54 protein-coding genes, 1 tRNA gene, 2 pseudogenes and 1 other annotated feature (1 of these 58 running past the window's edge) are annotated in these 56,093 nt (G+C 30.6%); of the genes and pseudogenes, 5 read left to right on the forward strand and 52 right to left on the reverse strand.

The genetic code is table 11. The features are described 5' to 3' along the window. From der to RCG18_RS28730, 20 genes are all read right to left on the reverse strand, one after another. Positions 1-682, reverse strand: the 5' portion of a protein-coding gene (der, locus tag RCG18_RS28635) for a ribosome biogenesis GTPase Der (RefSeq protein WP_308039364.1). 635 nt of this gene lie to the left of the window's left edge; only the first 682 of its 1,317 coding nucleotides appear in the window; it begins with the start codon at positions 680-682; its stop codon lies off the left edge, out of view. Positions 683-685: 3 nt separating this feature from the next. Then, positions 686-2,020, reverse strand: coding sequence for a DUF512 domain-containing protein (locus RCG18_RS28640; protein WP_308039365.1), 1,335 nt, complete (start codon positions 2,018-2,020; stop codon positions 686-688). Between the two features lie 162 nt (positions 2,021-2,182). Continuing rightward, positions 2,183-3,184 carry an inorganic phosphate transporter gene (locus tag RCG18_RS28645; RefSeq protein WP_308039366.1) on the reverse strand — a complete coding sequence of 334 codons (1,002 nt, stop codon included), beginning with the start codon at positions 3,182-3,184 and terminating at the stop codon, positions 2,183-2,185. Further along, complete coding sequence (locus RCG18_RS28650; protein ID WP_308039367.1) at positions 3,177-3,800, reverse strand: DUF47 family protein; 624 nt, start codon at positions 3,798-3,800, stop codon at positions 3,177-3,179. Before RCG18_RS28650 ends, RCG18_RS28645 begins: the two co-directional genes overlap by 8 nt. A 279-nt stretch (positions 3,801-4,079) precedes the next feature. Next, a complete protein-coding gene (phoU, locus tag RCG18_RS28655; RefSeq protein ID WP_308039368.1) occupies positions 4,080-4,736 on the reverse strand; it encodes a phosphate signaling complex protein PhoU in 657 nt (218 codons plus the stop codon). A 109-nt stretch (positions 4,737-4,845) separates the two neighbouring features. Next, positions 4,846-5,595: a phosphate ABC transporter ATP-binding protein PstB gene (gene pstB, locus RCG18_RS28660; RefSeq protein WP_308039369.1), complete on the reverse strand. Its 750-nt coding sequence runs from the start codon at positions 5,593-5,595 to the stop codon at positions 4,846-4,848. 12 nt (positions 5,596-5,607) lie between these two features. Beyond that, complete coding sequence (pstA, locus tag RCG18_RS28665) at positions 5,608-6,495, reverse strand: phosphate ABC transporter permease PstA (protein ID WP_308039370.1); 888 nt, start codon at positions 6,493-6,495, stop codon at positions 5,608-5,610. Further along, positions 6,495-7,388 carry a phosphate ABC transporter permease subunit PstC gene (gene pstC / locus RCG18_RS28670; protein WP_308039371.1) on the reverse strand — a complete coding sequence of 298 codons (894 nt, stop codon included), beginning with the start codon at positions 7,386-7,388 and terminating at the stop codon, positions 6,495-6,497. Before pstC ends, pstA begins: the two co-directional genes overlap by 1 nt. Before the next feature lie 216 nt (positions 7,389-7,604). After that, positions 7,605-8,492: a phosphate ABC transporter substrate-binding protein PstS family protein gene (locus tag RCG18_RS28675; RefSeq protein ID WP_308039372.1), complete on the reverse strand. Its 888-nt coding sequence runs from the start codon at positions 8,490-8,492 to the stop codon at positions 7,605-7,607. 309 nt (positions 8,493-8,801) lie between these two features. Beyond that, complete coding sequence (gene pnpS, locus RCG18_RS28680) at positions 8,802-10,517, reverse strand: two-component system histidine kinase PnpS (RefSeq protein ID WP_308039373.1); 1,716 nt, start codon at positions 10,515-10,517, stop codon at positions 8,802-8,804. A 12-nt stretch (positions 10,518-10,529) separates the two neighbouring features. After that, positions 10,530-11,225: a response regulator transcription factor gene (locus tag RCG18_RS28685; protein ID WP_308039374.1), complete on the reverse strand. Its 696-nt coding sequence runs from the start codon at positions 11,223-11,225 to the stop codon at positions 10,530-10,532. Between the two features lie 41 nt (positions 11,226-11,266). After that, entirely contained in the window at positions 11,267-11,974 is a 708-nt protein-coding gene (gene pgeF / locus RCG18_RS28690) for a peptidoglycan editing factor PgeF (protein WP_308039375.1), read from the reverse strand. Between the two features lie 284 nt (positions 11,975-12,258). After that, complete coding sequence (nrdR, locus tag RCG18_RS28695) at positions 12,259-12,714, reverse strand: transcriptional regulator NrdR (RefSeq protein WP_178907933.1); 456 nt, start codon at positions 12,712-12,714, stop codon at positions 12,259-12,261. Between the two features lie 103 nt (positions 12,715-12,817). Next, positions 12,818-13,081: a YlmC/YmxH family sporulation protein gene (locus RCG18_RS28700; RefSeq protein WP_178907932.1), complete on the reverse strand. Its 264-nt coding sequence runs from the start codon at positions 13,079-13,081 to the stop codon at positions 12,818-12,820. Between the two features lie 150 nt (positions 13,082-13,231). Continuing rightward, the gene (gene sigG, locus RCG18_RS28705; RefSeq protein ID WP_308039376.1) at positions 13,232-14,005 is read right to left on the reverse strand and encodes an RNA polymerase sporulation sigma factor SigG; all 774 of its coding nucleotides are present in this window, start codon (positions 14,003-14,005) and stop codon (positions 13,232-13,234) included. A 75-nt stretch (positions 14,006-14,080) separates the two neighbouring features. Then, a complete protein-coding gene (sigE, locus tag RCG18_RS28710) occupies positions 14,081-14,788 on the reverse strand; it encodes an RNA polymerase sporulation sigma factor SigE (RefSeq protein WP_178907930.1) in 708 nt (235 codons plus the stop codon). Between the two features lie 28 nt (positions 14,789-14,816). Then, positions 14,817-15,617, reverse strand: coding sequence for a sigma-E processing peptidase SpoIIGA (gene spoIIGA / locus RCG18_RS28715; protein ID WP_308039377.1), 801 nt, complete (start codon positions 15,615-15,617; stop codon positions 14,817-14,819). A 390-nt stretch (positions 15,618-16,007) separates the two neighbouring features. Continuing rightward, positions 16,008-17,138 carry a cell division protein FtsZ gene (ftsZ, locus tag RCG18_RS28720; protein WP_308039378.1) on the reverse strand — a complete coding sequence of 377 codons (1,131 nt, stop codon included), beginning with the start codon at positions 17,136-17,138 and terminating at the stop codon, positions 16,008-16,010. Between the two features lie 16 nt (positions 17,139-17,154). Further along, positions 17,155-18,414: a cell division protein FtsA gene (gene ftsA / locus RCG18_RS28725; protein ID WP_308039379.1), complete on the reverse strand. Its 1,260-nt coding sequence runs from the start codon at positions 18,412-18,414 to the stop codon at positions 17,155-17,157. A gap of 167 nt (positions 18,415-18,581) precedes the next feature. After that, on the reverse strand, positions 18,582-19,856 hold the full coding sequence (locus tag RCG18_RS28730) for a glycosyltransferase family 2 protein (RefSeq protein WP_308039380.1): 1,275 nt from the start codon (positions 19,854-19,856) through the stop codon (positions 18,582-18,584). A gap of 630 nt (positions 19,857-20,486) precedes the next feature. On the opposite strand from RCG18_RS28730, the gene RCG18_RS28735 reads away from it, so the two are divergent. After that, a complete protein-coding gene (locus RCG18_RS28735) occupies positions 20,487-20,621 on the forward strand; it encodes a hypothetical protein (protein WP_308039381.1) in 135 nt (44 codons plus the stop codon). Between the two features lie 51 nt (positions 20,622-20,672). Here RCG18_RS28735 and RCG18_RS28740 read toward each other — a convergent pair whose 3' ends face one another. From RCG18_RS28740 to RCG18_RS28870, 27 genes and pseudogenes are all read right to left on the reverse strand, one after another. After that, positions 20,673-21,728: a type IV pilus twitching motility protein PilT gene (locus RCG18_RS28740; RefSeq protein WP_308039382.1), complete on the reverse strand. Its 1,056-nt coding sequence runs from the start codon at positions 21,726-21,728 to the stop codon at positions 20,673-20,675. Positions 21,729-22,092: 364 nt separating this feature from the next. Next, entirely contained in the window at positions 22,093-22,794 is a 702-nt protein-coding gene (gene sigK / locus RCG18_RS28745; protein ID WP_178907924.1) for an RNA polymerase sporulation sigma factor SigK, read from the reverse strand. 74 nt (positions 22,795-22,868) lie between these two features. Continuing rightward, positions 22,869-24,539, reverse strand: coding sequence for a penicillin-binding transpeptidase domain-containing protein (locus tag RCG18_RS28750; protein ID WP_308039383.1), 1,671 nt, complete (start codon positions 24,537-24,539; stop codon positions 22,869-22,871). 17 nt (positions 24,540-24,556) lie between these two features. Beyond that, a complete protein-coding gene (gene udk / locus RCG18_RS28755) occupies positions 24,557-25,225 on the reverse strand; it encodes a uridine kinase (protein WP_308039384.1) in 669 nt (222 codons plus the stop codon). 25 nt (positions 25,226-25,250) lie between these two features. Next, on the reverse strand, positions 25,251-26,477 hold the full coding sequence (locus RCG18_RS28760; RefSeq protein ID WP_308039385.1) for a U32 family peptidase: 1,227 nt from the start codon (positions 26,475-26,477) through the stop codon (positions 25,251-25,253). Positions 26,478-26,482: 5 nt separating this feature from the next. Then, the gene (locus RCG18_RS28765; RefSeq protein ID WP_308039387.1) at positions 26,483-27,130 is read right to left on the reverse strand and encodes an O-methyltransferase; all 648 of its coding nucleotides are present in this window, start codon (positions 27,128-27,130) and stop codon (positions 26,483-26,485) included. Positions 27,131-27,261: 131 nt separating this feature from the next. Further along, positions 27,262-28,287 (reverse strand): endolytic transglycosylase MltG, encoded by a 1,026-nt coding sequence (mltG, locus tag RCG18_RS28770; protein ID WP_308039388.1) that lies wholly within the window; start codon positions 28,285-28,287, stop codon positions 27,262-27,264. A 17-nt stretch (positions 28,288-28,304) separates the two neighbouring features. Next, positions 28,305-30,128, reverse strand: a complete 1,824-nt coding sequence (typA, locus tag RCG18_RS28775) for a translational GTPase TypA (RefSeq protein ID WP_308039389.1) — start codon at positions 30,126-30,128, stop codon at positions 28,305-28,307. 275 nt (positions 30,129-30,403) lie between these two features. After that, positions 30,404-30,754, reverse strand: coding sequence for a YlbF family regulator (locus RCG18_RS28780; RefSeq protein ID WP_308039390.1), 351 nt, complete (start codon positions 30,752-30,754; stop codon positions 30,404-30,406). A 72-nt stretch (positions 30,755-30,826) separates the two neighbouring features. After that, a complete protein-coding gene (locus RCG18_RS28785) occupies positions 30,827-32,494 on the reverse strand; it encodes a ribonuclease J (RefSeq protein ID WP_308039391.1) in 1,668 nt (555 codons plus the stop codon). A gap of 44 nt (positions 32,495-32,538) precedes the next feature. Then, positions 32,539-32,991, reverse strand: a complete 453-nt coding sequence (locus tag RCG18_RS28790; protein ID WP_178907934.1) for a Fur family transcriptional regulator — start codon at positions 32,989-32,991, stop codon at positions 32,539-32,541. A gap of 140 nt (positions 32,992-33,131) precedes the next feature. Further along, positions 33,132-33,404, reverse strand: coding sequence for a DUF1292 domain-containing protein (locus RCG18_RS28795; RefSeq protein ID WP_211143363.1), 273 nt, complete (start codon positions 33,402-33,404; stop codon positions 33,132-33,134). 92 nt (positions 33,405-33,496) lie between these two features. Then, entirely contained in the window at positions 33,497-33,913 is a 417-nt protein-coding gene (gene ruvX / locus RCG18_RS28800) for a Holliday junction resolvase RuvX (RefSeq protein WP_308039392.1), read from the reverse strand. Between the two features lie 214 nt (positions 33,914-34,127). Then, positions 34,128-34,379 carry an IreB family regulatory phosphoprotein gene (locus tag RCG18_RS28805; RefSeq protein WP_178907914.1) on the reverse strand — a complete coding sequence of 84 codons (252 nt, stop codon included), beginning with the start codon at positions 34,377-34,379 and terminating at the stop codon, positions 34,128-34,130. Positions 34,380-34,441: 62 nt separating this feature from the next. Then, positions 34,442-37,080, reverse strand: a pseudogene (gene alaS / locus RCG18_RS28810) (alanine--tRNA ligase). A gap of 53 nt (positions 37,081-37,133) precedes the next feature. Continuing rightward, positions 37,134-37,351: a binding site (T-box leader), on the reverse strand. 185 nt (positions 37,352-37,536) lie between these two features. Further along, the gene (locus tag RCG18_RS28815) at positions 37,537-38,490 is read right to left on the reverse strand and encodes an AI-2E family transporter (protein WP_308039393.1); all 954 of its coding nucleotides are present in this window, start codon (positions 38,488-38,490) and stop codon (positions 37,537-37,539) included. After that, complete coding sequence (locus RCG18_RS28820) at positions 38,459-38,983, reverse strand: PRC-barrel domain-containing protein (RefSeq protein ID WP_308039394.1); 525 nt, start codon at positions 38,981-38,983, stop codon at positions 38,459-38,461. Before RCG18_RS28820 ends, RCG18_RS28815 begins: the two co-directional genes overlap by 32 nt. Before the next feature lie 124 nt (positions 38,984-39,107). Then, complete coding sequence (gene nifU, locus RCG18_RS28825; protein ID WP_211143385.1) at positions 39,108-39,536, reverse strand: Fe-S cluster assembly scaffold protein NifU; 429 nt, start codon at positions 39,534-39,536, stop codon at positions 39,108-39,110. A 23-nt stretch (positions 39,537-39,559) separates the two neighbouring features. Further along, positions 39,560-40,747: a cysteine desulfurase NifS gene (nifS, locus tag RCG18_RS28830; RefSeq protein WP_308039395.1), complete on the reverse strand. Its 1,188-nt coding sequence runs from the start codon at positions 40,745-40,747 to the stop codon at positions 39,560-39,562. Then, positions 40,740-41,195: an Rrf2 family transcriptional regulator gene (locus RCG18_RS28835; protein ID WP_308039396.1), complete on the reverse strand. Its 456-nt coding sequence runs from the start codon at positions 41,193-41,195 to the stop codon at positions 40,740-40,742. The genes nifS and RCG18_RS28835 overlap by 8 nt, the downstream gene beginning before the upstream one ends. 109 nt (positions 41,196-41,304) lie before the next feature. Then, positions 41,305-42,684 (reverse strand): VWA-like domain-containing protein, encoded by a 1,380-nt coding sequence (locus RCG18_RS28840; protein WP_308039397.1) that lies wholly within the window; start codon positions 42,682-42,684, stop codon positions 41,305-41,307. Between the two features lie 20 nt (positions 42,685-42,704). Next, positions 42,705-43,850 (reverse strand): ATP-binding protein, encoded by a 1,146-nt coding sequence (locus RCG18_RS28845; protein WP_308039398.1) that lies wholly within the window; start codon positions 43,848-43,850, stop codon positions 42,705-42,707. A 37-nt stretch (positions 43,851-43,887) separates the two neighbouring features. Next, positions 43,888-44,673, reverse strand: a complete 786-nt coding sequence (locus RCG18_RS28850) for a hypothetical protein (protein ID WP_308039399.1) — start codon at positions 44,671-44,673, stop codon at positions 43,888-43,890. Positions 44,674-44,684: 11 nt separating this feature from the next. Further along, positions 44,685-45,959, reverse strand: coding sequence for a replication-associated recombination protein A (locus tag RCG18_RS28855; RefSeq protein ID WP_308039400.1), 1,275 nt, complete (start codon positions 45,957-45,959; stop codon positions 44,685-44,687). A gap of 95 nt (positions 45,960-46,054) precedes the next feature. Then, entirely contained in the window at positions 46,055-46,555 is a 501-nt protein-coding gene (locus RCG18_RS28860) for a flavin reductase family protein (protein WP_308039402.1), read from the reverse strand. Positions 46,556-46,617: 62 nt separating this feature from the next. After that, positions 46,618-47,387 (reverse strand): annotated as a pseudogene (locus tag RCG18_RS28865) (histidinol phosphate phosphatase). Positions 47,388-47,450: 63 nt separating this feature from the next. Then, on the reverse strand, positions 47,451-48,356 hold the full coding sequence (locus RCG18_RS28870) for an AEC family transporter (RefSeq protein ID WP_308039403.1): 906 nt from the start codon (positions 48,354-48,356) through the stop codon (positions 47,451-47,453). A gap of 147 nt (positions 48,357-48,503) precedes the next feature. Here RCG18_RS28870 and RCG18_RS28875 point away from each other — a divergent pair, with 147 nt between their 5' ends. Next, positions 48,504-48,794: a hypothetical protein gene (locus tag RCG18_RS28875; RefSeq protein ID WP_308039404.1), complete on the forward strand. Its 291-nt coding sequence runs from the start codon at positions 48,504-48,506 to the stop codon at positions 48,792-48,794. Positions 48,795-48,883: 89 nt separating this feature from the next. Here the strand turns inward: RCG18_RS28875 and RCG18_RS28880 are convergent, their stop codons facing one another. The 3 genes from RCG18_RS28880 to RCG18_RS28890 form a co-directional block, all read right to left on the reverse strand. Next, positions 48,884-49,492, reverse strand: a complete 609-nt coding sequence (locus tag RCG18_RS28880; protein WP_308039405.1) for a hypothetical protein — start codon at positions 49,490-49,492, stop codon at positions 48,884-48,886. A gap of 142 nt (positions 49,493-49,634) precedes the next feature. Continuing rightward, positions 49,635-51,158: a HAMP domain-containing sensor histidine kinase gene (locus RCG18_RS28885; protein ID WP_308039406.1), complete on the reverse strand. Its 1,524-nt coding sequence runs from the start codon at positions 51,156-51,158 to the stop codon at positions 49,635-49,637. Then, positions 51,148-51,843, reverse strand: a complete 696-nt coding sequence (locus RCG18_RS28890; RefSeq protein ID WP_308039407.1) for a response regulator transcription factor — start codon at positions 51,841-51,843, stop codon at positions 51,148-51,150. Before RCG18_RS28890 ends, RCG18_RS28885 begins: the two co-directional genes overlap by 11 nt. A 343-nt stretch (positions 51,844-52,186) precedes the next feature. On the opposite strand from RCG18_RS28890, the gene RCG18_RS28895 reads away from it, so the two are divergent. From RCG18_RS28895 to RCG18_RS28905, 3 genes are all read left to right on the forward strand, one after another. Continuing rightward, positions 52,187-52,336, forward strand: a complete 150-nt coding sequence (locus RCG18_RS28895; RefSeq protein ID WP_308039408.1) for a hypothetical protein — start codon at positions 52,187-52,189, stop codon at positions 52,334-52,336. Beyond that, entirely contained in the window at positions 52,330-53,358 is a 1,029-nt protein-coding gene (locus tag RCG18_RS28900; protein ID WP_308042131.1) for a nucleotidyl transferase AbiEii/AbiGii toxin family protein, read from the forward strand. Before RCG18_RS28895 ends, RCG18_RS28900 begins: the two co-directional genes overlap by 7 nt. 131 nt (positions 53,359-53,489) lie before the next feature. Further along, on the forward strand, positions 53,490-53,930 hold the full coding sequence (locus RCG18_RS28905) for a hypothetical protein (RefSeq protein ID WP_308039409.1): 441 nt from the start codon (positions 53,490-53,492) through the stop codon (positions 53,928-53,930). A 102-nt stretch (positions 53,931-54,032) separates the two neighbouring features. On the opposite strand, the gene RCG18_RS28910 is transcribed toward RCG18_RS28905, so the two are convergent. Continuing rightward, positions 54,033-55,748, reverse strand: coding sequence for a methyl-accepting chemotaxis protein (locus tag RCG18_RS28910; RefSeq protein ID WP_308039410.1), 1,716 nt, complete (start codon positions 55,746-55,748; stop codon positions 54,033-54,035). Positions 55,749-56,000: 252 nt separating this feature from the next. Beyond that, positions 56,001-56,075 (reverse strand) — tRNA-Asn (locus RCG18_RS28915). Between the last annotated feature and the right edge of the window lie 18 nt (positions 56,076-56,093).

The following is a 56,093-nucleotide window of genomic DNA, read 5'->3' on the forward strand; positions in this document are numbered from 1 at the left end:
GTATAAACTTTCCTTCTTCTGTTTCTAGGTAACTATCAATAGCATCTCTAGTAGTACCAGGGATATCACTTACAATAACTCTTTCTTCTCCTAAAAGTTTATTTATAAGTGAGGATTTCCCAACATTAGGCTTTCCTACAAAAGCTATTCTTACATATTCATCTTCTTCCTCTTCTAGTGAAGCCTCATCAAAATTCTCAACTACTCTATCCAACATATCACCAAGCCCTAATCCTTGTGATGCAGATATGGTTATTGGTTCTCCTATTCCAAGATTATAAAATTCATATGCATTATCTTCTTCTTTTAGACTATCTACTTTATTTACAACAAGAACTATTGGCTTTTTACTTTTTCTCAGCATCTGTGCTACTTCTCTATCTGCCGCTGTAAGCCCTTCTTTACCATCTACTATAAAAACTATTACATCTGCAGTTTCTATAGCTATTTGTGCTTGCCTGCGCATTTGCGATATTATGATATCGCTACTTTCTGGCTCTATACCACCAGTATCGATAATTGTAAAGCTATGTCTAAGCCATTCTGCTTGAGCATATACTCTATCCCTTGTTACCCCCGGAGTATCTTCTACTATAGATATTCTATGACCTGCCAATTTATTAAATAATGTAGATTTTCCTACATTAGGCCTTCCTACTATTGCTACTATTGGTTTTCCCATTTTTTATACCTCCTCATGGTGTTTATTTATTATACTTATTAAATCTTCTCCAGTATAATCACATACTAGTATTTCTCTATTTAAAGCTTTTCCTAAACCTTCAACAGTAATGTCATCTAAAAATATTTTTTCTGTATCTGCGGCTAATTCATATCCTTTTCTCAGCATGCAATCTGGAATTATAATATGTTTTCCTATCTCTTTATTTTTCAACTGTTCAATTATATCACTACCTGTTATAAGTCCTGCCACAGTTATAGTTTCACCAAAAAAATTATTAATTATCTTTATAACATCTATTTTTATCTTAGAATTAGATTTCATTATAATGTCTGCAGCATTTACAATTTCATTGTAGGCAAGTTCTCCTGTTACCATTGTAAATGATCCTTTTATGTTTTCTTTTAAATCTGAAACAGAATCTTCAATATTGTTTCTAAAAAGTCTTATTACTCCTACACCATCTTCTAGCTGCTTAAAACCATTATAAAACTCCTTAGGTGGAATCTCTCTTTGCGCTACAACATAAAACTCATCAGACATTCTTACAAAAGGGCTTTCTATTTCTTTTATATATTTTTGCTGCAGTTTTGCTACTATATCTAATTGCCTTTCAGCGGTTTCTTTAGTATATAAATCTAACTTATGCAGTCCCTCTCTAAATTTGGTTACACCAACAGGTACTACAGCTAAATTTTCTACACTCGGATATAATTTATATAAATCTTCAATAGTTTTTTCTAATTCAATTCCGTCATTTATTCCTGGACATAAAACTATCTGGCAATTTATTTCTATACCTGCATTGGTCATTCTCTTTAGTCTGTCATATACATTGCCAGCAAATCTATTATTAAGCATCTTAATTCTAAGTTCTGGATTAGTAGTGTGAACCGAAACATTTATAGGGCTTATTCTATATTTTATTATCCTATCAATATCATCTTCACTCATATTAGTCAGAGTTACAAAATTTCCTTGAAGAAATGCAAGTCTTGAATCATCATCTTTAAAATAAAGTGTCTCCCTCATACCTTTAGGCAGCTGGTCAATAAAACAGAAAATACATTTATTATGACAGCTCTGTGGCTTATCTAATATAGCATCTTTAAATTGTACACCTAAATCTTCATCATATTCTTTTTCTATTTCAAGTTCCCAAATTTCTCCATTTTTCTTCTGTATTTCAACAGTAACATATTCATCACAAATTAAATATTTATAATCAATAATATCTTTAACTGGCTCACCATTGATACTTATCAAACAGTCTCCAATTTCTATTTCCATCTCTTCAGCAATACTCTCCGGCTTTATTACTGCAATTTCATTTTTCATATATTCAACCCCTTTAATAATAAGCAGTAACCAGTGGACAAATTTTAGCTGTTAATTGTCGACTGATGTTATATTACATTTAGTAATATTACCTTAATATGCTTATTTAGTCAATGCATAATAAAAAACCCTTCTAAGAAACAGAAGAGTTTTTGTTACAAATTATATTAAATTTAAAATAAGAAAAGTTCCACCTGCTACTAAGCCTGATATTGGTATAGTGAGAACCCATGCCGTTACAATTTCTTTAGCAACAGCCCATCTTACCGCTGAAAGTCTTTTCGATGCACCAACTCCCATTATTGAACCAGTAATTATGTGAGTTGTACTTACTGGCGCATTAAACATTGTTGCACTAAAAATTACTGCTGATGCTCCCATTTCCGCTGTAAATCCATTAACTGGAGCAATCTTAGCCATCCTTGATCCCATTGTTTTAATTATCTTCTTTCCGCCAAGGCTTGTCCCTAATGCCATAGCCAAAGCGCAAGAAAACTTAACCCAAGTCGGTACAGCAAATTCAGGTATCATTCCAGCACTAACAAGTGCCATTGTAATAATCCCCATGGACTTTTGAGCATCATTGCCTCCATGATTTAGAGCTATAGTCATAGCTGAAAGTATTTGAGCCTTTGAGAAAATTTTTGAAACCGTAGCCGGTCTTGTACCTCTTAGCATAAAATTTATAATGTTCATAAGTATAAAACCTATAAAGAAACCTATTAATGGTGATAATATAAGCCACAATATAACCTTTATAAATAAGCTACTCCAGTCAACAACAGCAATTGAATGATTTGCTACTATAGCTGCGCCAACTAATCCTCCAATAAGTGCATGTGAGGAGCTACTTGGAATCCCAAAATACCATGTTATTAAGTTCCATATTATTGCTCCGAGTAGAGCTGCTATTATAAGCTTCAAAGTTATATGATCAGCATGTACAATTCCACTTCCTATAGTTTTAGCAACCTTTGTCTGAAAAATAAATGCTCCAACAAAATTCATTGCTGCAGACATGATTACAGCTTGCTTTAATGTCAACACTCTAGTTGATACAGAACATGCTATAGCGTTAGCACTGTCGTGAAAACCATTAATAAAGTCAAAAGCCAATGCTACTACAACTATAACAGCAGTTACAATAATAGTACTACTAAGCATTTTTCATTACTACTCCTTCTACAACATTAGCCACATCTTCACATGCATCTAATGTATCTTCAAGATACTGGTAGATTTCTCTCCATTTAATTATTTCAATAACTTCAGTATTACTTCTAAATAAATCCATAATTGCTTTTCTTGATACTCTGTCGCCTTCTTCTTCTATTCTATTAATTTCTATGATGTTATTACGCAATTTCTTACTAGTTTTCATGTTTTTAAGTTCTTCCATTAAATTTATTAACTCTTCACAACTACTTACTATCATTCTACTTAACATCTCTGCTTCTTCTGTGCAGTTATTTACATTAAGCATTACGAATCTGCTAGCTGTAGCTTCTATGAGGTCAATAACGTCATCCATGTCTTTTGCTATAAGGTAGATATCTTCTCTATCAAAAGGCGTTATGAATGTCTTATTTAACTGTTCAAGTATTTCATGCTGTTTTTTGTCTCCTTCATGCTCAATTTCTTTGAGCTTCTTATGATTTTCTTCTGAATTATCTAGATCTTTTATAAATTCCACTAGCATATTAGAAGCTCTCTGCGCAATTTTTGCAATCTCGATAAAATAATCATAGAATTTGTCTTCTTTTGGAGTTAAGCTGAACATTTTATCCCTCCTAATGTTGAAACTATATATTCGACCTTATAAAGTATAACATAAAATTAACTAAAGTAAAATATGAAATTAACATTTATTAATAATGTAAACGTTATATATTACAAGATATAATAAAACATTTTATGTTATAACATTATTTTTCATATTATTACACAAAATATATACAATATTTACTTAATTATTACTTTTTTATGATAAATACATTATTGTTCTGCATAATTATTAAAAAATAAAAGAGCCAGTTAATTTAGACTGGCTCTTAATTACCTATTCGTTAAGATCTTTTTGTTCTCCTGTTACTAAATATATAGTCCATTCGCATATATTTGTTGCATGGTCTGCCACTCTTTCTAAGTACTTACATACAAATAAAAGTTGAGTTATCTGATTAACATTTTTTAAATCTTTTGACGCTATAGTTAAAAGCTCATTAAAAATATGCTTATATAGCCCATCTATTTCATCATCCATTTTACACGCTTCGTATGCAGCATTTACATCAGCTGCAACATATGAATCCAAAGATTTTCTTATCATAGAATTAACCATGACCGCCATTTTCGGTATATCTATTAACTCTTTAATGTACTTTTCATTTTTTAATCTTATAGTTATCTTTGCTATATCTACAGCATAGTCTGCCATTCTTTCAAGATCTGTAACTAATTTAGTAGTAGTAAATATAGTTCTTAAATCTCTTGCAAGAGGTTGTTCCTTAGCTGTCAATTTAATACACTTATCCTCAATTTCCCTGTTAAGTTTATCTACCAAATCATCATTTTTTATAATTTGCTCTGCTAGCAGTTCATCTTGCTTTACCAAAGCTTCCATACACTGATATATTTGTTTTTCTACTATACTTCCCATTCTAAGCAAATCGTTATGCAGCCCTTCTAGTGCAAAATCGAACCCTGTCCTTGTCATAAAATCACCCCTTTTATTCAATATTATATATATTATGCTATATTTTAGAACATTTAACTAGTACTTTTTATTCGATGTCTACTACCGCCATCTGAACTAAGAATCCTGTTTATCCAAATCTTCCTGTTATATAGTCTTCCGTTCTCTTATCCTTAGGTTTATAAAAAATATTTTCAGTTCTTCCATTTTCTACAATTTCACCATTTAAGAAAAATGCTGTATAGTCTGATATTCTACCTGCCTGCTGCATATTATGTGTAACAATTATTATAGTATACTTTTTCTTTAACTCATCCATTAATTCTTCTACTTTTAAAGTAGATATAGGATCCAGTGCAGAAGTTGGCTCATCCATAAGAAGTACTTCCGGTTCTACAGCAAGAGTTCTCGCTATGCATAATCTCTGCTGTTGCCCACCGGAAAGACCTAATGCACTCCTATTTAGTCTATCTTTCACTTCATCCCAAAGAGCAGAACCTTTTAAACTACCTTCTACTAATTCATCCAGCTTACTTTTATCCTTTACTCCGTGAATTCTAGGTCCATATGCTATGTTGTCGTATATTGACATTGGAAATGGGTTAGGCTTTTGAAATACCATTCCAACTCTTTTTCTTAATTCTATAACATCAGCGTCTTTATATATGTCTTTACCTTCAAATAAAACTTCCCCTTCTATTTTTACAGATTCAATTAGGTCGTTCATTCTATTTAATGTTCTTAAAAATGTGGATTTTCCACACCCTGATGGTCCTATTAAAGCTGTAACAGCATTTTTTTCTATATCCAAATTAATCTTTTTTAAAGCTTGAGTATTTCCATAATACAAGTCAAGATTATTAGTTTGCATTATACCCATATAATTTCCTCCTTATTTCTTACCTGCATAAGATTGATGTATTTTCTTACCAATTATTCTAGCAGATACGTTAAATAATAATACCATTATAATTAGAACTGCCGAGGCTCTGTTTGCTATTTGAGCAGCATCTGGTACCATACCTTCTGAATTCAATTTCCATATATAAACCGCTAAAGTTTCCGCTGGTCTCATAAGACTAAATGGAGATGTCTTTTCAATTAAACTAAAATTGCTAAAATGAAGTATTGGCGCACTCATTCCCGCTGTATAAAGCAATGCTGCTGCTTCACCAAATATTCTTCCAGCTGCAAGTATTATTCCTGTTAAAATCTGTGGTATAGCTGAAGGAAGAATAACTCTTGATATAGTCTGCCACTGTGTTGCACCAAGTCCCAAACTTGCTTCTTTAACTGGCTTTCCCGCTTCTCTTATTGCGTTTTCACTAACCCTTGTAAGTGCTGGTAGATTTAACACTGTTATAGCAAGTGCACCTGAAAGCAATGTAAATCCCCAGTGAGTTATATTAACAAACACCAAGAGACCAAATAGCCCAACTACTATAGAAGGAAGAGATGCCATAGTTTCAATACACAATCTTACAAAGTTAAGTATGAATCCCTCTTTGGCATACTCCGCTAAGTATATACCTGCTCCAACGCCCAAAGGCACTGTTATAACTAAAGATACAATTAACATATAAAAAGAGTTAAATAGCTGAGGACCAATACCTCCACCAGATTCTCCTATCTTTGGATTTCCAAATAGAAAGGATGGCTTGAGGCAATCCCCACCTTTAAATAATATATATCCAATTAAGGCTACTAAAAGCATTACAACTAATATTGATATGCCATATAAAACGGTTGTCCATAGCCTATCTTTTAATTTTGCATCCATTATCTACTTTCACCTCTTTTTCCAATGGCTCTTATTACTAATATAAATACAAAGGATATAATTAGAAGTAAAAATGCAAGAGACCATAATGCATCATTCCATGCAGTTCCTCCTACCGTATTTCCCATATCCATAGTAAGAATACTTGTTAAAGTAGCTGTAGGACTTAATAAGTTCTTTGCAAATTTTATAGAGTTACCTATAACCATTTGCACAGCCAAAGCCTCTCCAAATGCTCTTGCCAGTCCTAAAACTACACCTGTTAAGATTCCGTTTTTAGCTGCTGGCACTATTACCTTACTTATTGTTTGCCATCTTGTAGCTCCTAATCCGTAAGAAGCTTCTAAATAACTTTTAGGTATAGTTTTTACTGCATCAGAAGATATGCTAGCTATAGTTGGAAGAATCATAATACTTAAAACTAAAATACCTGCTATTAAGCTGAAACCTATTCCACCAAAGCCTTTTTTTATAAAAGGTAACAATACACTAAATCCAATCCAACCATATACAACTGATGGAATTCCAACGAATAATTCAAGTGCAGGCTGCAGTACCTTCTCTCCCACTCTTGGAGATATATAATTCATAAATACAGCTAATGCAATACCTATCGGAGCGCTTATAATTACAGCACCTATAGAAACAAAAGCAGATCCTGTAATAAATATAAGAGCACCAAGTTTAGGAGTATCCCCTTCCGGATTCCACTCTGAGCCAAGCAAAAAGTTTGTTAATGAATATCCATGCTTAGTAAAGGTGTTTAACCCTTTTGATGCTACAAAAATAATTATACTAATAGTTAAAGCTACTATTAGTAAACCACAAAATAAAGCAAACCCTCTTCCTATATATTCACTTTTTAATTTTTGCCATAATGTCCTTTCCTTCATATTACCAACCTCTACTATTAATATTTTTTAAAATAACAGCTTAATAGATTTATCTATATTAAAATCTTTCAGCTTTTATGCAAAGCTAAGCCATTTAAATATTTAGGCTAGCTTATCTCTTAACTTTGCATAAAAGTTGAATTTATATATACTATCTATATTTTCTCTTTGAGTTACAGTTTAAAAAGCTGGCCGCTTTAGCAGCCAGCTACTAAACTACTTTGTTTTAATATCACTTGCTGGAATGTATCCTAATTTCTCAATTAAAGGTTTATTTTCTTCACTTGTCATATATTCAATAAATGCTTTTGATAAATCTTTAGCTTCGCCTTTAGTATACATATGTTCATAAGACCAGAATGGATATTTTCCTGATGTTATGTTATCTTTGTTTGCTTCTATACCTTCTATCTTAACTAGCTTTATGTTTTTCTTAACTTCATCTGTTAAATATGATAGTGCTAAATAGCTTATAGATCCTTTTGTAGATTCGATTGACTTTTCAACACTACCATTTGAATCTTGAGTTATTCCTAAACTGTCTTTTTCATCTTTTCCGCCCATTACTGTACCCTTAAATGTTGCTCTAGTCCCTGATGAGCCAGGTCTGTGTATTAGGTTTATTGCCTCATCATCTCCACCAACCTGTTTCCAATTAGTAATTTCACCAGTAAATATTTTCTGTATTTGATCCTTTGTTAAGCTATCTACCTTTACATCATTATTAACAACTACTGCAAATCCTATTGCACACACTTTATGATCAACTAATTCCTTCGCTTTATCCTTATCTAGTTTTGTTTCTGCTGCTATATCAGAATTACCTATATCTGCTGTTCCTTCCGAAACTAATTTTAATCCAGTACCACTTCCGCCACCTTGAACATTAATTGTTGCGCCTGAGTTCTTCTCTGTGAATTTTTTTCCAGCTTGCTCAGCTAATGGTTGAAGTGCTGTTGAACCCGCAAGAGTTATAGAACCTGATGCTGTTTTGCTACTTTCTGGCTTAGCTGCTTCCTGCTTGGATCCACATCCAACAAAAGCTCCTGCTACAACTGTTATCGCCATAGCAGCTATAATGGCTTTTAAACTTCTTTTTTTCATTATAATAAACCCTCCTCGAAATTTTGTGCACTGTTTTGTACATGTACTATAATATACCCTTAAAGTTAACCTATTATTATGCACAGGTTAAGTAAAGTTAACAATTTATAATTTATATTTGTGTACATCTTAATATAAAAAGACCTTTGAAAACACTATTTCCAAAGGTCTTTTTACAAATATTCAATCAACATTTACGTTGTTAAACTTAACATTAACTTAACATAAGGTATATTCAATAAAATAATAGGCTAAGTATACTAATGTACTGGAGCAGTTATTTCTTAAAGATTCCTTAGACTTAGCATATTAAGTTTCCTTATGAACTTTACAAGGAATTTTAACAACAAACTTACTTCCTTTACCAACTTCACTTTCTACTTCGATTATACCATTAAAAGCCATTACTATATGTTTGACTATGGCCAATCCTAAGCCAGTTCCCCCTTGAGCTCTAGATCTAGCTTTATCTACTCTGTAGAATCTCTCAAACAATCTTTCAATATGTTTTTTAGGTATTCCTACTCCTGTATCCTCAACCCATATGACACATTCTTTATTCTCATACTTTGTTCCAACCTTCACTGTACCATTACAATCTGTATACTTTATTGCATTATCTACTAAGTTAATAATCATCTGCTTAAATCTATCACTATTGCCTAATAAACTAGGAACATCTTCCATTGCAGTTAGTACTCTAATATTCTTCTTATCTGCAGTATTCTTCATTAAGTAGTAAACATCTTTAACAATTTCATTTACCTTAATTTCTTCTACTTTTTCATCTATTTCGTTTTCTATGTTAGATAAAGTTAAAATATCATTAATTAGCCTTGTCAATCTATCTGCCTCATCATTTATTATATTCAAGAAATTTTCCTTATTTACTGGATCATCCACATATTTTAATGTTTCAGCGAAGCCTTTTATAGAAGTAAGCGGAGTTTTAAGCTCATGTGAAACATTTGTAACAAACTGAGATCGCATATTTTCAAGCCTCTTAATATCAGTAATATCATTAACTACCGCCACTGTACCTATTTTTTCTTTACCTCTTATAAGATCTGCTGTTCTAACCCTCAATTCCCTTTCTTTTGGCCATAATATTTTTAATTCTCTACAATCATCATTGATATTATTAAATATATCTTCAAACTCAAAATCTCTTATATTATCCATAAGCTTTTCGCCTATAATGTCCCTATTTATGCCAAATATTCTTTTAGCATAAGGATTTATCATAATAACATTGCTATTTTTATCTATAGCAATGACTCCACTATCCATACTTCGTAGTATAGCTTCCAGCTTGTTTTGCTTATCTAGAGAATCTTTTATTGTCTCTTGCAGCTTATCCGCCATATTATTAAAGGTTTTTCCTAACTGCCCAATTTCATTATTAGAATATATATTTACCCTTCTATATAGTTCTCCCTGGGCTATTCTAGAAGTTGTAAATTCCAAATTTCTTATAGGTTTTGCAATAGATTGAGATAATTTAGAGGCAAACATTATTGAAAGAATAATAGAAAGAATAATAACTGCCAAATAATACTTTGAATATTTACTTTCAATTCCTCTAATTGCCTGTATAGTTACAGAACTTCTTACTACATAACCATCTCCGAATACAGTTGCAAAATATACTGTATCCTGTCCTAGTGTGAAGCTATGTCTTACACTATACCCCTCTCCGTATTTCCTTGCATCTTGAACCTCTTTTCTGCTATTGTGATTATCCATATCTTCTGGATTTGCAATTGAATCACTTAACACTTTTCCGTTTTTATCTATAAAAGTTTCCCTAACAGCTTCATTCTTAAAATTTTCTTTAAAAAATGCCTGCTTGTTTGGTATATTTTCATTTTTTAAAACATTTATTATTATGTCATTATTAGCCTTCAAAATTTGCTTAATATTTTCCTTGTATTGGTAATTTTCAATAAATATAAATAGTGTAGTAATAATAAGCATACCAAAAACCAAAGTAGCCAGCATAGATAACATTAATTTCTTTTTCATTTATACCACCAATCAATCTCCTGTATTAAACCTATAACCAATTCCTCGAATAGTTTCAATATATTTAGGACTTTTATCATCTTCCTCTATTTTCTGTCTCAAATGTCTTATATGCACATCTACAGTTCTAGTTTCTCCAATGTACTCATATCCCCAAATTTTATCTAATAAAAAATCTCTTGTCATAACTCTTCCTTTATTCTTTATTAATATTTCAAGCAGCTCAAACTCCTTTAAAGTTAAATCTATTTTTTCTGCATCTTTTGTGACTTCATGCTTTTCAAAATCTATATTTACTTTTCCAAAATTATAAGAGTTATCTATAGGTTTTATATTTGTTCTTCTTAAAATGGCCTTCACTCTTGCTAAAAGCTCCCTTATGGAAAAGGGTTTTGTTATATAGTCATCAGCTCCAAGCTCTAATCCTAGAACTTTATCAAATTCCTCACCCTTAGCAGTTATCATTATTATTGGTGTAGTTGAAATATTAGTATCTTTTCTTATCTCCTTGCAAACATCGTACCCATCCATGCCTGGGAGCATTAAATCAAGAAGAATCAACTGTAAGTTTTCCTCCTTTGCTATTCTTAGCCCCTCTAAACCATTATCTGCACAAATAGTTTTATATCCATTATTCTCTAAGTTAAACTTAATCAATTCTCTTATATGTTCTTCATCATCAACAATGAGTATTTTTTCTTCCGCCATAACTTAACCTCCTACAAACTTACATAATTGTGTTTTAAAGTTTACTTTAATAACACAAAAGAAAACATTCTTCCACCATTTTTATTTTTTCTATATGAGTGCATTACAGGATCCTCACTACAAAAAGTACAAATATTTATATCATGAACGTTACTCTTTATTACCCCTTTTAATTCTAACTGATATTTTATACAATCTATCATACTTAAATTTCTTCCTCTAAACAAATCTATGTTTTTATATGTTTCACAGTTCTTAAATTTAGAAACAACTTCTTCTCCAACTTCATAGCAACATTGTCGGTTATGAGGACCAATAGCTGCTATAATATCCGCACCTTTAGTTCCAAACTTTTCTTCCATTTTCTCTATAGCTTTCAGTAAAATACATTCAAAGGTTCCCTTCCATCCACTATGAACTGCAGCTATTGCTTTATTTTTTTTATCATATAATAAAATTGGAACACAATCTGCTGTAAAAACACCTATTGCTATATGCTTTAAATCTGTAACTAGCGCATCTGCCTCATAAGTGTTTTCATCATAAACTATAACAGAATCTCCATGTACTTGATCTGCAAATCCAACCTTCTCTACATTAAACCAACTTTTAATATTTTCTAAGTTTTTTTTGCCTCTTTCCGTACCTTTATTGAAATCCAGATTATTTTCAGCTGTTGAAAATATCATTTCAGCTTCCTCTAAAGATATTTTTATAAATTTATAATTTTCAATCAAAAACTCCTCCATTATAATCCTCCCTAAAATCTCTTTAACAATTTTTAATTATATTTTAACATTCTTTATTATTATTGCCACAAAAACTATTAACTTTTAACTATATTAACTTATATTTAACAGAATAATTAATCAAGATTTTTTTAACCTAGTTTGCTTTTAAGGGTTCCTCCAACGTATTATGACGCAAAATAGGCTATCAAACTGGCTAATTGTTTTTTTGAAGATGCCTCAAATAAATAAATAAATAAATAAATAAATAAATAAATAAATGATATGCAATTATTGCATATCATTTATTTATTTTGAATTAAGTTCTTTATTTCTTCCATAAAAGTATTTATATCCTTGAACTGCCTATATACCGAAGCGAATCTTACATAAGCCACTTCATCTAGCTTTTTTAGATTTTCCATTATCAGTTCGCCAATATACTCCGAGCTTACCTCGGTAAACATTTTATTATTAATCTTTTTCTCTATTTCGTCTGCTATGTTCTCTATTTGTTGTCTTGATACTGGCCTTTTCTGGCAAGCCTTTATAAGGCCGTTAATTATTTTAGTCCTATCAAAATATTCTCTATTCATATTTTTCTTTATTACTAATATTGGAATGTTCTCAACCTTTTCATAAGTTGTATATCTCTTGCTGCAACTTAAACATTCTCTACGTCTTCTTGTAGACATATCATCTTCAGTAGACCTAGAATCAACAACTTTACTTTCTCCATAGCCACAGTAAGGGCACCTCAATTTTCTTCACGTCCTTCTAGTTTATTATAGTTATTATTATGCTTATGTAATATCTATATATAATCATTATACACTTTTTTATATAAAATTCTACTATGTTTTTCTATTCTCTTAGTATATACTCTCCTCCATCAACTAGCACAACATCTACTCCTATTTTTTTTACATTCTGCCATGGAATTTCGATATCATCATTTTTCCCAAACCAAGATGCTCTATGCGATGGTAATATAATAGATATTATCTTGCTCTCATCACAATCTATTTTTAAATCTTTTATAAAGCCTAACTTTGCACCAGTATTAATATCTATGATTTCCATGGATCTTAAATTTCCTAGAGAATGTAGTGACTTTTCATCCTGCATATTTATATCCTCCATTATTCTTTTATTATTAAATATATGAACATTCCCTATTATTCAGTACCAAAACAAAAAAATAAAGCCGAGAATATGACTAAACCATATTCTCAGCTCATAATCAATAATTATAAATAAGTAAAATAATTGCTCAATTTATACATATTTTCTCATATGTCTTAGTGCAGTTTTTTCTAGTCTAGAAACCTGCGCTTGTGATATTCCTATTTCATCAGCTACTTCCATTTGAGTTCTTCCATCGAAAAATCTTAGATTAAGTATAAGCTTTTCTCTATCATTTAATTTTTTCATTGCTTCCTTAATAGCTATGTTTTCTAACCAGCTATCGTCTAAGTTTTTATTGTCACTTATTTGATCCATTACATAAATTGCATCTCCTCCATCATGATATATCGGTTCAAAAAGTGACACTGGATCTTGAATAGCGTCTAGGGCAAAGACTACCTCCTCTCTTGGTACTTTCAACTCCTTAGCTATTTGTGATATGGTAGGCTCCTTATTATTTTCTCCTATTAATTTATCTCTTATTTGTAAAGCTCTATAAGCAATATCTCTCAAGGATCTGCTTACTCTTATCGAATTATTGTCTCTCAAATATCTTCTTATTTCACCAATGATCATAGGAACAGCATAAGTGGAAAATTTAACATTTTGATTTAAATCAAAATTATCTATTGCCTTAATTAAACCAATACATCCTACTTGAAATAAATCATCAACATTTTCCCCTCTGTTATTAAATCTTTGAATTACACTTAATACTAGTCTTAAATTCCCTTTAATAAACTTTTCTCTTGATTCGTTATCTCCGTCCTTCATTTTGTATAATAGCTTTCTCATCTCAACTTCTTTCAAAACTGGTAGTTTTGCTGTGTTTACACCGCAAATTTCAACTTTATTAATTATCATAAAGTTATCAGCCCCTTTAGAATATTCGCATTTTAATTATTTACTAAGAAGCTGAATTTTATACTAAAGACAACCTTATAACATTTTATTTATTTCTTTCTTTAATCTTTTTATTATTCTTTTTTCTAATCTAGAAATATAAGATTGAGAAATACCAAGCATATCTGCTACTTCCTTTTGAGTCTTCTCACCTTGTCCATTTAATCCAAATCTTAAATTTACTATTTCTTTTTCTCTATCGCTTAATTTTTTCATTGCTACCATCAAAAGTTGCTTGTCTACCTCATCTTCTATTAAGTTATATACAACATCATTATCAGTCCCTAAAATATCAGATAAAAGTAGCTCATTTCCATCCCAATCAATATTTAAAGGTTCATAGAAAGAAATTTCTGCCTTAACCTTGCTGTTTCTTCTCAAATACATAAGTATTTCATTTTCAATACATCTTGATGCATATGTAGCTAATTTTATTTTTTTATCTGGATCAAAAGTATTAACTGCTTTTATAAGTCCTATTGTTCCTACTGATACTAAATCTTCAACATTCACCCCTGTATTTTCGAACTTTCTTGCAATATAAACTACTAACCTTAAATTTCTCTCTATAAGTATAGAACGTACACTTTCATCCCCATTTACAAGTCTTGCAACTAAATCATCTTCTTCTTTCTTGCTAAGAGGTGGAGGAAGGACATCATTCCCCCCTATATAGTATACATTTTTTACAAACAGCTTAAATTTTGCAAGTATTCTATTTAATAATATTTTTAATTTTATCATAAATACCCTCCAAACTAATTAATTAACCTTACATAATAACCCCTCTAGATAAAAGTGCTTGATAATCATTAATATCACTTAGGTGCCCTTCACAAAAAGCAACTATAACTTCTTTATCTATGGAATTTTTCCCCTCACTTATCTTTACACATTCTGGCTTAAACCCTTGAAGACTTCCACCTTGTCCATTTACAACTTTATAAGGAATATAAAATCTATCGTAAGCACTTAAATTTACATCATAAAATATTGATTTTTCAACTATAATTACAGGCAGGTTAGTAGCTGGTTCTCTTAACTCATTACCAGTATCTAAAAAAGCTTTAACATTTTTCTTTGAATCCTTTAATATAATATCAACACTATAAATTAATATACTTAGATTTTTTCTATCTTTAATGTAAACTATTATCCTTTCAATTAGCATATATATTATCATTAGAGAAACCATAAGTTTTTTATAGGAAAAATTTATAATAGCTGAATACCAGATATTATATCCTTGATTAAATTGGATAAAAACACATATGCCCGCAAGAAGCATAGAGTATAAAATAAAAATAGCTAACGCTTTTAAGTTAAATAGAACATTTATTTTTCTAAAGGTAACAAGTATTATTATCATTGCAACGACAATTTTAAATGGAACCGTGGAGAATACCCTTAATTTAGGATAAAGCAAAGTCATTACATACATACTACCAATTGTTGCTGCAAATAGCATGTATCTAAATTTTACTTTTATTCTTACTGTGCGAGCTGTTACATGAAGTAAAAATAAATTTACTATTAAATTTTCAAAAAGCAAGACATCTAAATATACAACCAAAAACCCCTTTCACCTCCACCATTCCTTTGTAATTATTTATTTTTATTATATAACTATTTATTTCAAAATTTTGTCATTTTATAATAAAAAAACATTTTTTTATTTTCCATAATGCGTCAACTTATTTTCGTTTATGTCTTTATGAATCTTATAATTTATAAAATTTTTTTAATCAATAAGCAGAGATCTAAAATCTTAAGTAGATATCCCAAATCTTATGCAGGCATCCAAAATCTATGATTTTGAGATGATCGCTTACACAGAGTGCTGATTTTGAGATGATCCCTTACTAAGTGAGTACTTCTGCGAAATAAAGAGAATGAGTTTCCTTAATAATTAAAAAACCGCTTATAGCATCATAGCTATAAGCGGTTTTTTGCATCTTTAATATTATTTTCTTTGTCTTCTCAAAAATGCTGGTATTTCTAAATTATTTTCATCATAATTTTTATATTCTACTGTTGCAGCTGCTTCATCTTTATTATGTCCATATGTAACTGGTTGAGATTGAGGTTGTGGTTGAGCTACATGAGGCTTTGCAACCGGTTCATTTTTATGCTGAATTCTTTCAGTTTCAAAACCAGTAGCAATTACAGTGATTCTTAGTTCATCTTTAATATTTTCATCTATAACTGCACCGAATATGATATTTGCATCAGGGTCTGCAGCTTCTTGTACTATCTCTGCAGCTTCGTTTATCTCTAAAAGCCCTAAATCTGATCCACCAGTTATGTTTAAGAGAACTCCTGTTGCTCCTACTATTGAAGTCTCCAATAATGGACTGGATATAGCCTGTTTAGCAGCTTCCTGAGCTCTGTTATCTCCGGTACCTCTTCCTACACCCATATGTGCAAGACCTTTGTCGATCATTATAGTTCTAACATCGGCAAAGTCAAGATTAACAAGACCTGGTATTGTTATTAAGTCTGATATACCTTGAACACCCTGTCTTAAAACATCGTCAGCATATTTAAATGATTCCATTAATGTTGTTTTCTTATCAACTATGCTTAATAATCTTTCATTTGGAATAGTTACTAGTGTGTCCACTCTATCTTTTAAATTCTTTATTCCCATTTCCGCATGCAACATTCTTTTTCTGCCTTCGAAAGGAAAAGGCTTAGTTACTACACCAACTGTTAATATGCCCATTGATTTAGCTATTTCTGCGATTACAGGAGCTGCACCAGTACCAGTTCCTCCTCCCATTCCTGCAGTAATAAATACCATGTCTGCACCTTTTATTGCCTGAGAAATTTCGTCTTTACTTTCATCAGCAGCTTTTTGTCCAATTTCTGGATTAGCTCCTGCACCTAGTCCCTTAGTAAGCTTATCTCCAATCTGTATTTTTTGTGATGCTTGTGAAAGCATTAAAGCTTGCTTATCTGTGTTTACAGATATAAACTCCACATTCTTTAATCCTTCTTTTATCATTCTGTTAACAGCATTATTTCCGCCGCCACCGCAGCCTATAACCTTTATATTAGCAAACTGTTGAACATCAACATCAAAATCTAGCACAATACTACCTCCTTATTTAGAAAAAATCTGTAAAAAACTCTTTTATTTTTGATACAAATCCACTATTATTATCTTTTTTGTCTCTTTCTTCGGTCCATTCCCTGTTACTATTTTCACTTTCTTTTTTCACCTCAGTCATAAACCCTTTATCTTTTATAGAATCTGCAACATCTTTGACTATTCCAACTGCAGATGCATATAACGGGCTGGCTGCTCCAATGTATTCAGGTGTTCCTACCTTAATGGATTTTTCTAATATATGCTTACTAAAGCCTTCTATTCCCTTAATTAAGGCTAGTCCACCTCCAACTAATACTATTCCAGAAATTTTTTCGTAGAGATCGCTGCATTTAACCTTTTGATCTACAAGGTAAAGTATTTCCTCTATTCTAGCTTCTATTATTTGTTTTAGCATAAAATAATCTACATGTACTTTGCCATTATAATCAACATTAACCTCTATCGGTGAGTCACAACTAATTGATTCTTCTCCAACGCTTCCATATCTAATTTTTAATTTTTCAGCTTCTGAGAAAGGTAGTTTTAAGCATAAAGCGATATCATTAGTTATTGTGTTACCACCTAATGGTATTGTGTCTATGCTGGCTAAATTACTACCTTCATAGATATAAATATCAGTAGACTCTGCGCCTACATCAACAAGTGCAATTCCTCTTTGAATCTCCTCTTCTTTTAGTACAACTTGAGATATTGCTAAAGGTTGAAGTACTATGCCTAAAACCTTAATCTCAGCTTTACTTATACTTTTGAAAAGATTGTTAACCACAGTACTTTGGGCTAAAACAATTTGAGCATCTACCTCTAACCTTAATCCGCTCATTCCAACTGGATCTTTTATCTTATCATACCCATCTATTATATACTGCTCTGGTATTACACCTACGATTTCTTTATCGGACGGAATTGTAATTATTTTAGATGCTTTTAGAACTCTTTTTATATCGCTCTCTTTTATTTCTCTGTCCTCTGAAGCTACAGCTACCACGCCCTTATTCCACACTAATTCACAGATTCCTCCTGGGAGGCTTATATAAGCTCCTGTGATCTTAGTGTCAACCATTCTTTCCAGCGAGTCAATACACTGTTTTATTGATTCAGAAGTTTTATCTATATCAACAACAATTCCTTTTTTTACCCCATTACAATTTGCCGATGTTATTCCCATTATTTGCATTCTGCCATACTTATCTACTTTCCCGGCAGCGGCACATATTTTTGATGATCCGACGTCTATTCCAATTATATATTCATTCATTAAGCCTCTTTCCCCCCTTGTTAGAGAACCATCAAAGTATATATTCAACAGAAAATTTATTTTTCCTCTTATATTTTATCATATTTTAATAAAATCTCAAATATAGTTAAATATCTGCTTTTTTATTCTATAAAATCAAAAAGGAAGGATTTATTATCCTTCCTAAACTAATTTGCTTTTTCTAAATCATTTATCGGTATACTTCTCGTATGTAATGTATGACTCCATTCTTTATTGTTCTTATCTATAATTCCCTGTACAGAGATTGGGAACCATGTAATAGCATATATAGGATATATCAAATAATATAAAAATACTTTCAAATTAAGCTTTTTTTCTAGTATTAATATAAACGGTGTATACACAAATTGAAATATCGCAAATAATACAGCAACTATTTTAACCAAATTAAAATCAATATTATATATTGATAAATTAAAATTAGACATTATATTAAGGGCTTTCATACCAGATTTAACAACTCCAGTTACAGCTGATATGCCAAGTAAAATTGTTATTATAGGTTGTATACTATATAGCGCACAATCTAATGCAACAAAACTACCTTTAGATATTGACCTTTTAACCAACTTGAAAAAGTATCTACTTGATACATCTGCAAAACCCTGCATCCATCTTTTTCTCTGCCACCATGACTGTGCTAATGTCAAAGGTTTTTCGTCATATATTATTGCATTGTGTGCCCAACCTACTTTATGTCCATGTAGAACCAGCTTACAGGTAAACTCTAAATCCTCTGTTAAACAGGTAGCTCCCCAACCTAGCTCCTTAAGTATATCCGTATCAATACAGAACCCTGTGCCACCTAATTGACTGGACAATCCCATATTACTTCTTGACAATTGAAACATTCTATTGCAGGTCCAAAAGGCTATGGAATAACTTCCGGTAATCCATGTATCCTCTGGATTTTTACTATCAAGGTAACCTTGAACTACTTTATATCCTTCGCAGAGTTTTTTGTTCATCTCTTTCAGAAAATCTCTATGAGCTAAATTATCAGCATCAAATATTGCTACAGCATCATATTTTTTTTCCATATTAAATATTTTATCGAACATCCACTCTAATGCATAGCCCTTGCCTCTTTTTTCCTTATTTGTTCTTTCGTATACAATAGCGCCTTTTTCTCTAGCTTTTTGCGCTGTCTTATCTTTACAGTTGTCAGCAATCACAAATATATCATATAGCTCACTCGGATACTCAAGCCTTTGTAAACTTTCAACTATATCTCCAATAACAATTTCCTCATTGTGTGCTGCCACAATCAGTGCAAAGCTCTTCTTAGGTTCTACCTCTTCATGTTCATCTTTTTTATATATACCAAAGAAAGATACTAATAAGTAATATATTGTTACAGCGTATACCATATGTGTTAGGATCCAAGAGGTATCATTGATTATTTCTTTAAATATGCTCACTATCAATCCCCCCTAATTCAAAGTTATTTTAGCATAAATACATATTAATTACTATAGAATTTATAATAAATTTATTAAATTTATTTATTCTTCAACTTCAAATTTAAAATTTAGGCATCTGAAAGAAAATAGCAAGTCAAAGATGCGACGGATATTTTGTGCCAGACAAGGAGGCAGGTTCCGCAGGTAGTGAACCCTATCTAAGGGTTCTGCTGACGCAGTATGGCTCAAAATAGACTAGTATACTTATTAGTTATTTTTTTGAAGATGCCTTACAACCTTATTTAATAGTTTTCTAATATATAATCAAAAATATAATTAATTATGAGCTAAATATAGAAAAACATATTATAAATTAAGTTAATTTTTATTATTGCAATTTTTTTCAATTTTAATTTACTTTAAGACTGTATGGCTTATTTGTCATTAGCCAACCTATGTGGTATCATATAATTAATATAACTATAAACTATTATTATAGTACAGTACTAGAAAAGGGGGTAGAGCCTTATGAGGCGCTACGAACTGATCTTTTATATCGATTTGAGAAGGCTTCATAAAAAAGATGAATCATTTGGATAGATCCTCTAATATTGAATTTTTATAATTGAATATTGAGGAGGATTTATTATGAACGCCACTATTGAAAAAGTTGAAAATGTTAATATTCCAAATACTGAAATAGAAGTTTCAAAGGAAGTTGATAAAGATAGTCATAAAAAAGATCAATATTGCTTAAAAATGCTTGATTATTTCATATTTTAATAAAAATAGGACCTTAAGGGTCCTATTTTTATTAAAATAAATTATTATGCACTAAAGTGAAATAATTCTGGAAAGCATATCTCTATCTGATGCATAACTTAGTGCGGATTCATATGATACTAATCCCTTTTTATAGAGTTCGGATAAAGACATGTCCATAGTCTTCATTCCGTATTTTCCTCCAGTTTGTATTGATGACTCAAGTTGATGAGTTTTTCCTTCTCTAATCATATTCTGTATTGCAGCATTAGCAACCATTATTTCTACCGCTGCCACTCTTCCATCTCCATCAGCTTTAGGCAAAAGCTGCTGAGATATTATGCCTTGAATAACTGCTGCTAGCTGTATCTTAATCTGCTGTTGCTGATACGGAGGAAACACGTCTATTATTCTATCAATCGTTTTAGCTGCCCCTATTGTATGTAGTGTTGATAAGACTAAATGTCCTGTTTCCGCAGCAGTTAAAGCAATGGATATAGTTTCTAGATCTCTCATCTCTCCTACAAGTATAACGTCAGGATCTTCTCTTAAAACAGATTTAAGGGCATTAGCATAGCTTAAGCTATCCTTTCCTATTTCTCTTTGATTTATTATAGATTTATTATGCTTATGCAAATACTCAATTGGATCCTCAAGCGTAATTATATGAGCTGGTCTGCTAGAATTAATTTCATTTATCATTGCAGCCAAAGTTGTACTTTTACCGGAACCTGTTGGGCCAGTTACTAATACAAGTCCTCTTTGGTTGGATATAAGTTCCTTTATAACAGATGGAAATTGAAGTTCATTTAACGTAGGAATCTTTAATCCAACGACTCTTATTGCAATTGCCGAGCTTCCTCTTTGCTTGAATAAGTTAACTCTAAATCTTCCAATTCCTGACACGGAAAAAGATGTGTCTAATTCTCCTATTTTTATGTAATTATCATAGTATTCCCCTGAAATTTCTTTAGCATAAGCCTCTGTATCTGCTGGTTGTAGTTTTTCATTTCCTACATGCTTTAATTGTCCATTTACTCTTATAACCGGAGGTACCCCAACAGTTAAATGTAAATCTGAAGCATTCTGTTTTATTGTTATTGCTAATAATTCTTTTAATGTTATCACTTTTAGTTCCCCTTTCACAGTCTTTGCTGTATATAAAAATTGTATGATATCTGTAACAATACGATTATCCTCTTTAGTAACTCATTAAAATCTTATCATTAAAGTATTATTATGCTTAATTATCGTTTAATGTTGTTAAATTTAAATATCTTACTAATTAAATTTTAATAATATCTAACTTATGTTATTCTACAATTTTTATCAAATTCCTCTTATTTATGTGTAAAATTTTAATAAATTGCCTTTTTATTCATTATCTTAACTAATAATAAAAAATTTAGTTAACAAATTACAAATATTAAAAACTGAGAATCAGTAATAAAGAATTGATTCAATTCTTTCTACTAACTCTCAGTTGTTTAAGTTATTTTTTTCCATAATTCAACTCTTTATATAGCTTTTTAAGTGCTCTCTTTTCTATTCTAGATACATAAGACCTAGATATTCCAAGAATTTTAGCTATCTCCCTTTGAGTTTTTGGCTGCCCCTCTAATAATCCATATCTCATTTCTACTACTTTTCTTTCTCTTTCTGATAAACATGAGTTTATTTTCGAGTATAGTTTTTTAATTTGCATCTTATTTTCTACAATTTCTATTATGGAATCTTCTTCACTGCTAAGTACATCCATTAGGGATATTTCATTTCCTTCCTTATCGATACCAATTGGATCCTGTAAATATACTTCACTTTTAGTTTTCTTATTATTTCTAATAAGCATAAGTATTTCATTTTCAATGCACTTTGCTGCATAGGTCGCGAGTCTCGTACCTTTAGATGCATCAAAAGAATCTATGGCTTTTATTAAACCGACTGTTCCGATAGATATTAAATCATCTACTTCTTTTCCCGGATAGGAATATTTTTTTACTATATGGGCCACTAGCCTTAAATTTCTTTCTACAAGAATACTTTTGGCTAAAGTGTCTCCATCTTTAAGTTTTTTTAAATAATACTCCTCCTCCTTATCGTTTAAAGGTTGAGGAAAGGAACTTGTATTTGTTACGTAGGCAGTTAAGAAAAACATACTGCCCATAATATCTAATAAGCAATTTGCTAAATACACGGGATGCTCCTCCTAATAGTGCTTATTAATATATTATGAAGCAAAACTAAAAAAAGTGCATGAACTATATAAATTTATTTTCCCAAATATTGTGATGCTGCATTTACAATATCTTTAAAAATTGGTGCTGCAGTACTACCTCCGCTCTCTTTATCTTTATCAATATCTTGAACAAAGACAGTCATGGAGTAATATTTGTCTTTTATCTTAAAAAATCCTATAAACCATCCATCTGAGTGAGTTTCTGGTTGACCAGTCTGTTTTGATAGCTCTACTCTTGTAGTACTTCCTGTTTTTCCACCTATTTCCACATTATCTATATAAGCAGCTTGAGCAGTACCCTTTCTTACTACTTTTATCATTTGATTTTTCATAATATTTGCAGTAGACTTTTCAATAACAGGACGCTGCTCTGTTGATAAGCTTTCGATCTCAGTATTGTTATCATCTACATAACCATCTATGATATACGGCTTGACATATGCACCATTATTAGCAACAGTATTAGCAATACTTATAGCTTCAATAGGAGTTATTCTCAAATTTTGACCTATAGAGGCAAGCCCCACACTTCCATCACTAACCTTAGGGGCCTTAACTTCAAGAGCACCTTGTTTTTCACTATCAAATCCCAGAACTTTTTCAAATAGCCCTTGTGATTTTGCATTATCATAAAAATTATTAAAGCCTACCTTTGCTCCAATTTGTGCAAATATATCATTGCAAGAGACCACAAGTGCTTCCTCTGGTGTTAAGGTACCATGTTTACTATGGCTTTCTAATTCAATTAACCCTCTGCAAGTAAAGTTATCCGTTGTACTTATAGTCTTTCTATCTAATCCAGCTTCTTCAACAATAACTTTAAATATAGATCCTGGAAAAAATCCATGATTAGTAGCTACTCCTAAATTAACGTTAGGTTTACTATCATCCTTCTGAACTAAGGCTTTTATTTTACCAGTATCAGCTTCCATTAAAACTACACCTATTTGTTGAAAACTCTTATTTTTATCGTTATTTAGAATTTCCTTTATCTTATCTTCTATGTTTTTATCAACGGTTAACCTTACATTTATATTATTTTTGGGTAATTCAGTTTTTTCTTCAACTATAGCTCCATTTACATCTCTATCAAAAATAATTTGAGGCTTTTTATTTAATTTGGTTTTATTACTAATCTGCATTTCTAAAGAATCCTGTGGCTTTCGTTCATTATTATCTGTTCTCTTAGTATTAATTAAAAGATTTTCTATTTTCCATGCCTCACCTTTTTCTAATGCAGAATAAGTATACACATAAAAACCTTTTATCTCCTTGATATCTTTTAACTTATTATAAGTACTCTCATCTATTTCATAATAAATTTTTTTGCTGATGTTCAAAACCCCAGCTTTTGACAAATCATAATCATTATTGTAATTTCGCAGTATGTACATAAGTGTTAAAATTTTATCCTGCTCTGTATCCAGATTATTTTTCGCAAATATTTCTGGGGATATAACAACATAATATTTTTTATTATAATTAAGCAACTGTTTTCCATTACAATCGAATAATTGATAACTTGCATCTGTTATATCTTCCTTATAAGAATACTGTGAATCAGCCATTACGCTCAATTTATCAGATTTAAAGTACTGAAATTTAACTATTCTAAAATATAAGATACTAAGCAAAGTTATAAAGATTCCAAAGACTACATATTGCCTTTTTCTTATTATCAATCTACTGACTTTTATCATCATAATAAAAACACCTCATCTCAGACAAGATTTTGTCCAAAATAAGGTTTTTTATTCACCATTCTATTCTTCTTTTGCAATATATGCTTTATATTTGCTACCATTATGTCTATGGCCACTTTATTATGACCGCCTTCTGGTATTATTATATCCGCATATCTTTTAGTAGGTTCAATAAATTGCATGTGCATTGGTCTTACAACATTTAAATATTGATTTATAACAGAATCGACTGTTCTTCCTCTTTCGTTGATATCTCTTACTAGTCTTCTTATTATTCTAACATCCGCATCAGTATCTACGTATATTTTTATATCTAAAATATCTCTTAACTCTTTTTCTTGAAGAACTAATATTCCTTCAACAATTATTATTTCTCTAGATTCTACTCTTATAGTCTCCTGCTTTCTATTGTGAACCTCAAAATCATATATTGGCTTATTAATAGTTTTGCCATTTAACAATGACTTTAAATGTTCTACAAGCAATGGCGTATCAAATGCATTAGGATGATCATAATTTGTTTTTGTTCTATCTTCTATTGAAAGGTGACTTTGATCTTTATAATAAGAGTCCTGTTCAATCATAGCAATACATTCTTCATTAAATTTTGTATATATCTCTTTAGCAATTGTGCTCTTACCTGAACCAGTTCCTCCAGTAATTCCTATAAGAATTGGACGTTTCATTAGTTATCCCCCTCTTAATATATTTCTAACTATTAATCTTACTTTTTATTAGTATATCATCTTTTTCTAGCTCTATATCTGTCTTAACTGTAAATATCATCTGAGCTGAAGGAGCTGATTGTATCTTTTCACCTTTACTATTTCTCATATCATCTAGCTTTATCTCAAAGTTGTCTCCTATTGGTCTTAAAACCTCTACTGTATCTCCTTCAAGCACCTTGTTTCTTTGTTCTATTGTAGCTAGTCCTGTATTCTTATCGTGATCTCTTACTATACCTACTATATCATAATCTCTTATATATGATGAAGTTTCATATGTTTGCTTATTTGGATCTCCAAAATAAAATCCAGTGAAATATACTCTATGGCTTGCCTTTCCAAGATCATCTAACCATTTTTTCTGAAATACATATTCTTCTGGATTATCAAAATATGCATCTATAGCCTGCCTATATGATTTTACTATACTAGCCACATAATATGCACTTTTCATTCTTCCTTCTATTTTAAACGAATCTATACCGGACTGAATTAATTCTGGTATATGCTCAATCATACATAAATCCTTAGAGTTCAGTATATATGCACCTTTTTCGTCTTCAACAACAGGAAAATACTCACCAGGTCTTTTTTCCTCTACAAGATAGTATTTATATCTGCAAGGTTGAGCACACTGTCCCCTATTTGAATCTCTTCCTGTCATATAGTTTGATATTACACACCTTCCTGAGTATGCCATACACATAGATCCATGGACAAAGGCTTCTAGCTCGCAAGATTCTGGAATATTTCTTTTAATACCTTTTATTTCTTCTAATGACAATTCTCTTGCAAGAACTATTCTTTTAACTCCTTGCTTATGCCAAAATATTGCTGATTTCCAGTTCACATTATTAGCTTGTGTGCTCAAATGTATTTCTAACTCTGGAACCACTTCTCTTGCAGTCATTATTATTCCTGGATCAGATACTATTATAGCATCTACATTTAGATCATATAAATATTTCAAGTACTCTTCTAATCCAATCAAATCTTCATTGTGGGAAAAGACATTTATAGTAACAAATACTTTTTTCCCTCTTGAATGAGCATACTCTACTCCTTCTCTTAGTTCTTCATCTGTAAAGTTATCTGCAAAAGCTCTTAAATTAAGTTTGCTTCCTCCAAGATATACAGCATCTGCACCAAAATTTATAGCTGTTTTTAGCTTTTCTAGATTACCTGCTGGTGCCAATAGTTCTGGTTTTTTCATATTTATTAATTCCTCCTTAAGGTAACTGCAATACCATCTCCCATAGGAATAATAGAAGTAATGAATTTATCATCTTGGGATACAGTGTCTAGATATTCTCTCATTCTTTTAACTATAGTTACCTTTCTTCTCTCTACTAATTCATCGGAAGCAATCATTCCTCTAAATAAAACATTATCAGCAATTATTACTCCATTTTCACTTAAAAGTCTCATACAATGTGGTAAAAAATGATTATAATGTCCTTTCCCAGCATCCATAAATATTAAATCATATTTATCATCTAACTTTTCTAAAACCTCTAAGCAGTCTCCCTGTATAATATTTATTTTATCCTTTAGTCCTGATTTTTCAATATTATTTTGAGCTAACTCTATCATTTTTAAGTCTCTTTCAACTGTTGTAATGGAACTTTCTCCCTTCGAACTTACACTCATAAGTATTGCTGAATATCCAATAGCAGTACCTAGTTCTAGAATTTTTAGAGGTCTCTTTATTTTAATCATCACTTCTAAAAATTTAGCTACTTCTTTATGAATTATAGGGACAAAATTGCTATGCGCATAATCTTCTAGTTCTTTTAATATGCCACTGTGGTCCTTTATAAGCCCTCTTATATATTCTTCCATGTAATCATATGTAATTCCGCTCATTTAATCCTCCAACCTTACACTAAGTTAAATTTCTATGAGTTATTTTATATATTAATTCTTTATAATATGAGTAGTTGACAGCTATATTAAAATCAATCTGCCAACTACTCATATATTTTTATTAATTTATATTACTCACCTTGTGTTACCTTCTTTACCTCAAGAAACTTCTTCTCATTATCTGTAAAAAAGTGAGTTCCATCATTTTTTGAAACAAAGAATAAATAATTAGTATTATCAGGATTTATTGCTGCTTTAATACACTCTTTTCCCGGATTAGAAATAGGTCCTATAGGCAGCCCATTTACAATATACGTATTGTAAGGCGAATTCACCTTTAAATCGTTATAATATAACTTATCCTTGTGTACACCTAATGCATATAAAACCGTTGCACAAGATTGAAGCTTCATGCCTTTTTTTAATCTATTATAGAATACAGATGCCGCCTTACCTCTTTCATCCTGCCTATCAACTTCTTTTTCTATAATTGATGCCATAGTTATTATCTTATCTAAGTCTTGGTTATTAATATTTTTACCAGTTTCTATTTGAATATTATTAATTACTTTAGAAAATCTTTTTAACATAACATCAATTATCTCTTTTCCTTCTGTTCCTTTTAGAAATTCATAGGTATCAGGAAAAAGATAGCCTTCCAAAGCGTACTTTCTTTTCGGGTCATTTTTTATAAAGTCTGGAATATTATATTCCTTACAACTTTTAATAAAATCCACTTTATTTATTATACCTTTTTTCTCTAATAAAGCGGCAATATGCTCTAAATCATATCCTTCTGGTATAACAATTTTTACAGGCTGGTCATCTTTAATTCCTTTGTTTAAATATCGAATAAGTTGCTCTAAAGAAATATTTTCTGAAAAAGAATACTGTCCTGGCTTAACATCCTGTTTAATATTATTCTTTTTTATATAAGCCTTAACAAAATAAACATTTCGCACGCTATTTTGCTTCTTCAGGCTGTCTATAACATTATTTAAGTTTTCTCCACTATTTACTGTAAACTGAATCTTACTGTCCTGTGATTTTAAAGGATGTCTCGCTATACTAACCTTTAAATATAATGCTGAGCTAGCTAATATAATTAGAATAACAAGGCAGAATAAAAAGACCTTCAGAAAACTTTTTCTCTTCATCGTAACATAGCCCCTTTTTATTTTCTTCTCATGGACTTCCTTCTCATGTCAGAATTTAAAATTTTCTTTCTCATTCTTATATTCTTAGGAGTTATTTCTACAAGTTCATCTGATGCTATAAACTCAAGACTTTGCTCTAGGGACATTTGAGTTACAGGTACTAATTTTAAAGCTTCATCTGCTCCTGAAGATCTTGTATTTGATAACTGTTTTTTCTTACATACATTAACATCAATGTCTTCTGCTCTTGAAGATTCTCCAGCTATCATTCCTTGATAAACATCCATTCCTGCTGGTATAAATAATATTCCTCTTTCCTGTGCATTAAATAATCCATAAGTGATTGATGTTCCAGTTTCAAATACTACAATTGATCCCCTAGTTCTTTCTGGAATTTCACCTCTATACTCTTCATAATCATGAAGAACGTGATTCATTATACCGTTACCCTTAGTATCAGTCATAAATTCATTTCTAAAGCCTATAAGACCTCTTGCTGGAACTTTAAATTCAAGTCTTGTATATCCATTAACAGCTGATGTCATATTTACCATTTCTGCCTTTCTAGGTCCTAACTTTTCCATAACAGGTCCCATAAATTCTTCTGGAACGTCTATTGTAAGGTACTCTATTGGCTCTAACTTCTTTCCATCTTCTTCTTTGAATATAACAGAAGGCTTAGATACTTGGAATTCATATCCTTCTCTTCTCATAGTCTCAATTAAAACTGAAAGATGAAGTTCACCTCTTCCACTTACTTTGAAGCAATCAGCTGAATCTGTTTCTTCAACTCTTAAAGATACATTTGTTTCCAATTCCTTAATTAATCTATCTCTTAAATGTCTTGATGTAACATAATCTCCATCCTGTCCAGCAAATGGTGAATCATTAACCATGAAGTTCATACTTAATGTAGGTTCATCTATTTCTACAAAAGGAAGTGCTTCAGGGGCATTTATATCTGCTAATGTTTCTCCTATATTTATATCTGGAATACCTGCCACTGCTACTATATCACCAAGCTTTGCGACCTCTGTTTCTTCTTTCTTAAGTCCATTATAAACATATAGATTTGAAACTTTAACATTATCTACCTTTCCATCTTTTCTTATAAGCGCTACTTGCTGGTTCTTTTTAATGCTTCCTCTTTCTATTTTACCAATTCCTATTTTTCCTACATATTCGTTGTAATCAATTGTAGTAACTAGCATTTGAAATGGCTTATCTAAATGTCCTTCTGGTGATGGTACATTTTTTATAATAGCTTCAAATAGAGGTCCCATATTAGTTGAATCATCTTCTAATTCTTTTTTTGCAAATCCAGCTCTTGCAGAACAATATACTACTGGGAAATCTAATTGGTCGTCATTTGCTCCAAGTTCTACAAATAAATCAAACACTTCGTCTAGTACATCCGCTGCTCTTTCATCTGGTCTGTCTATTTTATTTATAACAACTATTGGATTTAAATTCAATTCTAAAGCTTTCTTTAAAACAAACTTAGTTTGAGGCATAGGTCCTTCATAGGCATCTACAACAAGTAAAACACTATCTACCATTTTAAGTACACGCTCAACCTCTCCACCAAAGTCTGCGTGGCCTGGAGTGTCTACTATATTTATTTTAACTCCATTGTGCATTACAGCAGTATTTTTAGAAAGTATAGTTATTCCTCTTTCTTTTTCAAGGTCATTTGAATCCATTACTCTTTCATTAACTTTCTCATTTTCTCTAAAAACGTGACTTTGTCTCAAAAGAGCATCAACTAATGTTGTCTTACCATGGTCAACGTGGGCAATTATAGCCACATTTCTTATATCGTTTCTTACAAATAAATTCATTATTATTCCTCCAAATTAAATAAATAATTTTTATATATCTGTTGATTTATAAATAAAACATGAGTAAATAGGTTATAATCATACGGTAAATTGTTGCAAGTTCTAGTTCCATTACGCAAACAGAACAATAAAGTGTTATTTTATTTATAAATCAACAGTAGATAATTCTTTTACCGTTAAACACTCAAAAAAATTGGATACTTTCTAGTACCCAATTTTTGCTCACTCTATCTATTTTATTATTATAGTCTGAAAAAGTCAACTTATGTAGAATTTTATTTATTCATTCCAAAAGTAAAATCTATGCCTATAGCATCATTTAATATCTTAAGTACATCATCCCACATAATGCTGAATCTTTGTTCTGCTTGAAGATATTCACTAACTGAAGCATTCATTGAAATAACGGTACCTATGTTTCTAAGCTTTTCTTGAATCTCTTCAGATACTGATCCATTTTGCATATGCTGAGTATATGCTTCAATTTGAAGCTTTCTAAAATCATCAAGTATTTTTCTGCTGGAATCATCACCTTCAATTTTCTTACTAGCTTCTTTAAGTTTTGCAACTTCGTTACATTTACCTAATTCTCTTGCAAATTCATGAGCTTTGTCATAGATATTCATAATATATTCTCCTTTAACATAATTGAAAATTGAGAATGATTAAATATATATTCATTCTCAATCTTATAAATCTTATATTTCCATAATTATAGGCAATATCATTGGTTTTCTCTTTGTCTTTTCATATAGGAACATTCTTAACACTTCTTTTATGTTAGATTTTATACTAGCCCATTCAGTTATATGTTTTTCCTCACATTCTCTTAAGGCATCTCTAACTAACTCTCTAGCCTCACCCATTAGGTCTTCAGATTCTCTAACATATACAAATCCTCTTGAAATGATATCTGGACCTGCAATTACACTACCAGATTCCTTTTCAATAGTAACTACTACAGTAAGTATTCCATCCTGTGAGAGATGTTTTCTATCTCTTAATACTATATTACCAACATCTCCAACTCCAAGCCCATCAACAAATACCTGACCAGATACTACTGTTCCATTCTTTCTTATAGCATCTCTGCTTACCTCTATAACTTCCCCATTGTCACCAATTATAATATTATTTGATGGCATGCCAAGTTTAATCGCAAGCTCTGCATGTTGCTTTAAATGTCTATACTCACCATGAACTGGTATAAAAAACTTAGGTTTTACAAGAGTATGCATAAGTTTTAATTCTTCCTGGCAAGCATGACCAGAAACATGTACATCTGCCAATGACTCATAAATAACTTCTGCACCCTTTTTAAATAATTGATTTATAACTCTTGATATAAGTTTTTCATTTCCTGGTATAGGGTTTGCAGATATCACTACCATATCCCCTGGAAGAATACTGATTTTTTTGTGTTCTGAAGCCGCCATTCTTGAAAGCGCCGACATAGGTTCTCCTTGGCTACCAGTAGTTATAATAACAATTTTGCTTTCTGGATATTTATTTATATTATCAACATTTATAAATATATCTTTGTCAGCATCAATGTATCCAAGTTCCATACCTACTTCCATTATATTTTCCATGCTTCTTCCGGAAACAGCAACTTTTCTATCATACTTTATTGCAGCTCTAATGATTTGCTGTATTCTATGAACATGGGAAGCAAATGTAGCTACTATTATTCTTCCTCTTGCACTAGAAAAAATATCCTCAAAAGTCTCTCCTACTATACTTTCAGACATGGTATATCCTGGTCTTTCAACATTAGTACTATCCGCAAGCATCGCGAGTACACCTTTTTTGCCGAGTTCAGCAAATCTTGTTAGATCAGCTACACACCCATCAATTGGAGTATAGTCTATTTTAAAATCTCCTGTATGTAATACAATCCCCACTGGAGTATGAATTGCAATTGCTACGGAATCTGCGATGCTATGGCTTGTTCTTATGAACTCCACTGATATACTTTCAAGCTTTACTATATCTCTTGGCTTTACACACTTTAAATCTACAACGCTAAGCAAGTTATGTTCTTTTAATTTAGTTTGAACAATTCCTAACGTCAATTTCGTGCCATATACAGGAACGTTCATCTCTTTCAGTACGTATGGTAACGCTCCTATATGATCTTCATGACCATGAGTTAGAAATATTCCTTTTACCTTATCTATATTTTTTTGAAGATAGCTTATATCCGGTATTACCACGTCTATACCAAGCATTTCTTCATCAGGAAATTTCAGCCCACAATCTATTACAATTATGTCATTTTTATACTCTATGGCGGTTAAATTTTTTCCTATTTCATTTAATCCACCTAATGGAATAATTTTTACTTTATCTTTTTCTTTGCGCAAAAATCCTCCCCTCCTTCTTCATATATTAATTTAAATTATTTTATTTATTTTTTAATGCAGTCATCACATATCCCATAAAACTTAACACTGTGGTTAGTAATTTTAAAGTTATACTTTTCAACTATTTCATTTTCTAAAACTTCTAGTAAATCTCCCTCTACCTCAATTACTTTTCCACAGTTAGTACATACAAGGTGATGATGCTGATGATTTTCTTCTTCATGTACTAGCTCATATCTATTACAACCATCGTTAAGGTCCAACTTACATATTACGCCCAATTCCTCTAATAGTTGTACTGTTCTGTAAACTGTAGCAAGACCTATTTCTGGACATTCTTTTTTCACAAGATCATATAACTCTTCAGTTGTTAAATGACTGCCTTCATTTCTTATTATTATATCTACTATAGCTCTTCTTTGTGGTGTAAGCTTATATCCTTTTTCCTTTAAATTACTTTTTAATTTTTCAATTTCTTCAGACGAAAGCTTTGCCATCATAATAACCCCGCTTTAAAATTTATTTTTAGTATTAGTTTCAAATTTTAGTTTAATACTAAAATTTTTCATTGTCAATTGAAAATCAATTAATACTAAAATTAAACTCCTCTTACTAACGCCAGAGGAGTAAATAGAGCCTAATTAAGTTCATCCTCGCTGAACAATGTTTCATATGCTTCAGAAACAATTGCAAATTCGTCATCATCTTCTACAGTAACCAATATTTCATTTCCCTCTTCATCTTTGTCAATTCTAAGTACAATTGCTTCATCAGTGCTTTCTTCATCACTGTCTTTTGGTACAACTACTACGTACTCTTTGTCCTCTATATCCATCTTTGTTATTACTTCAAATTCTATTTCATTTCCATCTTCATCATTTAAAACTATGCTTGTTACATCATTTTCCATGAATTTTCACCTCTCAAAATTTAATATTTTATTCTCAAATAATAATCCATCCATATAATTCCATTACATAATATGTAATTATAATATCTCTTTTACTTTTTTGCAATACTATCTAAGTATCCCTGAAGTATGTATATAGCTGCCATTTTATCTACAATTTTCTTTCGCTTTGCACGAGATAAATCCGCTTCCAGCATAGCTCTATGAGCAGCTACTGTAGTTAGTCTTTCATCCCACATATTAATCGGTAAATTAATATCTTCCTTTATTAGGTCGCAAAAACTTATTACCTTTTCACTCTGAGGTCCTAAAGTTCCATTCATATTTTTAGGAAGTCCAGCTACAATAGATTCTACACTATATTCCTCACAAATTTTTTTAATCTCTTCTAGGTCTTTTTCAGTGCTTTTTCTCCTAATGGTTGTAATTCCCTGGGCTGTAAGTCCAAGGGGATCACATACTGCAACACCTATAGTTCTATCTCCTATATCTAATCCTAGTATTCTCATGTTATTCTCCTAATTATTATGTTCAAATTTAAAATAAAAATGCCCATAAGGGCATTTTTATTTTACCCGACACTCAAACTTCATTAATCCACTACTAGCTTATCACTTAAACACGAAAACTGTAACCTCTGTATGAGTGACGTTAAATTTTCATATAAAGTAAAATGAAACTCCTCTTCCTTCAGTCAGAGGAGCAATGGACCATCATAAAGCCTTACTTTATCCCTAAATACGCTTTTAAAACCTCTTCTAATATTTCGTCTCTTTCAAGCTTTCTTACTAGTGATCTTGCACCATTATAATTTGTAATATATGTTGGATCACCAGAAATTAAGTAGCCTACAAGCTGATTCACGGGATTATAACCTTTTTTAATTAGTGAATCGTAAATTTCAGTTAATATCTCCTTAGTCAAATCCTTTTTATTTTTAGAAATATCAAACTGAATAGTATTATCGTTTCCCATTTTCTCACCCCGCTAACAATATCTATTAACTATATTATAGCCCATATTTATAAAAATGTATACTATTTAACCAGTTTTTCCACAATTGAAGCACAGCTTCCTATAGCTTCATCTAACTTTTCTGGAAGCTTTCCACCTGCCTGCGCCATATCTGGTCTTCCACCACCGCCTCCTCCAGCGATAGATGCAACTTCTTTTATAATTTTTCCGCAATGAACACCCTTTTCAATTGCAGCTTTAGATGCCATCGCTACAAATTGAGCTTTTCCCTCAGCTACACTTCCAAGAACTACAACGCACTCTCCTGCTTTACTTCTAATTTTATCTGCAAGTTCTCTAAGAGCATTGCCATCAATATCTCTAAGCGTTCCTGTAAGAAGCCTAACTCCATTTATTTCCTTAAAATTATTTAATATTTCATCTTCTGAACCGCTTGCAAGTTTAGCCTTTAACTCTTCGATTTCTCTTTCTTTTTCTTTTAGCTCAGCAAATTGTACATCTAATCTATGCAAAACTTCTTTTTCTCCACACTTTAATCTATTTGCAATTTCTTTCAAAAGATTATTTTTTTCTTCAACAAGTGCAAGAGCTGTAGGCCCTGTAACTGCCTCAATTCTTCTTATTCCAGCCGCAACACCAGCTTCTGATACTATTTTAAATAGACCGATTTCTCCCGAGTTTCCTACGTGAGTTCCTCCACACAATTCCTTGCTAAAATTCCCCACTACAACTACTCTTACTTCATCTTTATATTTTCCATCAAATAATGCAATTGCTCCACTTTCTCTAGCTTCTTCTAAAGTCATAACTTGAGTTTCAACATTTAGGACTTTCATAATATTTTCATTTACTAGATTTTCTATCTTTTTAAGTTCCTCAACACTTGCAGCCTCAAAGTGATTAAAATCAAATCTTAGTCTCTCATCATCAACATATGAACCTGATTGATGCACATGCTCTCCTAAGACTTTTCTTAATGCTTCATTTAGAATATGAGTAGCTGTATGGTTTCTTCTTATATTGTTTCTTCTTTCTTCATTTACACTTAGTGTAGTTTCTTCATCTAAACTGATGTTTCCTGAAACTACTTTAATAAAATGCAATACTTTTCCAGCGACATTCTTTTTACAGTCTAAAACTTCTGCTTTAAAGGATCCTGCAAACATTATTCCTTTATCACCTACTTGACCTCCCATTTCTGCATAAAAAGGAGTTTCTTCAGTGATTATAATGCCTTTTTCACCTTCACAAAGCTGATTTACAAATTCCTCTCCCTTTATTAAAATTTTTACCTTTGAATTTAATTCTAGAGTATTATAGCCATTAAATTCAGTTTCTATGTCTAAAGGAATTTTGTTTAATATTGTGTCTTTAGCACCCATATAGTTAGTTTCTTCTCTAGCCGCTCTTGCTCTTTCCCTCTGATTTTGCATTTCTTTATTAAAACCATCTAAATCTACTGTCATACCTTTTTCTTCAAGTATTTCTTGAGTAAGCTCTATTGGGAAACCATAAGTGTCATATAATTTAAAAGCTCTTTCTCCAGATAGTACAAATGCACTATTATTTTGAAGATCTTCTATATATTCATTTACTATGTGCATTCCACTATCTATAGTTTCATCGAATCTTTCTTCCTCTAATTTTATGACCTTCTTAATATAATCTCTTTTTTCTTTAAGTTCTGGATAGTTTCCACTTGAACTATCTATAACTACATCTGTTAGCTTATACAAAAATCCTTCATTTATTCCTAAGGATTTTCCGTGTTTTGCAGCTCTTCTTAAAAGCCTTCTAAGAACATACCCTCTTCCTTCATTAGATGGTAAAATTCCATCACTAGTCATAAAGGTTACACTTCTAATATGGTCAGTCATAACTCTCATTGAAATATCAGTTTTTTCATCTTTGCCGTATTCTACATCCGCCATTTTACTTATTTCATCAAGTATTGATCTCAAAGTATCAACTTCAAATATGTTATTTTTACCTTGCATTATTACAGCAATTCTCTCTAGTCCCATTCCTGTATCTATATTAGGATTTGCAAGTCTATTATAATTTCCCGCTTCATCCTTATCAAACTGTGTAAATACAAGATTCCAAAACTCAATTACCCTATCTTCATCTGAGGCTTTAACAAATTCCTCTGCACTATTTAATTTTCCTTCTCCTCTGTCAAAGTGTATTTCTGAACAAGGTCCACAAGGTCCAACACCTAACTCCCAAAAGTTATCATCTTTTCCTAACCTAAATATTCTTGAAGGATCAATATCTGTTTTATTAGTCCATATGTCAAAAGACTCATCATCATCTAAATAAATAGTTACGTACAATTTATCTTTAGGAAGCTTTAAAACTTCTGTTGTAAATTCCCACGCCCATGGAATAATCTCTTCCTTAAAATAATCTCCAAATGAGAAGTTTCCAAGCATCTCAAAGAAGGTTCCGTGTCTAGAAGTTTTTCCTACATTTTCTATGTCTCCAGTTCTTATACATTTTTGAGAAGTAGTAATTCTAGTTTTTGGTGGAGTCTGCATACCTGTAAAATATGGCTTTAAAGGTGCCATACCTGCATTTATTAAGAGTAAGCTCTTATCATTTTTAGGTATAAGTGAATAACTTGGCAGTCTCAAATGACCTTTACTTTCAAAAAACTTAAATACATCTCTCTGATTTGATTTAAGCCTAACTTTTCCATTGTCATCTCTCCTTTGTAATTTAAATTTATTTAATAAAAAAAACCCTCATCCCGTAAGGGACGAAAGTTCATTCCGTGGTACCACCCTAATTCTCAGCTTTCATAGTATTTATGATTTATTCTAATAAATACTTATTTCCCGTATAAGCTTGATCTCTTTAAGTAATATGACTCCTGGACTGCTTCAATATATGTTACAAGAAGTTTTCACCAAGCACTTCCTCTCTTTGTGTAACAGAGTATATTTACTCCTTCCAATCATTGTCTTAATATCTAATTATGATACAAATTATAAATAAAAATATAATCCGTGTCAATATTTGTTTTTATAGTTAAATTCAAAAAGAAAAACTAAAATATATTTAATACTTTTACAAAAATTCTAAAATAGATAGTAGTTTAGATCTTCGTATACTATTTTTATTATAACTCCAATTGGAATTGCCAGTATCATTCCTAAAAAACCCGCAGCCTTTCCCCCATTATCAGTAGTAATATTACTACTAAAGGATGCATACTAATACTATCACCAGTTATTTTCGGAGAAATTATATTTCCTTCAATCTGCTGCAGAAGATATAACCATATACATGTATATATCGCTTTTTCCGGAGAATCTACTAAGGCTATAAATATTGCAGGAATTGCTCCAAATATTGGTCCAAAATATGGAACTATATTAAAAAATGCGTTTAATATGGATAAAATCACTGGGAAATCTACTTTTAAAAAAATAAGAATTATGAAGGTTGCTATTCCAATAAGTAAACATAAAAGTAACTGACTTACAATATATCTTCCAAGTATTTTGTCTATATCACAGCCTATCTTTCTTACCATAGTCCTACTTTTAATCGGAAAAAAATTTAATATCTTATTTCCTATACTGTGACCATCTGATAAAAAATAGTATGATATTATAGGTACTACAGCTATAGTAACAATATTTTGACCGATGTTTAGTGCAGATTCAAATATGTTTGTAAAAAATCCTATTGTCTGATTGTTTATCCTATTATGTAACTTGTCAATTACAATATACATCGTTTTATTGTTACTTAAGGGTTTTAGTTTAGAATAGAATTTATCTACAAGTCTTTGAATATTATCAAAGGTTGTATTTATATTTAAACTTTCCTTAAATATTGATGGTATTAATAATGTAACTGCAGCTATAACTGTTAGTATTAGTACGCATATCAATGCCAATGCTGCTGTTCTCCTGCTCATTCCATATTGCTGCATCTTTTTTTGCAATGGCCTTACAGTATATGCAATTACAAAGGATATAAATAGTAAATATAGAACCTCCCTAATAATGGAGTTTTTAAGACATAGAAATATTATCAGCAGTATACCTACAAGGAGTATTATGTATTTAAAGAGTATCTTTCTTTCTATTTTTTTCATTTACATCATCTTCCATAAACAATTTATGCGGTAAACTTGTAAAATTGAGGTTTGCGTTTCTTTCGTTATAAAGCATATTTTTTTCTCCTAGCATTAAATTATTTATTAATATTATTTTTTTGCCTGATATAAAATTTGTAATAAAACCTGTAGATATTATCACTGCTCCTATGATAAAAGAATCTTCATCGAATAAAATATCTTCAATCATTCCTATTATATTGCCTCTTCTGTCTTTAACATCCATTCCTTTAATATCTTTAAATTCTAGAAATTTTCCTTTAAATGTTTCAGTAGTAACCATAACTGAATTAAAACCTACTATGCATTCAGTCATAACATTTAAATTTTTCCTTAACAAACTAGTAGATGATATATTAAATCCAACTACTTTTTTTTTATTAAAATCTATTAATATATCATTGATAAATCCGAGTTTCTTGCCATTTACACTTATCACATCCATAAGCATAAAATCTCTTGTTCTATACATACTATCACCTCATGATATATAAATAAAGCAAGTTTCACTTTATCTTTTAGTATGTTTTCCAATAATACTAAGAAATATAACTATTAAAAAATAAAGCCATTAGCAATAGCTAATGACTTTATTTTTATTCTCCGTGTACGTGGTCATGAATATGTTCTGAATGAGTTTTCATTTCCCAAGGCTCTAATCCTACTGACTCTCTATAATTGTTTATTGCTTTGTGGATAGCTTCCTCTGCTAACACTGAGCAGTGCATCTTAACAGGTGGAAGTCCGTCTAATGCTTCTGCAACAGCCTTGTTAGTTAAATTCCATGCATCTTCTACAGTTTTTCCCTTTATGAGTTCTGTAGCCATACTTGATGAAGCTATAGCTGATCCACATCCAAAAGTCTTAAATTTTACATCTTTTATTATATTATCTTCTACTTTTATATAAATTTTCATTATATCTCCACATTGTGGGTTTCCAACTTCCCCTACTCCGTTCGCATCTTCAATTTCACCAACGTTTCTAGGATTTCTAAAATGTTCCATAACCTTTTCACTATACATCATAATTATTTACCTCCGAATTATTACTTTTGATTTTTTATAAAATCTTCCCAGAATGGTGACATCTCTCTTCTTCTCTTAACTATTCTTGGAATTACTTCTAGTGCATATTCAACTTCTTCATCAGTGGTTCCTGCTCCAAGACTTAATCTTAATGAACCATGTGCTACGCCATGAGATAAACCTATAGATAAAAGTACATGTGAAGGATCTAGTGATCCTGATGCACAGGCGCTTCCTGTTGAAGCAAATATTCCTTCATCATTTAAATCTAGAAGTAAAGTTTCTCCTTCTATTCCTATAAAGCTTAAGTTAACGTTTCCAGGCATCCTGTTTTCGCCTATAGGTCCATTTATTTTAACATGAGGTACTCTTTCAACCAATCCATTTAGAAGTCTATCTCTAAGAGCTCTTAATCTATTAGATTCTGTTTCTAATTCTTCTACAGCAAGTTCAACAGCTTTTCCAAGCCCAACTATTCCTGGAACATTTTCTGTAGAAGCTCTCTTACCTTTTTCTTGTCCGCCGCCATGAATTAGGTTTTCAATTTTTATTCCTTTTCTTAAGTACATTGCACCTACACCTTTTGGTCCATAGAATTTATGTCCAGCCATTGAAAGTGCGTCTATATTCATTTCCTTTACATCTATTACAACGTGGCCTAAAGCTTGAACTGCATCTGTATGGAAGAAAACCTTCTTCTCTTTGCATAGCTTTCCTATCTCAGCTATTGGCTGAATAGAACCTATTTCGTTATTTGCAAACATTATTGATACAAGTATTGTTTTATCTGTAATAGCGTTTTTTAAATCCTCTAAACTTATTATTCCATATTCATCTACTGGAAGATATGTTACTTCAAATCCATTTTTTTCAAGAAACTTGCAAGCATGTAATATAGCATGATGCTCAATTTTAGTTGTTATGATGTGATTGCCTTTATTTTTATGAGCAAGTGCTATACCTTTTAATATCCAGTTATCACTTTCTGATCCACCTGCTGTAAAGAATATTTCATCCTTTTCTGCATTTATAGCTTTAGCTACTCTTTCTCTTGCAGTGTTAACTGCTTTTCTAGGAACATCTGACATTGAGTATAATGAGGATGGATTTCCGAAATGTTCTGTAAAATAAGGAATCATTTCCTCTAATACTTCTGGTTTTGTATAAGTAGTAGCTGAATAGTCCATGTAAACTTTTTTATTATTCATTGATTTTATCCCCTTTCACTCTATTTGATTTCATTTTATTATAATCGTCTACCATATCTTGGAGTGTTGTAGACTCCATAACGGTATCAATACTCTCTTTTATTCTTGACCATAAAAGTCTAGTAGCACAACATTCTATATTACTGCAGGAATTCTCACTATTCCCATCTATACAGTCTGATATTTCGATAGGGCCTTCTAGTACTCTCATGATATCGGATATTTTTGTATCCTTGGGAGCTCTGCTCAATATGTATCCGCCTTGAGCACCTCTTATACTTTTTATTAGATTTGCCTTTCTAAGTGGAGAGAACAGCTGCTCAAGATAATATTCCGAAATATTCTGTCTTTCCGATATACTTTTTATGGATGATGGTTCCTCACCGAAATGAATAGCCAAGTCAACCATAGCTTTTACACCATATCTACCTTTAGTTGATAGTTTCACTTAACCACTCCCTTCAATGTTGAGTGTTTTACTATGCTTTCATTTTTATAATAACAAAGCCGAGTAAAATTGTCAACAATAAATATAGAAAAACTTGTAATACTCAATGTTATTTTGCCCATTCCATCAAAAGTTCCTTCATAGTGTCTTTAGCATAGCTAGAATCTGCTTTTTCTACCTTAGCTCCTGAGAGCTTTTTAACCACACCATAACTTTTTTCTAGCGAAAGACTTCCTTCTTTTCCTGTAAGTACCCATAAAATTTTATAGTTTACTGGGATACAACTTAATTTTACTTCACCTAATCCATCGGTGAAATAAATTAGAAAATGATTTGCCATTCTGTGCTTGTTCATATATTCAATTACAGGCGAAAATGCAGTACCTCCTCTAGTGTCTAGCTTTTTCTTTACATCTTTTTTGCTTTTTACTTTATATACTCTTCTTATTTGATTATCACATTCTATTATAGTTATTTCAGAAGTATGAATTTTTATTATTCCAAAAATTTCTTTCATAATTTGATCTATTTCTTTATCTGTTATACTTCCACTTATATCAATAGCGACAACAATTTGAGCAGTATATTTTGAAAGCTTTCCACGTAAATCAAACCTTTCAGGTTGTCGTCTATCTTTTCTTGTTATAGTCTTTTTATAACCGGACGGATTAGTTCCTATAGCTCTTTTCAAATAATTCTGCCATGAAATTTCAGGCTTAATATTTAGTCCATCTATAATTTTTTCAAATGCAGAAGGAATCTTACCCTTTGCTGCATTGTCTGCAGTCTTTTTTATTAGATCTTTTATCTGCTCAAAATTAAAAGGCTCTTCTGAACTCTCCCATAAGTCATGAGCATGTGCAGAATCATGGGACTTTTTCATAAAATCTAGTTCTTTGCTGTCCTTATTCTCCAAAATTTCTAATCCTTTGGACGATTTAAGTTTATCAATACCCTCTTGAATGAGTCTTGCATATTCCTCAAAAGGTAAATCTCTTGGCAAATCTATATTATAGCTTAGAGCTACATTCTTTATGTTATCTGACCAAGCAGGCATATGGTTTATATATTGATTAATTGAAATATCCATTGCACTATTTATTGCAGTAGAGCAGTATTTTTCCTTTAAATTTTTTGCTCTTTTTAAATGATTATACATAATATGATAAACTTCATGTTTTAACAAAGCTTTCATCTCTTTTAAAGAACATTGAAGAAAAATGTAAGGATTAAAATATATTGTAAAATAAGACATAGATGCCGCATTACCTACCGCTGTCGGCAAATCCAATCTAATTTCCCTTTTCATCTGCATAGTAAATAGTGCAAAAAAGTTATCTTCTTCTTCCATCATAGAAAATGTACATATTTCTATTAACTTGAAAAAATTCGCCCTAAATTCATCTGTCATACTCTCAGGACCTTCCCACTGCATCACTTCATTAAATAAATCTATTCTTAATTTATCAAATTTATTGTTTTCGCTCATTTTCTCCTTCCTCTCTAAAATTAAATCTGATCATACATCGAAAAATAACCTTCCACAAAAGCTTCTTCATTTAAGAATTCAACATAAAGGCTATTTTCATAATTCCACTTTATTTCTTTCATAATTCCCATTTTTAAATCCATTGGATATAGCTGAAGAAATTTTGAAAATAATTTAATTTCCCTTTCTCTGACCTCTAAATTGCTTAAATATGCTAAAGCATTTTTAGCTGTTAAATATAGTCTAGAGTGACTTTCTTTGTTGGCCTTCTCCACTAATTCTTCTTTTATTTCTTCTTCTAAGAATATTTCTTCTGGTGTAATTAATGAATTAGTATAGTTCTCTAAATAATTGTAAAAATCTTGTGCAACGCTTGGACCTACATTGCCTTTAACCACGTTAAATAAAATTTTTGAAGGTACCTTTCCTTCACTTCTTAAATAAACCTTGTATGCATTTGATATTCTCTCCCAGCTTCTTGGAGTAGCTTTAATACTCTCTTGGGAATATGGAGTATGTAAATACTCCGGAAAGCTGGCAATAAACTCCACTATACGTTGATGAATATTTTCTTCTCCATTTAGGTTGTTTTTTTCCATTCCCCATCTTAACCATTCCTTAACATCTGCGTCCAATTCAATCCATACAAATCTATCTTCCTGAGCAGAGTCCATATCAACTACTTGATAATTACTTTCTGAAAAAGCATCATATTTACTAGAGGGATTCATAGCTGCTATAACTTTTACATTGTCAGGCATTAAATATCCATTTATTTCTCTATTTAAAATTATATTCATAAGTTCTTGCTGTACACTATGCTCACATCTATTAATTTCGTCAATAAATAATATTATATTTTTACTTGGCTCTTTTTTAAAAATTTCATCTATTTCTAGCAATTTTGTATGAATTGCATATACTGTTTTTCTTCTTGTAACTTCCCTTCCGTTAACTTCAACTGTGTACTCCTGAACCGTTGGTAATCCTCCAATTTCACCTTCTTTAAGTATATTTGCATCTATTGTAATATGATGATATCCTTCCTTTTGCGCCAATCTTTTTATAAGTGCAGTTTTTCCTATACCACTTTCTCCTATAATAAGTGGCACTGCTCCACTTTTTATTACTAAGTCTGTTGTTAACATAGCATCTGTAAAATTCATATACGTCATCTCCTTACATCAGTTTTATTATAAAGTTCTATATAGAAAGCTTATAATCTAATATAATCTTTTTAGTATTCATGCTGCCATATTTATATGCAAATTTAATTTTATCAATATTTAAAGCATCCTCTTTTATAAAATCTAAGACATATTCTTTATCTATATTTTCATCAGAAAGTTTTTCTTTTAAGACTTTCTTAATTTTCTCTGCATTCACACTACCATCTACATATTTTATTACCTTTACATTATGACTAATAAAACGAAGCCACATATCTTCTGTAATATTGTCAATATATCTTACTGCTTCTTCATTTTGAGTAATAGCTTCAATTTGAACCTCAATGGATGGGCTTTTAATATATTTTATAGCATTCCATTCCTTTTTTATTGCCAATAGATTAGCTTCTTCTGCTGGATCATCTATATACTTTATCGAGTCCCAATCCTTATCAACAGCTAAAAGTTGAAGTTCCTTAGAAGGATTCTTGTAAAATTGAATCGCCCATCCTTTTTGCTCTATAGCCTTTCTTATGAGCTTCTCATTCGGATTTTTAATATGCTTAAGTGAATTCCACGCCTGTTCTACAGTATATAAACACATATCCTCTGTTGGATTCTCAATATACTCGATTGCCCATTTATTAGACTTTAATGCCTCCCATTGTACCTTTTCTGTAGGATTTTTTATATATCCAAGAAGCATACCGTTTTCTTTCACTGCCATAAGCTGCATTTCCTCTGTAGGGTCTTGAATCGACTTAATATAATAGGGATTTTTAGAGAGAATATCTAATATATTTTTTTTATTGCTATCCATAATGCTCACCTCTATTTGTTTACGTCTCTTATAAAACTCATATATGCTTTAGCTGAGTTTTCCATCTTATTATCACCTGCTATGTAGTACACAGCATCTTTTATATCATTTGGCAAATATTGTTGTTTTACATAATGATTTTTATAATTGTGAGGATACTTATATTCTGTACCTCTATTTAACTTTTGTGCACCTTCATAGTGTGCATCTTTTAAGTGTTCTGGTACCTCTCCTACATTAACATTTTCTAAATCCTTTAAGGCTTTATCTATAGCATTTATTGCTGAATTAGATTTAGGAGATGTAGCAAGTAGTATTACAGCATCCGCCAGTGGAATTCTAGCTTCAGGAAATCCTAACTGCATAGCTGAATCAACACAGGATTTGACTATAGATATGGCATTTGGATATGCTAAACCTATATCTTCAGAAGCAATTACCATTAGCCTCCTGCATATTGATATTAAATCCCCTGCTTTCACAAGTCTTGCCAAATAATGAATTGCCCCATCAGGGTCGCTTCCTCTAATGGACTTCTGAAAAGCACTTAATACATCGTAATGATTATCACCTAATTTATCATAATTTAAGGCTTTTTTTCCTGAACACTCTTTTGCAATTTCTAATGTAATTTCAATGTCGCCATTACTATTTCTGGAAGCAGTGTAAAGTGTTAATTGTAAATTATTAATGGATTTTCTTAAATCCCCTCCGCTGTTTTCTGCAAAAAACTCCAATATGCTTCTATCACAAATAATTTTTGTATTTTTTAGTTCGGCTTCAACAGTTTTAACGGCTCTAAGTAAGGATTTAACAATATCCTCTGTGCTTAAAGGTTTAAATTCAAATACAGAGGATCTGCTGAGCAAAGCATTATATACGTAAAAATATGGATTTTCTGTAGTACTAGCTATAAGAGTTATCTGACCATTTTCTGTATACTCTAATAAAGATTGTTGTTGTTTTTTATTGAAATTCTGAATTTCATCTAAATATAGTAATACTCCATTTATTGACATTAAATTATCTAACTCATCAATGATTTTTTTTATATCGCTAACAGAAGCATTAGTCGCATTAAGCTTATAAAATCTTTTATTCGTTGCTCCTGCAATAATATTTGCAATGGTGGTTTTTCCAACTCCAGGTGGTCCATAAAAAATCATATTTGGTATCTGTTTCGTTTCAATAATTCTGTTAAGTATCTTCCCTTTTCCTATTAAATGCTGCTGACCAACTACTTCCTCAATACAACTAGGTCTTATTTTATCCGCTAACGGCTTCATATAACCGCTCCTTTTTAATAATTATTATTAATTAATATTTTACATCATTTTTTTAAAAAAGTAAAACCTCTCACATCGAGCGAGAGGCGCAATATTTATTCTTCATCTAAGTAACAATTCACTATTTCTCCATAGTATACAGTATGGTAATCTTTTGCTCCATAAGAAGCTTTATCAATACTCTCATCTAAAAGATTAGGACACATGTCTTGCTTAAATACCACTTTACATTCATAGTGAATACCACATCCTTTTATTACTGGAATAGAAATATTTTTCCCATCCTTTAATGCTAAGTTGCATTCTTTAATTTTATTTATTTCTCTTCCTGATTTTGATCCACAGATTGCTAATGCATTTTTCATTTTATCATCAAAAGGCACGCTAACAGTAAATTCTCCGCACTTTTCAATAAGCTCATGAGTATGTCTTGACTTTCTTACAAGCACTGTGAATATTGACTTATGCCAAATAAATCCAATACTTCCCCAGCTTATAGTCATGGTATTTACTTCATTATCTGCCTTGCATGTTAAAAATGCTCCTTTTTTATGTAGGTTCTCCATAGATTTTTCTAAATTTGATGTAAAATTCATTTGTGTAATCCTCCTATTTATATTAACTATATAATTTAGTATACACTTTAGTATTAACTTTATTATATATTTTCATATTCCATTCTTCTTTCTTTAAAATGTACTGCTTTTAAACCACATAGCTGAACTATTTCCCTGGCAATGCTAAAATTACTGCCAATAGCTGTAGGTGCATGTGAATCAGATCCTATTGTTACATTTTTGCCCCCTAGCTCTCTGAACCTGTTATATATTTCTATGAGGTTCTTTATTGCATTCTCATCATTAAGCCTTCTTGTATTTAGTTCAATACATTTATCCTGGTCAATTAAGGTCCTTAATATTTCATGGATAATATCTGAAAAATCATGATAGTATATTTCTTTATCTTCAAACTTAGAATATCTTGAAATATAATCAATATGCCCCATACTATCAATAAAATCATATTCTTTTATGCATTTTAACATGTAGCTAAGATACTCTTCATATGCTTCTTTTTGCTTTTACCATTATAAAAGTCACTATAATAAATATCATTATTACCTACTAGGTGAATTGAACCTATAACATAGTCAAAGGGATGATCTTTTACAAGTTCTCTACTTTCTTCTATGCAATCACTTTTCATGCCAATTTCAACACCCAATAAAAGATCGTCTCCTCTATACTTAGAATATTCATTAAAGTAATCCTCTACATTAAAGGAGAATAAACCTTCCTTTGGAAATTTCAAATCCATATGCTCTGTTATTATTAATGATATATTTTGATTTCTTGCAGATTTTATAGCATCTTCTATTTCCATTTTCGAATCTGTAGAAATTTTGGTATGTACATGAGTATCAAACATTGCTTTTCCCCCCATCTAATAATACATTAAAATATATTTACAATTCATTCTATTTATGCTTGCTTACAAAAACATGACTACAAAAGGTATAGTGATCATTGATATTATTGTAGATATAAATACACTTCTAGAAGCTAGAGCAGTATCTGCGCCATATTTTTCAGCTAGAACTGAGGCTAATACTGCCGCTGGCATAGCTTCAATTATTACAGCTATTTGCATTAATAATTTATCTGCATTTAATAATTTTAAAATACCTAAAGTAAGAAATGGCACTGCTATAAGTCTTAAAAAGGATGCATAATAGACTAAAGTACCTGAAAAAATATCCTTTAATCTAATTTCTGATAACATAGACCCTACAATAATCATCGATAAAGGTGTTGTCATAGAGCCTACAATACTCATAGCTGTAAATAATGGGTAAGGCAGCTTAATGGAAAAACTAAATATTATAATTCCTAAAATAGTAGCAATTATGCCTGGGTTTACAATTACTTCCTTTAGCGTTTTTAAATCCTTCTTTCCTGTATAAATCATAACTCCAACACTAAACATAAAAATGTTGAAAGGTATATTAAAAATTGCACCATAAAAAATTCCTATTTTCCCAAATAAGCTTTCTAAAACAGGGTACCCCATAAATCCACAGTTAGAAAATATAGTTGCAAATCTTAAGACCTTCTTTGAATTCTCGGGATATTTAAAAGTTAAAACCCTACTTGCAAAAATCAATATTATATGAATAATTACTGAATAAGCAAACATTATTCTCGCCTTTGCAATCATATCTTGAGAATAACTATAGTTAAAAGAGGAAATAAGTAAACAAGGTAGAGTTATATTAGTAAGAAAGTTGGAAAAACTCTTACTAGCTTCCTTAGATAAAATATCTTTTTTTCTTGCATATACTCCTACTACCATAATAAGTGACAAAATTATTACTTGATTAATTATATTATTTTTCAAATCTTATCCTCCAAAATTGTACTCCATTAAAATTTTACACTTTTATGCAGAAAAAATAAAGAACTTCTTTCTCAATTTTACATATTAAAACATCATTATGTAAATATATATAAATAGTGAAACTAGTTTATTTTGGAGGTATAATAAATGAAGAAAAACAACTTGAAAGATGTTAAAGATGCTGTATTCAATGATTTAAAAAATGCAAAAATAGAAAGCGGAAAAGAAAGTACTCAAAGAATTGCAGGAAGTATACTAAAAAAATATAATGTAGATTTTGATGAAATTTTACAAAATACCGATTATCTATCCATATATAAAAACTCTGATACTATTGCCAATATATCTATTTCTAATGAAACATCATTAATAACAAATGATTTCGGAGAAGATACAAAAATTAAATATGATACTTTTAATGAACTAGAAATACTATAATAAATATAGGAATTATTTGTTTATCCAATTTCCTTAAAAAATATTAAGCTTCAGTTAAAACTTTTATTTCAACTAAAGCTTAATATTTTTTACTCATTTTCTATAGCATTATACATACACATATCCGCATAATTAGAAGCTAAGTCTGCAATTCTCTGTGTGGTTTCTTTAGGACTATTTCTAAATAATCCTTCAGCAATATTTTTATTCTCTGAAAGAAATTGATATACATTTAACGTTATATAGTCTCTAATCTTAAGATATATGTAATCTTCATGCAAAGCACTTGCTCTTGCATTTAAATCTTGAATAATATTATATCTTTCAATAAATTCTAAATCAACTTTATCTAAATTTTTGCCATTTTTGAATACAATTTTTCCATCTTTAACTTCTGTTTCAGAGTCATTTTCTATTTGCAGAATAATTTCATTAATTTTATCTGATTCAGGTATCTTGCCGTTTTGCCCCCACTGAAATATTACATCTAATTCTTTATTCCACAATTTTTTAAGATAAATAATATCAGCCTTTAACAAAGCTATATAATCAATATCACTTTCTATATTTTCCTTTTTACTTCTTAAGATATTATAAATACTTTGGTACCAATAACTTTTGGCTTCCAGTATCGGTCTTGCTGATGCCTCAACCATTCCCGAAATAATTTCCTGTTTGTTATTCTCATTTATTTCCATACTCAATCCCCCTAGTCATTAGTTTGTTTAATTTATATCATTATATTTCAATTATAACATATTTTTTACATTAAAATCCTATGAATTTGTGAATTGAATATCTAGCATTTTGGAATCATAAATAAAGGCTAAAGCATTAGCTTTAACCTTTATAAATTTTAAGCTTCACGTCAAAGCTTATATTTTTGTCACTGTATTTAGCTTCAATGGTTCCACCTTGAAGTTCAACTATACTTCTAGCAATAGCCAATCCTAAACCACTTCCACCCGTTTCCGACGCTCTAGATTTTTCTAATCTATAAAATCTATCAAATATTTTTTCTAATTCTTCTTTATTCATTTCTTCACATTTATTTTGAATAGACACAATTACGTAATCATTATCTTTTGTCAATACAACTTTTATAATCCCGGGTTTTATTGAGTATCTTGCAGCATTTATAAATAAATTTTCAAATATTCTAGCGGTTTTCCCAGGGTCTACTTCTACTATAACCTTTTCCAATAAAAATGCTTTAGATACTACTACTTTATTTTCTTCAAATATAGGCACCAGTTCTTCTACTAGTTGATCAAGCAGTCCATCAAGCACTATAGCTTGCTTATCCAATTTCACGCCATTATTAGTTAGCTTGGTGTATTCAAATAAATCGTTAATTAATACTTCAAGCTTCTCTGACTTATTGTATGCTATATTTACATATTGTTCTAACTGTTCTTTCTCATTATATTTTTTTTCTTTAATAAGTCCTAAGTATCCCTTAATAGATGTTAGTGGAGTTCTTAAATCATGAGAAACATTGGTTATTAACTCACTTTTCATTCTTTCTGCTTTTCTTTCATCTTCTATTTTATTTTTTAGCTCTTCCGCCATAAAATTTATATTGTCTGCCAATAGTGCAATTTCATCTGAACCTAGTTTTTCTATTCTATAGTCTAGATTGCCTTTAGATATTTCAAAAAGACCAGAAGATACTAACTCTATATATTTCATTTTTTTCTTAGTTAAAAAATAAAACGTAAAAAAGAAGACTGCAAGAGAAACTATAACTGTTGGTAACGGGGTATTATCTCCATAATGATATACAATATCTCCTTTAGGTATACCGCTTACCATTAAATATCCTTTTCCATCAGAAAATTTAATTGGGTAGAAATTCACATATTCTCTCCCTGTATCTATTATTTCATCATTATTTCTAACTGATATTTCCCTATTACCCATTGTTTCCATCGTATTTTTTATAGTCGCATAAATATCTATTTGCGTCTCATTAGCATTGTCTGATTTGTACAAAACCTTTCCATCTAAATCAGAAATTAGTATTTTGTAATTTTCCCCATTCTTTGATTGTTGTAATATTTGATTTATATTTTCCTTATCATTAATACTTACATTTCTATTTTTAATAGTATCTGCAATATTCAATGCCTTATCTGATATTCTTTTAACACCTTTAGTATAATCTATCCTAGCAGTCATGCTGCCTTTTTTAAAAGTGTCATTTGAAATACTTCCTACAATAATTGATGCTACTAAGCATACTGCAAATATTACTATTAATTCTAATCTTATGCTTTTGCTTATTTTATCTAAAGCTAAATTATATAGTTTTATAAATGGGCTAAATAATTTTTTTATAAATTTAGGACACCTAACCTTCAATTTTATACCCTACCCCCCAAACTGTTTTTATAAACCTAGGTTTTCGGGGCTCTTCCTCTATTTTTTCTCTTATCTTTCTTATATGAACCATCACAGTGTTATCTGATTCAAAGAACTCTTCATTCCATACTGATTCATAAATTTTCTCTATACTAAAAACTATTCCTTTATTTTTAGCTAAAAGACAGAGTATGTCAAATTCTCTTGGAGTTAATTTTATTTCCTTATCTGATATCTTAACTTCATGAGTATTCATATTTATTAGTAAATCATCTACCTCAATTATACCTTCATTTTTTTCTTGTATAGCATTTAATTTTTTGTATCGACGAAGTTGGGATTTTACTCTGGCTATCAACTCTAACGGATTAAAAGGTTTTGTTATATAATCATCTGCTCCAGTAGTAAGACCTAAAATTTTGTCCATATCCTCACTTTTAGCAGAAAGCATTATTATTGGCATGTTTTTATTTTCTCTTATTTTTATACAGGCTTCAATTCCATCCATACTTGGCATCATAATATCTAGTATTATTAGATCTATCTCTTCTTTTTCTAGATGATTTAATGCCTCTAATCCATTAGCAACCTTTATTACTTTATAGCCCTCATTCGCTAAATATATTCCTATTAAATCTCTAATTTCTTTTTCATCATCCACAACTAATATAGTTTCTATTTCCATAATGAACTCCTTCCCAAGCTTATCCTACAGCAATACTTCTATAAATACTGCTAGATTTGAAGTTTTTATCTTCACTATATATTAAACACTCTTAATCATAACATAGTAATTAAAAAGATGTATACCTAGAAAATTCTTCTAAACGGCATACTTATAATTATAAAACCTATATCTTAATTATTTATTATGTCAATTCTTAACCTTTTCTTAAATTTGTACAGCTTAAGAACTCATTTATTTTTACAAATTGAAGAAATATTATTATTGATATAAGTTCTGCTATTAGCTAATAATATTTATAGTATATTAACTATTTATATTGCCTTTCACGGAGGGATTAATCTTGAAGAAAAAAAGCAACCTTACAAGTCGATATATTAAATCTAAAGCAAAGTATTTTGGCTTTTTAAATAAAGATTCACTAGAACTGCATTATTGGATTTATGAGTTATTTTATCAGATACAAAAAGGACTAACAATAGATGTATTTTAAAAGGTGGCGCTGCCGCACAGCTTCACTTACCGGTTGGCTGGCAGAGATGTACCAATGATATAGATTGTGCTACAGACTTATCGCCTAAAGAATTGCAAAAAGTTATGAAGTCAATCAAAGATGACTTTACTCGAAATGGTCTTAACAGCAGTTATAGGGAACATATACCTAGAAATATAAAATCTAAGCATAGAATAATACCTATGATGACCTTTATTTTTGATATATCTTTTGTTTTTAAAACAAAGAAAAGATTTAAATATCCAGGAATAAAAATAGATTTTCTATTTCTAAATATAAGTAAACTTCATAAAACTAAATTAACACATAACGAAATTTTGGGGCTAAAGCTTAATTATGTTCCTATTGTTATAGATAAGTATTCAACAATTAGTGACAAACTAATTACCCTAGCGTCTAATTCCCTTGGATTGGAGAACTTTAAATTAGAAGCCTTATATAAGAACATTTATGATCTTTATTGTTTAATAAATACCTACAATGATTTAGAGAGCTTTAAAATAATATCTGATAGAATAAAGGATAGTTTAAATATAGAGCTGGAAATGAAAAAAGGTGAATATATAACTGTTGATTTACTTTTAAAGGATATATTATTTACACTATACGATATTGCAACTTTTAGTTTAAGAATAAACCATTCAGAATTACCTTTACAAATTAAAAAATTTCAAGATAATACAATGCAAAAGGAAGTTAGAGAGAGGCTTAATGTAGATATGTGGAGTGTAATGTGCCTTTATCTTTATATATGGGTATCTTCAATAAGAACTTATATTAACGATAAAGATTATTCTAAATTACAGGGAATAAATTCTGTTATAGAGCAGTACGAATATTTTTCATCCTTAATGAAAAAAGAAAGACGTGCATTTAAGAAAGACCTAAAGGATCAGATAAAGATAAATGATCCCAACCTTATTTTAGAAGGTACTGGAAATCCCCTAAGACTCATTTATTTAAATTATATTTTAGATAACTTAAAACCAAATTGGATATAAAAACAAAAAATATAAATACTAATGAATAAAAATATATTAACGATAATGTAAATATAACCTATTAATAACATTTAATATATGTGAAAAATAATACTTTAAATTTAATAAGATAGACGCAAGGAGATGACAAAATGTCCTATAATGTAGTAGATTTGTTGGATAAAGCTATTGTTATAGCTGAAAAAAGAAAAAAGCTATACAATGAATTAGCAGCTAAAACAATACGAAACTCTTCTTTATATATTTTTGTAAATGTTTTTATAAAAAATACAGATAGGACTATTGAATACTACAAACAATTAAAATCAGAAGGAAATAATACTAATTGTGAAGAAATAGCTTTTGTTGTATATGATAAAATATCATTTTTAATAAATGAGTTTAATCAGAAAATATTTTTCCCTAATAATTTAAGTATTAACAGTCTTTTAAAATCTTCTTTAGATATTGAAAAAGATGTTTTGGCACTTTTTATAGATATCCAAGGAAGATTAGTAAAAAGTAAGGAAGATACTAATACTTGCGCTTATAAAATTCTTTCCAAAGTAATAATCCAAAAGAAAGAAACATAAAAGAACTCCAAAGCTTCATTAAAACTTATTCATTTCAATAACATAAAAGTATAGTTTACAATTATTTTTAATAAATAATTGTAAACTATACTTTTTTCATTTTTATTCTAATTTAAGCTTTGATAACTTTTGTATCAACTCTTCAGAAATACTATTTAAGTTTTTAGTCATATCAGTTAAAACATTAACTGAGCTAACTTGTTTTTCTATACCTGCTGCAATTTCTTCAGTAGAAGCACTATTCTCTTCGGATATGGCTGCGAGGTTTTCAATCTGATTAGTTATCATAGTAATATTTGATGCCATTTCCTCTGCTGCTGACGAAACCTCTTCTACCATATTAGAAACATTAGTAATGGATTTTACTATTTCATTAAACTTACCAGCAGCATCTTCTACAAAATTATTTTGCTCTAAAGTTTTTTGTGACACATGTTTCATAGATACTGCTGCATCATCTATACCTTTTCTAACTTCTTGAATCAATGCAAAAATTTCCTGTGAGGACTTAGAGGACTCTTCAGCCAACTTTCTAACTTCTTCTGCAACAACAACAAATCCTTTTCCTTGTTCACCAGCACGGGCTGCCTCTATAGAAGCATTAAGAGCTAATAGATTAGTTTGTGAAGCTATTGCTGCTATAGTATCCGCTATACCATTGATTTGCTCAGATTTACCTCCCAATCCCATAACTAAATTTGATGTTTCGTCCACTACTGTTGAAATATCTTTAGAATGATGTTCAAGTTGTATTATTACTTGATTTCCTTCTTTAGCATTTTGACTAGTGTTTATAGCCTGTTCCGTTACCAACTGTGAATTTTCTGCTACTTGCACTACTGCATCATTTATCTGACGTATAGCATTGGAAGTATCTGATAAATTATTAGTTTGATCTTTAATTCTCTGGGATATATTTTCTGTTGAATTGCTCATACTTTCAAAATGCTCAGTAGCGCTAATAAATTCCTGTGTAAATTCTTCATTAGTAGAATTCAAATGGTTAGATACCATTTTCACTTGTTTTAGCATATCCTGTATAGTATCCAGCATTTTATTAGTATAAGAAGCTAAATCCCCTATCTCATCATTACTTTCTATATCAATTCTTTTCGTTAAATCTCCCTCTAAATTTGCCATATCTTTCATTTTATTAACTAGAATAGTTATAGAACGTGTTTGTCTTTTTGTCATTCTTCCTACTATAAATCTAACAATTAGTAAAGCTAAGAGCATTAATACTATTATAAAACCACTCACAATTACTTTTGCTTCATTAATAGGCTTAGCATTAATATCTATACATATGACTGCATTAGTATTTTGTTCAGCTTTTACAGGCACATATATAGATAAATGATCTGTACTATCCTGTACCTCAGGGCGACTAGATTCTACTGCTTTTTTGATTTTATCTAATTTTACAGAATCTGAAAATTCATCGCCTAATGCTGCATTATGTTCTTTTGACTTATCAATGACATATGACCACTTCCCATTTAAGCTATCACTAACTATGTATACATTGTCAACCAATTCTTTGCCTTCATTTACAAATGCAGTTAATGAGTTATTTAATTTTATATAAATTTCACTCTTTTCCTTTTTGGTAGCAAGACTACTTAAATCTTTACCTTCTAATTCATAAGATATAATTGTTGATAATTCTGGACCTATGCTTGTGGCTGCTGCTTTTATAATGGTACTAATAAGTAAAAAATTACCTATTCCTATTACAATAAAGATAGATGCTACTAAAAGCATTATACTCTTAATCCATTGTCTTCTAATAGTTGTTTTCTTTTTCCTATTCTTCATACTTTGCAAGTCCTCCTCATATATAAATAATTCCTATTATTCCATAACTATTAATAATATAATAATATCACCAATTATGTATTCAGTCACTAAGTGTTACAAATTGTTATCATATTAAAAATAATATGTATATCTTATTGCTATTCTTTCATATGCTAAGCATATTTAATTGCTAAAATAAAAAAGAAGTTAATCGAGCTACTAATAATATCATAGCTTAGTTAACTTCTTATTATATTCAAAAAATAAAAATGGCTCCGTGGAGAGGATTCGAACCTCCAGCCCTTCGGTTAACAGCCGAATGCTCCACCATTGAGCTACCACGGAATATCCTTTCAGAATAAC

Source organism: Clostridium sp. OS1-26 (genome assembly GCF_030915445.1).
Classification (GTDB): Bacteria; Bacillota; Clostridia; order Clostridiales; family Clostridiaceae; genus Clostridium_AM.

Excerpts from the sequence above, each read along its gene's own strand:
- nifS (WP_308039395.1), bottom strand. The coding sequence starts at position 40,747 with ATGAATAATAAAAAAGTTTACATGGACTATTCAGCTACTACTTATACA.
- RCG18_RS28905 (WP_308039409.1), top strand. The coding sequence starts at position 53,490 with ATGTCCTATAATGTAGTAGATTTGTTGGATAAAGCTATTGTTATAGCT.
- RCG18_RS28780 (WP_308039390.1), bottom strand. The coding sequence starts at position 30,754 with ATGAATATCTATGACAAAGCTCATGAATTTGCAAGAGAATTAGGTAAA.
- RCG18_RS28765 (WP_308039387.1), bottom strand. The coding sequence starts at position 27,130 with ATGAGCGGAATTACATATGATTACATGGAAGAATATATAAGAGGGCTT.
- RCG18_RS28795 (WP_211143363.1), bottom strand. The coding sequence starts at position 33,404 with ATGGAAAATGATGTAACAAGCATAGTTTTAAATGATGAAGATGGAAAT.
- RCG18_RS28860 (WP_308039402.1), bottom strand. The coding sequence starts at position 46,555 with ATGAATTTTACATCAAATTTAGAAAAATCTATGGAGAACCTACATAAA.
- RCG18_RS28700 (WP_178907932.1), bottom strand. The coding sequence starts at position 13,081 with ATGCAGGATGAAAAGTCACTACATTCTCTAGGAAATTTAAGATCCATG.
- pstC (WP_308039371.1), bottom strand. The coding sequence starts at position 7,388 with ATGAAGGAAAGGACATTATGGCAAAAATTAAAAAGTGAATATATAGGA.
- RCG18_RS28675 (WP_308039372.1), bottom strand. The coding sequence starts at position 8,492 with ATGAAAAAAAGAAGTTTAAAAGCCATTATAGCTGCTATGGCGATAACA.
- nifU (WP_211143385.1), bottom strand. The coding sequence starts at position 39,536 with ATGTATAGTGAAAAGGTTATGGAACATTTTAGAAATCCTAGAAACGTT.
- sigG (WP_308039376.1), bottom strand. The coding sequence starts at position 14,005 with ATGATAATTAATAAAGTTGAAATTTGCGGTGTAAACACAGCAAAACTA.
- RCG18_RS28805 (WP_178907914.1), bottom strand. The coding sequence starts at position 34,379 with ATGGGAAACGATAATACTATTCAGTTTGATATTTCTAAAAATAAAAAG.
- RCG18_RS28760 (WP_308039385.1), bottom strand. The coding sequence starts at position 26,477 with ATGAAAAAACCAGAACTATTGGCACCAGCAGGTAATCTAGAAAAGCTA.
- RCG18_RS28650 (WP_308039367.1), bottom strand. The coding sequence starts at position 3,800 with ATGTTCAGCTTAACTCCAAAAGAAGACAAATTCTATGATTATTTTATC.
- RCG18_RS28815 (WP_308039393.1), bottom strand. The coding sequence starts at position 38,490 with ATGAAAAAAATAGAAAGAAAGATACTCTTTAAATACATAATACTCCTT.
- pstA (WP_308039370.1), bottom strand. The coding sequence starts at position 6,495 with ATGGATGCAAAATTAAAAGATAGGCTATGGACAACCGTTTTATATGGC.
- RCG18_RS28855 (WP_308039400.1), bottom strand. The coding sequence starts at position 45,959 with ATGAAGCCGTTAGCGGATAAAATAAGACCTAGTTGTATTGAGGAAGTA.
- typA (WP_308039389.1), bottom strand. The coding sequence starts at position 30,128 with ATGAATTTATTTGTAAGAAACGATATAAGAAATGTGGCTATAATTGCC.
- pgeF (WP_308039375.1), bottom strand. The coding sequence starts at position 11,974 with ATGGAGGAGTTTTTGATTGAAAATTATAAATTTATAAAAATATCTTTA.
- RCG18_RS28880 (WP_308039405.1), bottom strand. The coding sequence starts at position 49,492 with ATGGAAATAAATGAGAATAACAAACAGGAAATTATTTCGGGAATGGTT.
- udk (WP_308039384.1), bottom strand. The coding sequence starts at position 25,225 with ATGAAACGTCCAATTCTTATAGGAATTACTGGAGGAACTGGTTCAGGT.
- RCG18_RS28820 (WP_308039394.1), bottom strand. The coding sequence starts at position 38,983 with ATGTATAGAACAAGAGATTTTATGCTTATGGATGTGATAAGTGTAAAT.
- mltG (WP_308039388.1), bottom strand. The coding sequence starts at position 28,287 with ATGAAGAGAAAAAGTTTTCTGAAGGTCTTTTTATTCTGCCTTGTTATT.
- RCG18_RS28640 (WP_308039365.1), bottom strand. The coding sequence starts at position 2,020 with ATGAAAAATGAAATTGCAGTAATAAAGCCGGAGAGTATTGCTGAAGAG.
- RCG18_RS28840 (WP_308039397.1), bottom strand. The coding sequence starts at position 42,684 with ATGAGCGAAAACAATAAATTTGATAAATTAAGAATAGATTTATTTAAT.
- RCG18_RS28790 (WP_178907934.1), bottom strand. The coding sequence starts at position 32,991 with ATGGCAAAGCTTTCGTCTGAAGAAATTGAAAAATTAAAAAGTAATTTA.
- RCG18_RS28750 (WP_308039383.1), bottom strand. The coding sequence starts at position 24,539 with ATGATGATAAAAGTCAGTAGATTGATAATAAGAAAAAGGCAATATGTA.
- RCG18_RS28735 (WP_308039381.1), top strand. The coding sequence starts at position 20,487 with ATGAACGCCACTATTGAAAAAGTTGAAAATGTTAATATTCCAAATACT.
- RCG18_RS28910 (WP_308039410.1), bottom strand. The coding sequence starts at position 55,748 with ATGAAGAATAGGAAAAAGAAAACAACTATTAGAAGACAATGGATTAAG.
- RCG18_RS28645 (WP_308039366.1), bottom strand. The coding sequence starts at position 3,184 with ATGCTTAGTAGTACTATTATTGTAACTGCTGTTATAGTTGTAGTAGCA.
- pstB (WP_308039369.1), bottom strand. The coding sequence starts at position 5,595 with ATGGGTATAATGCAAACTAATAATCTTGACTTGTATTATGGAAATACT.
- RCG18_RS28875 (WP_308039404.1), top strand. The coding sequence starts at position 48,504 with ATGAAGAAAAACAACTTGAAAGATGTTAAAGATGCTGTATTCAATGAT.
- RCG18_RS28850 (WP_308039399.1), bottom strand. The coding sequence starts at position 44,673 with ATGGATAGCAATAAAAAAAATATATTAGATATTCTCTCTAAAAATCCC.
- sigE (WP_178907930.1), bottom strand. The coding sequence starts at position 14,788 with ATGATAAAATTAAAAATATTATTAAATAGAATACTTGCAAAATTTAAG.
- ruvX (WP_308039392.1), bottom strand. The coding sequence starts at position 33,913 with ATGAGAATACTAGGATTAGATATAGGAGATAGAACTATAGGTGTTGCA.
- RCG18_RS28890 (WP_308039407.1), bottom strand. The coding sequence starts at position 51,843 with ATGGAAATAGAAACTATATTAGTTGTGGATGATGAAAAAGAAATTAGA.
- ftsA (WP_308039379.1), bottom strand. The coding sequence starts at position 18,414 with ATGAATGAATATATAATTGGAATAGACGTCGGATCATCAAAAATATGT.
- RCG18_RS28685 (WP_308039374.1), bottom strand. The coding sequence starts at position 11,225 with ATGGCGGAAGAAAAAATACTCATTGTTGATGATGAAGAACATATAAGA.
- RCG18_RS28845 (WP_308039398.1), bottom strand. The coding sequence starts at position 43,850 with ATGAATTTTACAGATGCTATGTTAACAACAGACTTAGTAATAAAAAGT.
- pnpS (WP_308039373.1), bottom strand. The coding sequence starts at position 10,517 with ATGAAAAAGAAATTAATGTTATCTATGCTGGCTACTTTGGTTTTTGGT.
- phoU (WP_308039368.1), bottom strand. The coding sequence starts at position 4,736 with ATGACAAGGACAGGGTTCGATTTTGCACTAGAAGGGCTGCATAACGAT.